Origin of the sequence: Bacillus sp. HY001, assembly GCF_007558965.1 — a bacterium.
Taxonomy (GTDB): domain Bacteria; phylum Bacillota; class Bacilli; order Bacillales; family Bacillaceae_G; genus Bacillus_A; species Bacillus_A mobilis.
On the sequence record NZ_VLTE01000006.1, the window covers coordinates 57672 to 115342 of the forward strand.

Here is a 57671-nt window from a genome sequence, read left to right on the forward strand (position 1 = left end):
ATTACATACAGATATGGAAAAAGCGACTGAATTTGAAACGTCAAATCCATTAATCAATCAACTTCATCATAATGTGGAATGGTCTCAAAGAGGGAATTTTTTTGATGTGCCAACAGATTGCCCTCAGCGAGATGATCGACTTGGATGGACAGGAGATGCACAAATGTTCATTGGGACAGCTACGCAAATTATGAATGTACAATTGTTCTTTAAAAAGTGGCTCCAAGATTTATCATTAGATCAAAATGTTAATGGAGCTGTGCCTTTAGTTATTCCAGATGCTTTTGGGAAAAGAGAGGATTTTGATTTAGATACTTCTGGTGGTTGGGGCGATGCAGCAATTATTTGTCCGTGGGTTCATTATTTGCATTACGGAGATGTATCAATTTTAAAAGAACAATACGACAGTATGAAGAGGTATATAGATTACATACGTTCACAAGGTAAGAACGAGTATTTATGGGATACAGGCTATCATTTAGGGGATTGGCTTGCATTAGATACGAAACCCCATGTATATGAAGGCGGAACAGACAAGTATTTTATTGCGACGGCTTTTTATGCATATTCAACAGCGCTTGTACAAAAAATTGCTGAGATTTTAGGTGAAAAAACAGATGCTACGTTTTATAAAGAATTACATGCAAATATTGTTCAAGCGTTTCAAAATGAATTCGTTACACCAAATGGTAGGTTAATTTCGAATACCCAAACAGCCCACATATTAGTACTTCTTTTTGAACTAGTGAAAGATGATGTGAAGGAGAAAGTATTTAATCGGTTAATTGAGCTTTTAAAAGAAAGTAAAAATCATTTAACAACTGGTTTTATAGGAACACCTTATTTAAATTTAATATTAAGCAAGTTTAACCGTCATGACCTTGCTTGTAAGCTTCTATTTCATGAAGATTATCCCTCATGGTTATACCAAGTGAAAAAAGGTGCCACAACGATTTGGGAACATTGGGATGGCGTGAAAGAGGTTGGAACACTTTGGAATGATAGTATGAATTCTTATAATCATTACGCATATGGCTCTATCGTTGAATGGATATACCGATATATTGTTGGATTAGAAGTGGATGAAACAAAACCTGCATATAAACATTTTTATATACAACCACATTTTGATTCGAATATAGAATGGGTGAAAGTGAAACGTGAAACAGCTTACGGGGAAATTAAAATTGAGTGGCGTGTAGAAAATGAACAAGTCTTTTTACAGATTTCGGTACCAGCTAATACAAGCGCTACATTACAGATAGACGAAACGAATTGGAAATCGGAACATAACATTGAAAGGGATTTAGGATCAGGGGATTATACATTTACATTTTGTAAAAATATATTACAGTAGAATTCTGTTTATATAGAAATATTTTTTATTGATTTGGATTATTAAATTCGATGTTTTTCATGTTATGATAAATTTCATATACGATTGAAAGAAGGTTTTTCTACATATGAAACATGCTGAATATGAATACTTAAATTTATGCCGCCATGTAATGGAGCATGGTACGAAGAAAGAAGATCGTACAGGGACAGGCACTGTATCTGTATTTGGATATCAAATGCGTTTTGATCTAAGTAAAGGTTTTCCTTTATTAACGACAAAGAGAGTACCGTTTCGCCTTGTAGCAAGTGAACTGCTTTGGTTTATGAAAGGTGACACAAATATTCGCTATTTATTGCAGCATAATAATAATATTTGGAATGAATGGGCATTTAAGAGCTGGGTAGAAAGTGACGAATATACTGGTCCTGATATGACTGATTTCGGTCTTCGCTCACAACAAGATGAGGAATTTAAAGTGCAATACGATGAGCAAATGGAATTGTTTAAAAAGAACGTTTTAGAAGATGATGATTTCTCAAATAAATATGGTTATTTAGGAGACGTATACGGAAAGCAGTGGCGCGCCTGGAAAACAACAGCTGGTGAGACGCTTGATCAATTAAAAGATGTAATTGAAATGATCAAAAAAACACCGGACTCACGTCGTCTCATTGTTTCTGCTTGGAATCCTGAAGATGTACCAAGTATGGCATTACCTCCTTGTCACACGCTATTCCAATTTTATGTAGCGGATGGCAAACTTTCTTGTCAGCTATATCAAAGAAGTGGAGATATATTCCTTGGAATTCCATTTAACATTGCAAGCTACTCGCTACTAACACATTTAATTGCACATGAATGCGGACTTGAAGTAGGAGAATTTGTTCATACAATTGGAGATGCTCACATTTATACGAATCATTTTGAGCAAGTAGAAAAGCAATTGGCACGTGAACCACGTCCATTCCCGAAACTTACATTAAATCCAGATGTGAAATCTGTGTTTGATTTTGAAATGGAAGACTTAACGATTGAAGGATATGATCCACACCCAGCAATTAAAGCACCGGTTGCAGTATAATTGTAGAGGAGATGAAAAGATGATTGTTTCATTTATGGTCGCAATGGACGAGAATAGAGTAATTGGTAAAGATAATAATTTACCTTGGCGATTACCAAGTGAATTACAGTATGTAAAGAAAACAACGATGGGTCATTCACTTATTATGGGCCGAAAGAACTACGAAGCGATTGGTAGACCACTGCCTGGCAGACGTAATATTATTGTAACTCGTAATGAAGGGTATCATGTTGAAGGCTGTGAAGTAGCACATTCTGTTGAAGAAGTGTTTGAATTATGCAAAAATGAAGAGGAGATTTTTATTTTTGGCGGAGCGCAAATTTATGATCTCTTTTTACCTTACGTAGACAAATTATATATAACAAAAATCCACTATGCATTTGAAGGGGATACATTCTTCCCAGAAATGGATATGACAAATTGGAAAGAGATTTTTGTAGAAAAAGGTTTAACAGATGAAAAAAATCCGTATACGTACTATTACCATGTATATGAGAAGCAGCAATAATAATAAAGATTGATGTGAACATTCGCATCAATCTTTTTATTTATATCCATCAATATTGGTTTATAGATGAGATTCGATAGTGCTATAATGAATGGTAGCATGTAAAAATGCTAATATTTTCTAAAGTATTTGTATAGAAAGAGGAGGAGAATCAATTGAGAAAGATATGGGGGATTCTTTTTCTTTGCTTAACATTCATGTTAGTTGGATGTGGTAAAGAAGAAAAACCACAACAAGCATTTGATACATATGCAAAAGCATGGAATAAACAAAAATTTGCAGAAATGTATGACCAATTATCAGAAAAGGCAAAAAAAGATATTTCAAAGAAAGAATTCACTGAGAAATATGAAAAAATTTATTCTGGCATTGAAGTGAAAGATTTAAAAGTAGAAACAGGGGAAGTAAAAGAAGATAAAAAAGATGAAGGTCCTGTTCCTTTTAAAGTAAGTATGGATACAGTAGGTGGAAAAATCACTTTTGGTCATGAAGCAAAAATGGTGAAAGAAAAAGATGGAGATAAAGAATCTTGGAAAGTAGATTGGACTCCTGATTTTATATTCCCAGGTATGACGAAAGATAGTAAAGTGCGTATGCAAACGACACAACCGAAGCGCGGAGAAATATATGACCGTAATGGTAAATATCTTGCAGTAAATGGTAAAGCTTCTGAAATCGGATTGATTCCTGAACAGTTAGGTGATGCAGCTCCGCAAACGAAAGAAACGGTAGCAAAGTTGCTAAATATGTCTGTCGAAGAAATTGATCAAAAACTAGCAGCGAAATGGGTAAAACCAAATTACCTTGTACCAATGGGAATATTGCCTGAAGGAGCAACCCAAAATACGTACATAGATTTACCTGGTGTTGCAACAAAGCCAGTAAATGTTCGCTCATATCCATTAGGAGAAGAAGCAGCACATCTTACTGGCTATATTGGAAAAGTGAATGCTGAAGATTTAAAAACGCTACAAAAGAAAGGCTATCAAGCAGATGATCCAGTAGGTAAAGCTGGTTTAGAGCAAGTACTGGAAGAAAAGTTACGCGGTAAAAAAGGCGGTCGTGTCTTCATAGAAGATGCACAAGGAAAAGAAATTAAAAATTTAGCAAAAACAGATGCTGTTGATGGAGAAAATGTAACTTTAACGATTGACAGTGCAGTTCAAAGCGAAATTTACAATGAAATGAAAAATGAAGTAGGATCAAGTGCAGCCATTAATCCAAAGACTGGAGAAACACTTGCACTTGTGAGCACACCAGCTTATAACCCAAATACCCTTACAAGAGGGGCGTCAAAAGCGCAACGTGATGCGGTAAATAATGATCCGAAAAAACCGATGACGAATCGATTTACACAATTATCAGTTCCAGGATCTGTATTTAAGCCGATTACAGCTGCAATCGGTCTTGAAACGAAAACAATTGATCCAAAAGAAGAGTTGAAAATTGAAGGATTAAAATGGACAAAAGATTCTTCTTGGGGTAATTATTATGTAACACGTGTAAAAGATGCAAATCCGATTGATTTTGATAAAGCGATGAAATACTCGGATAATATTTATTTCGCACAAGAAGCTTTGAAAATCGGAAAAGATAAATTTATGAGTGAAGCGAAAAAATTCGGATTCGATGAGAAACTCCCAATTGAATATGGATTCCCAGCTTCTAAAATTGCAAATGATGGTATTAAAAACGATATTCAAATGGCAGACACAGGTTATGGACAAGGGCAAGTGTTAATGACGCCACTCCATCTAGCATTAACGTACGCACCAATTGTTAATGATGGAAACATACCTTCTCCATATATTATTAAAACAGATAAGCAACCAAAAGTTTGGAAAGAGAATGTCATTTCAAAAGGAAACCAGGATATTTTAAAAACTGCTATGACGAAAGTAATTAATGATCCAGATGGTACTGGGAAAATTGCTAAAATTGATGGTAAGACGCTTGCTGGAAAAACAGGCACAGCGGAATTAAAAGTATCAAAAGAGGCCGAAGGAAAAGAGCTAGGCTGGTTCGCTGCATTTGATTTAAATTCACCAGATATGGTCATTACAATGATGATTGAAGATGTAAAAGGTAGAGGCGGAAGTAACATTCCAGCTGAAAAAGTGAAAAATGTTTTTCAAAAATAATATGTAATAAAAGGCTATCTCTATCATTTGTAGAGGTAGCCTTTTTGTATGGGGAAATCATGATATCTGTATACCGAATTTTACAGAAACAAAATAAATCATTAACTTACGAAAAAAAAGTAGCTATTTTTTATTGACATATCATATAACTTTTTGTATTATACTTACATAAGGTAAGTTATTTACTTTCGAATTATAAATCTCAAATTAAAGATAAAATGTTTAAAAGGGAGAGAATACAATGACAAAAGTACTATTTATTACAGCAAATCCAAATTCAGCAGAAGGTTCTTATGGAATGGCAGTAGGGGAAGCTTTTATCGAAGCTTATAAAAACGAACATCCACAAGACGAAGTTGTAACAGTTGATCTATTCAACACTACAGTACCGGCAATCGATGCAGATGTATTCGCTGCTTGGGGTAAATTTGCAGCAGGTGAAGGCTTTGAAACTTTAACTGAAGTTCAACAACAAAAAGTTGCAGCAATGAACACAAACTTAGAAACATTTATGCATGCGGATCGTTATGTATTCGTAACTCCAATGTGGAACTTTAGCTATCCACCAGTAGTAAAAGCATACTTAGATAACGTAGCAATTGCAGGTAAAACATTCAAGTATACTGAAAATGGTCCAGTTGGCTTATTAGAAGGCAAAAAAGCACTTCACATTCAAGCAACAGGTGGCGTTTATTCTGAAGGAGCATACGCATCTGTAGACTTCGGTCGCAATCACTTAAAAACAGTATTAGGATTCGTTGGTGTAAATGATACTGAATATATTGCAGTTGAAGGTATGAATGCAAACCCTGAAAAAGCACAAGAAATTAAAGAAGCAGCAATTGCTAATGCTCGTGAATTAGCAAAACGTTTCTAATATAGAATGTTTAAAAATGTCCAAACACCTGTTGTTTGGACATTTTTTCTTCTTTTTCCTTCGTTTGTCTAGTATAATGAAGGTCGGAATGATAATAGGTGGGGGTTCTGTATGATTCAAACGTTTTTTAAAATCTTTTATTTAATTTTAATCGTAATTGCGATTACACCGAGGATGTGGCGTCTGAAAAGACAAGTAAATACGATGTCGCCACAAGAAAAAGATAATGTTGTGTACAAAACGACAAATTGGTTTGGTAAGAAAATGGTACGTGTAGCTGGATCTACAGTTGAAGTAAAGGGACTTGAAAATGTTCCAAAAGATAAGCCGGTACTAGTTGTAAGTAATCATCAAAGTAATATGGATATTCCTGTATTATTAGGTTACTTAAATAAACCAATTGGATTCGTTTCAAAAGCAGAGATTAAGAAGTTCCCAGTTGTACCAACTTGGATGGAACTTATGAATTGTGTATTTATGAATCGTAATGATCGTCGTCAATCTCTTCAAGCGATTAAAGATGGAATTGAACTATTAAAGAATGGACATTCGATCGTAATCTTCCCAGAAGGAACGAGAAGTAAGGGTGGCGAAATTGGAGAGTTTAAGGCTGGGAGTTTTCACCTTGCAGTAAAATCTGGTGTAGCAATCTTACCTGTAACATTAGATGGGACATATAAAATGTTTGAAGCGAATGGAAATCGTATGAAACGAGCTCATGCAACAGTAACAATTTCTAAGCCGATTACACCTGAAGAGTATGCGAATATGGATATTAAAGAGTTAACGAAGCATACACAGGATGTTATTGCATCACAATTACATAATCAATAAAAAAGGTTTCAGCTTATATAAGCTGAAACCTTTTTTTATGCTGTAGGTAAAACATAAAAGAGTACGCAGAAGAACATCATCGCACTACCACCTAAAACGAAAAGATGCCAGATGGCATGATTGAAAGGTAACTTTTCCCAAAGGAAGAATATAGCCCCTACAGAATATAAAATACCGCCCGCTAAAAGTAGTGAAAAACCATGTCCAGTTAGATTTTCATACAGTGGTTTAATTGCAACGATTATGAGCCACCCCATGATGATATAACATAATGTTGATGCTTTAATAAAGCGGCGTACAAAGAAAATTTTAAAGACGATACCTCCGATTGCTAGTGTCCATATTATAGCGAGTAACGTCCAGCCTAATGGTCCACGAAGCGTAATCAGTAAAAAAGGAGTATATGTGCCAGCAATTAATAAATAAATGGCTGAGTGATCTAGTATAGTAAATAATTTTTCTACTTTTGGATGGTGGATGCTATGTAACAATGTCGAAAACAAATACAGTAAGAACATACTTACACCATAAACCGTAAATGCAACTACAGCAGATGCAGTACCATGCTTAGAGGCATGTATAATCAATATGATTAAGGCAGGGATGCTTAAAATGGCACCGATACCATGTGTAATTGCATTTGCAATTTCTTCTTTAACAAATTGTGTCATTCGTGTCATTTTTTCAGTCATAATGCAAATCCTTTCTACTATCATAAAATAATATGTCGTTTCCCTTACCATATCATACACAAGAGCAATAGAAAATGAAATTTGTATAATTGATTATATTTTTGAATTTTTTTGACAAAAGGCAATGGTTTTGTTGACGTTTTCAAACTTTTTTGACAAAATAAAATTATGCAATAGTAGGACAAGGAATCTACTAATAAAGGGGATGGAGAAATGTTTTCAAATATTGGCTTTCCAGGATTAATTTTAATTTTAGTAGCTGTACTCATTTTATTTGGGCCGAAAAAATTGCCGGAAATCGGAAAGGCTTTAGGGGAAACGTTAAAAGAATTTAAAAAATCAACGAAAGAATTGACTGATGATGCATTTCAAGAGAAGGAAAAGAAAGAAAAAATGTAATGAATTTTCCTTGTAATGGATAAATAAAGTGTGGTGAACGAGATGGAAGATCGGGAAATGAGTGTAGTAGAACATATAGTTGAGCTTCGCAAACGAGTAATATATACAGTGCTATCCTTTGTGCTATTTTTAATTGTTGGATTTACTTTTACGAAGGATATTTATTTTTGGCTTGTAAAAGATTTACCAATGAAATTAACTGTTCTCGGTCCAAGTGATGTATTGTGGATTTTTTTCTCGATTGCTACAGTATTTGCTATCGTTTGTACAATTCCTTTTGCTGCTATACAAATTTGGTTATTTGTAAAACCGGGTTTACATCCAAATGAACAAAAAATGACAGTAATGTATATACCGGTATTGTCTATATTATTTATTGCAGGTTTATGCTTTGGATATTTCATTGTAATGCCATTTTTATTTCATTTTCTAACTACGATAGGTAATGAAATGTTTAATACGATGTTTACGACAGAAAAGTATTTTCATTTTGTTCTTAATTTAACAGTTCCATTTGCTGTGATTTTTGAATTGCCTGTAGTTGTCATGTTTTTAACGAGTATTGGACTATTGACGGCGGAATTTTTAATAAAAATAAGAAGGTATGCTTACGTAGCATTGATTATCATTGCATCGTGTATATCACCGCCAGATTTTTTATCTCATAGTTTAGTTGCGGTACCACTTATTTGTATTTATGAAATTAGTATCGCTTTATCAAAGATTGTTAGTAAGAGAAAAAAGAAAAGAGAAGAAGACATACAGTCGAAAAGTGCCTCGTTATAAAGGCACTTTTTTTATTTAGTTGTTATACTATAGCTATAAACGTATACAATATATAGAAGAAAAAAATTATAGAATCTCCAAAATTTAGACAAACTTTGCGCTTTTATATGTTTATACTGAATGTATTAAGCAATTTACGGATAACGAGTCCTCGTCTTATCGGCTATGTAGGATGGGGGATGGATTAGGTGGAGATGAATAGGGTATAAATCTTCTAACCATAAGAACTATAGGGATTGTCCAAGGATACTTTTGTATTCATAGGAGTCTCCACTTTAAACAAAGTGTTACAGCGTAAAGTAGAGGAAGTTCAAAAATCCAATGAAAAAGAGGATTGATATTGTGATTACGAAAAGTTTTTATTTCACTCATTCAACAGGGGATTGTATTAAAATATTCGAGATCCCTGTCCTACAGGCGCAGCATCCATTATCGTTTCTAATTCAGTCTCGTCTTCAATTGTTTATTGCAAAAATTCAAAAACAAAAACACCCAAGATTTTCGTATTCTTTCCGTGAATATTTACAAAATTGTTTGAAGTGGAATGATTATTTAAGTGTATATAAAACAAATACTCTCGAAAAAAATGCATGATATAGAGTGTGGACAGGGTTTGCAGCTCTGTCTTTTTCATTTTAGATATAAAAATATAATTAATTTGATTAAATTTCGTTCCAAATTGTTGAAAGCAATGGGAATACTAGTATAATAACAAGGAGAGCGTATTGGAAAGGGAAGAATATAATATGCAAAAAATTAAAATTGTAACAGATTCAACGGCGGATTTATCACAAGAGGTAATTGAGAAGTATGACATTCATGTTCTACCATTATCAATCTCTGTAAATGGACAAACATATTTAGATCGTGTTGATTTACAACCTGATGAATTTATTGAAGAAATGATCAAATCAGAGGAATTACCAAAAACATCACAACCGGCAATGGGTACATTTGTAGAAATGTATGACAAGTTAGGTGAAGATGGAAGTGAAGTGCTTTCTATTCATATGACAAGTGGAATGAGTGGTACTGTGGCAACTGCCAATAGTGCTGCATCAATGACCGATACAAAAGTAACAGTTGTTGATTCTCAATTTATTACACATGCTTTAGCATATCAAGTAATAGAAGCTGCGAAAATGGCAAATGAAGGACACTCGCTGGAAGAAATTGTAAAACGTGTAGATGAAGTGAGAAAGAACACTCGTTTATATGTAGTAGTAGATACATTAGAAAACTTAGTGAAGGGTGGGCGTATCGGTAAAGGAAAAGCGTTTATCGGTTCGCTACTTAATATAAAACCAATTGCTAGCCTCGAAGATGGTGTTTATAACCCTGTAACGAAAGTGCGTAGCCAAGGTCAAATTGTAAAAACGTTAGCTAAGTTATTTGAGGAAGATACAGCTGGAAAAGTTGTAAAAGCTGTTGCAATTCCACATGCGAAAGCAATTCCTTTAGCTGAAAATGTAAAAGCGGCTGTTGAAAAAGTGAGTGGATTTGCTCAATCAGAAATTTTCTTTACAACGCCTATTATTAGTACTCATACAGGTCCGGGAGCAATCGGATTTATGTATTTAGCGGAGTAATAAAAAAGCTACTTGAAATGAATTTTCAAGTAGCTTTTTTATGTGAATAGAAAGTAAGAAATAAGAAGGGCTATACAGGCACTACCGCTAATGATATAGCGAGTCTGCAAATATTCATTCATAGAAAACACCCACTGGTTAAAGTTTCACTTTATGATTTTCTATAGTATATGTTGGATATTGAAAATAAGTAGTTACGTTATACTTGTAATGTTTCAATTTTTTCATTTGTTTGCTTATCATTTGTTACGCTATTATAAGTGAAAGTTTGGCCTAAAAAGAGTACATGTAGTTGTTCCCACGGTAACATACGTAAATTCCAATTATTTCGAAGCCTTGTTACTGCCTCACGAGGTGTTTCATCTGCGAGTGCAAAAGCTCCGTAATGCATTGGTATAAAGTGTGTAGCGTTTAAGTCTAAATAAGCTTGCACAGCCTCCTCAGGTGAAACGTGAGATATTTTCATAAACCATTCTGGTTCATAAGCTCCAATTGGCATAAGAGCAATATCAATTGAAAAGCGTTTACCAATTTCTTTGAAACCTTGGAAATAGCCACTGTCACCACAAAAATAAATGGTTTCTTTCGTTGTTTCATTATTAATAATCCATCCACCCCAGTGAGATGTATTCATATCAAATAAGGATCTTCTCGTCCAGTGCTGGGCAGGGACAAAGTGAAAGGAAACAGCACTAATTGTTGTATTTTCCCACCAATTATACTCTTCTACGTTAGTAAATTTTTTGCGAGTAAATAATTTTTTCAGTCCAATAGGTACTAGGTATAAAACATCATCATTTAGCTGGCGAAGTGTTGAAAAATCTAAATGATCATAATGACCGTGCGAAATGAGGACAATATCAATTTTAGGTAGTTCTTGTATAGAAAGACCAGGTTCCGTAAGTCTAGGAACTAATTTTAATTTTGAAGCCCATACTGGATCTGTTAATATATTTAATCCATTCATTTGGATAAGGAATGTGGAATGACCAATCCAAGTTACAGTCGTCTTTTCAAAGTTGTTTTGTAGGAATTTACTTTGTTTAACAGGTGATTGTTCTACTAAAAAAGAAAAATCCTTTTTATTTTGTTTTCGCTCTTTTCGCCAACGTAGGAAGGAACGAATTGATTTTTTTGTGCTTACATTATCCATATTTTCATAACGTTTTGTCATGAACATCACCTCATTTAAAATCGTTGTAATTGTATTGTACCGAAATGTTGTTAAGGAATACAGTGTATAACATGGATGAATGTTTAAGGTATTGTTAAAAAATAGGGGGATGCATTTACAAAAGTAACAATTAAGTTCGTTTTGCAGCTTCTATTTAGAGAAATAATAGTAAAAAAATAAATTTTGTCTAGTAATTGGCTTGAAATAAAGAAGTAACATACGTAAATTCGTACGATTTCGTGAACAAATGTAGTAAACAATTTTCTCGTAGTGTTAACTTTTGTTATGATAAACATAACCTATTTAAATTTAGGATAGAGAAAAGAGGTTTATAAATGAAGCGTTATCAAAAAGTAATTGGTCTTATGGTTGTATTTTGTCTCTTTGTACTTGCTGGCTGTAGTGGATCAGGTTCAAAGCTTCGTAAACCACTGAACTGGGATTTAGAAACTTTCCAATTTACAAACCAAGATGGAAAGTCATTTGGTACAAAAGATTTAAAAGGAAAAGTTTGGGTTGCTGACTTTATGTTCACAAATTGCCAAACAGTTTGTCCACCAATGACTGCTAATATGGCAAAACTGCAAAAGATGGCAAAAGAAGAGAAATTAGACGTTCAGTTTGTTTCGTTTAGTGTAGATCCAGACCTTGATAAGCCGGAGAATCTAAAGGCTTTCATTCAAAAGTTTACAGAGGATACTAGTAACTGGAACTTATTAACGGGTTATTCGTTAGAAGATATTACAAAGTTTTCAAAAGATAATTTCCAATCACTTGTAGATAAACCTGAGAATGGTCAAGTTATACATGGAACATCATTTTACTTAATTGATCAAAACGGAAAAGTAATGAAAAAGTATAGTGGCATTAGTAATACGCCGTACGAAGACATTATACGTGATATGAAGCGATTAGTGGATTAAAAAGAAGGGTGCAAAGCACCCTTCTTTTTTTACATTAGTCTATGGATAAAATGTCATGCTGTTGTGGGAGCTTTGGTGCTCGAATTTCTAACACGCCGTTTTGATACGAAGCTTTCGCTGCTTTTTTATTAATTGAGTACGGTAATTTAATCAATCTTGATGCTTCTGAAATGGAACGTTCTCGGCGATAATAGTTATGAGATGTTTCTTCTTCGGCCTCTTCAAGTATCTCTTCTTTTACAGAGACTTTTAAGTATTCACTTTGTATTTCAATTTGAATTTGTTCTTTTTGTATACCTGGTAGTTCAGCTGTAACAACGAGTTCTTCACCAACTTCATATAAATCTACAGGGAATGTTAATAAACGGTTTCCTTTTTGGAAAAAATGATTTAAATCAGCGATTACATTGCGAAGTGGTGTTTGCTCGAAAAAATCATCAATTTGCTTTAAATAATTGCGAACCGGTGGGCGAGAAGTGTCTTTTTTTTCTTCACTCATGGTATTCCCTCCTAGAAATCAATTTGCAATATCATATGACAAAAGCGGAGAAAGGTGATTGCCTAGTTTTCATGTTTTCATAAAAAAATGTTAAAAATGTGAAATGGAGTGATTTTTTTATAGTTTTTGGTCGCCATATTCAATTGATTATGCTAGTATAAATAGGGTTGATATAGTAGTATATAGACAGAATGAAAACTGAAAGAGGGTAAGGAGTATGTGTGGTTTTGTAGGATGTTTATGTGAAAACCCTAGAGAGTTTTCAGAAACAGAAAAACATCAATTTGAAAATATGAACACGATGATTTTCCACCGCGGTCCAGATGACGAAGGATATTTTCGTGATGAACATGTACAATTTGGCTTCCGCCGTTTAAGCATCATTGACTTAGAGGCAGGACATCAGCCGCTAACTTATGAAAATGATCGATATGTAATTATTTTTAATGGTGAAATTTACAACTATGTAGAATTACGTGAAATGTTACTTGAAAAAGGTGCAACGTTTGCAACGCAATCTGATACAGAAGTTATCATTGCATTGTATGCACATATGAAAGAAAAATGTGTAGACTATCTTCGCGGTATGTTTGCATTTATGATTTGGGATCGTGAAGAGAAGAAACTTTTCGGTGCACGTGACCACTTTGGTATTAAACCTTTATACATTGCACAACAAGGTGATACTACATTCTTCGCATCTGAGAAGAAAAGTATTATGCATGTGATGGAAGATAAAGGCGTTAATCCGACGTCACTACAACATTACTTTACGTACCAATATGGTCCAGAGCCAGAAACATTAACAATTGATGTTAATAAAATCGAGCCTGGTCATTATTTCGTAAAAGAAGTCGGTAAAGAGATGGAAATCCATCGCTACTGGAAACCTTATTTCAATGCTTCAAGCGCAACGAAAGAGGAGCATATCCAAGCAATTCGTGATGTGTTATATGATTCAGTAAAAGTGCATATGCGCAGTGATGTACCAGTAGGTTCATTCTTATCTGGTGGTATCGATTCATCTATTATCGCTTCTATCGCAAGAGAAATGAATCCAAATCTTTTAACATTCTCTATTGGTTTTGAACAACGTGGCTTCAGTGAAGTTGATGTTGCCAAAGAAACTGCTGAGAAATTAGGGGTTAAAAACCATAACGTATTCATTTCAGCGAAAGAGTTTATGGATGAGTTCCCAAAAATCATTTGGCATATGGATGATCCTTTAGCAGATCCAGCAGCTGTACCATTGTACTTCGTTGCAAAAGAAGCACGTAAGCATGTAACAGTTGTTCTTTCAGGTGAAGGTGCAGACGAGCTATTTGGTGGGTATAACATTTATCGTGAGCCAAACTCACTAAAAATGTTCTCTTACATTCCTAGCCCAGGTAAGAGCGTTCTAAAAGCATTAAGTGGTGCTCTTAAAGAAGGCTTTAAAGGAAAGAGCTTCCTAGAGCGTGGATGTACGCCAATTGAAGAGCGTTACTATGGAAATGCGAAAATCTTCCGTGAAGAAGAGAAAGTTGAATTAATGAAGTATTACAATGAAAGTGTTAACTATATGGATATCACGAAACCATTGTATAAGGAAATTAAAGATTATGATGATGTAAGCAAAATGCAGTACATTGACATGTTCACATGGTTACGCGGTGACATTTTATTAAAAGCTGATAAAATGACAATGGCAAATTCATTAGAACTTCGTGTACCGTTCTTAGATAAAGAAGTGTTCGATGTTGCATCTAAAATTCCAACTGAATTTAAGATTGCTAACGGAACTACGAAAGCTATTTTACGTGAAGCAGCACGCGGAATCGTTCCAGATCACGTATTAGATCGTAAAAAACTTGGATTCCCAGTACCAATTCGTCACTGGTTAAAAGACGAAATGCATGATTGGGCTATCAATATTATTAACGAGAGTAAAACAGAGCATTTAATCGACAAACAGTATGTATTAAACTTACTGGAAGCACATTGTGCAGATAAAGGCGATTATAGCCGTAAAATTTGGACTGTACTTGCGTTTATGGTATGGCACCAAATTTATGTTGAGCATAAATACGATACGAATAAGTTCCACGAAGAAACGAAACGTGCGTATAGCTTAGTTTAATTAGAAAAACCTTAAGATCGCATATGATCTTAAGGTTTTTTTCATAAATAGAACGAATTATTGATACAATAATAGTAAAAGGATGGACAACATATGATTACGTTTGAAAAAGTAAGTGTAGAAAATGAAAACGTTGTTAAAGAAATGTTTCGCTCACATAGTTTAAGTGAAAATCAGGTACAGTATTGTGTGAAAGTTGATGATACATATATTGGTGTAATAGATTATCGTGTTCAAGAGGAGAGTGCGGTTTTATCTCAGTTAATAATTCATTTTGATTATCAAAGTTACGGTTATGGAACAAATACGTATTTTACATTTGAAACGATGATGAAAGAAAGAAATGTGAAAGAGATAAAAGTAATACAAATGGAATTAACGGAACAAGCTAAATCTTTCATAGAGAGCTTTGGATTTAATGAAGAAGATGGAATATATGTGAAGAAAATATAACGATGCGTAGTTACGCGGGATAAATATAAGGCAGGTGGATATATGACGATGACTTCTGGTCTTGTATTGATTGGAGGGTGTTTTCTAGTAGCAGAGCTAATCCATATGTTCATTCGAAAAAGAATGAATAAGAAGAAAAAGCCGTATGAATTACAATATGCCCCTGTGTTTTTCCTATTATTTTGTATGCTGATTACATTACAAAACATAACGAACTTCCCACCGCTTATAAATATTTTTTTAAAGTTCGGTTTGCTGTATAGTAGCACTGGAATAGCCCTTTTATTCCTTTTGTTTTGCATACGTTATATTCACTATCAATCGTATATATTTATTTTAAATTGGTTAAAGCAAAATGATAGAAACCGCCTTACTTAAGGCGGTTTCTTTGTATTTGTAATAGCTTTGAAAGAAACAGCTTTATCTAATAGAAGTTCCATATAACACACAATACGAACTGCGATGGGTGCAATTTGAGATGAAATATAAGAAATGTGATAACAAGATACAGATGTTTTTGTATATAAAGCTCAAAAATTCATTTTAATTTATTGAAATGATTAGATGATTCTACATATTATCTGTTATTAGTATGTGGTACTATGTATTCTTAATCAGTAACGTAAGTAGGTGTATAAATTTGAAATGTGAATCAACTAGTTTATCTTAATGGCTGGCAAATAGCAGGATTAAATTTTTTAGGAGGTATCGTTTTTGTATGTTTAATATTGATATTTTATTTCTCGAATGGATGACCAGTATGGAGGGAAGTATGCTTACAATACTTTTCAAATTTATATCTAGTATTGCAAATGAAACGCTGTATTTAGTTATTATTTCGATTTTATATTGGTGCGTTTCTAAAAGAAAAGCATTTCATATGATTGTTATGCTTTGTTTCTCTGGGTATATAGGGATAGTGGTAAAAGAATTCATGAAAATTCCGCGACCGTATACATACGATGGAGTTCAAGCTTTATATGAAAAATCCGCCGCAGGTTATTCTTTTCCAAGTACACATGTCCAGTTAGGGGCAACGTTTTGGAGTTCATTCATGAGTTTATATAAAAAGAGAATCATTTGGATCATTGGAATTATTTTTATAATATTGATTGCTACTTCTCGTCTTTATTTACGTGTACATTGGCTCAGTGATATAGTAGGTGCGGTTTTAATTAGTATCATAGTGGTTTATTTATATATGAAAGTAACAGTGGGATTAAGTGATAGGAAATTTATATTGTTACAACGAATTGTATTGGCTGTTTCACTCATTATGTATTTTATGACAGACAATATAGATAATTTTAAATTACTAGGAGTTTTGACAGGTTCTACGATTGGGATCATGTTGGAAAATCAATTTATTAAAATGAACGAAAATAATAATTTTAAAATACAAGTAGTAAAAACAGTAGTAGGTCTTAGTTTTATGTTCATGATACAGCTCATACTAAAAAAAGTAATACCTGATATGTATTATATACGTTATGTATTGACTGGAATTACAATTACTTTCTTATGCCCATTTCTTTTTCACTTGTTACGTTTAAAAAATGTGAGTAGCAAATAAGTACAAAAATATTTTGAATAAAAATGAGGTTGAAATTATATATATTGAAAAAGTTTTCTGATATATCTATTGACAATGTATGAGATATACATTAATCTTTAAATGTAAATGATAATCAATTTCAACTAGGAGGACTTATGACACGCACTAAAAATATTCTTATACTTTGCGTTATGTCACTAATGGTCGTAATCGCAGGGTGCGGTAAAGAAGAAGAAAAGAAAGATGAAGATACATCTGTAAAGGCAAAGGATTCATATAGTATAAAGCATGCAATGGGTGAAACGACAGTAAATGGTACGCCAAAAAGAGTTGTTGTTTTAACAAATGAGGGTGCTGAGGCACTTTTAACTGTTGGGGTAACGCCAGTTGGAACGACAAAACCACGTGCTGGTGATGAATGGTATCCTCATTTAGCGAAAGAGTTAAAAAATACGAAAGTAGTAGGAACTGAGCGTGACATTAATTTAGAGGCGGTAATGAAGCTTCAACCGGATCTTATTATCGGAAATAAAATGCGTCACGAAAAAATATACGAGCAGTTAAAAGAAATCGCGCCAACAGTATATGCTGAAACATTGCGCGGTGATTGGAAAGAAAACTTTATGCTATATACAAAAGCTGTAAATAAAGAAAAAGAAGGGCAAAATGCTCTTAATGATTATAAAAAGCGTATTGCAGCAATAAAAGAACAATTAGGTGATAAAATTAACTCTAAAGTTTCCATTATTCGCTTCGTCCCAGGTGATGTTCGTATTTATCAAAAAAATTCATTCTCAGGCGTTGTATTAAATGATATTGGATTTAAACGACCACCACTACAAGATAAAGATGAATTTGCGATAAAAGGAATTACAAAAGAGCAAATTCCAAATATGGACGGGGACTATATATTCTATTTCACATCTGATAAAGATGCGGATAAGAATAATGAAGGAAACACGTTAGCGAAAGAATGGACAGAAGATCCACTCTTTAAGCAGTTACAGGCTTCTAAAGATAATAAAGTATTCCAAGTAGATGAAGTGATTTGGAATACAGCAGGTGGTATTGTAGCTGCAAATCTTATGTTAGATGATATTGAAAAATATTTTCTAAAATAAATGAACGGTCGAGTACATCACTTTAAATGGGTGATGTGCTTTTTTATCTATAAAATACAGAAAATTCCTTCTTTTGAATGCGGATAAGTTGTACAATTAAACCAATCATGGAATAAAGGAGTGGGAATAAATGAAAGCTACTCATAAAGATTGGATTTTGTTTAACGGAAGAATGGTAAATACGAAGGAAGAACAGCCGATGATTCCATTAGAGGAGAGAGGCTTTCAATTTGGGGATGGTATATATGAGGTATTCAGACTATATGATGGGAAGCCACATTTATTAGATTTACATTTAGAACGATTCTTTAATTCTATGGAAGAAATAAAACTAATTCCGCCATTTACTAAGGAAGAGTTGGTGGAAGAGTTACATCAAATGATTGAAAAAAATCAATTTCAAGAAGATGGGAATGTATATTTGCAAATATCAAGGGGTGCTCAAGCACGTAATCATGTGTATGAATCAAATATGGAACCAACATATTTTGCAAATATAGTTTCGTTTCCAAGGCCAATTACTGCAATGGAACGAGGGATAAAAGTTACTGTAGAAGAGGATATACGCTGGAAGTTCTGTCATATAAAATCTTTAAACTTGCTACCTAATATTATGATTAAAAATAAAATAAACGAACAAGGCTATCAAGAAGCGATATTAGTACGAGATGGAATTGTAACGGAAGGGTGTCATTCAAATTTCTTTATGGTGAAAAATAATAAATTGATTACACATCCGGCTGATAATTTCATTCTCCACGGCATTACACGTCAATTCGTTATTACATTAGCGAAAGAGTTACATATTGAAGTAGAAGAACGAGAATTTTCACTACAAGAAGTATTTGAAGCTGATGAGTGCTTCTTCACAGCGACACCACTTGAAATATTCCCAGTCGTTCAAATAGGTGATGAACAGTTTGGAACCGGTGGAAGAGGACCAATTACAAAGAAACTCCAAGTTGCATATGAAGAAAGTATTCGTTTGTTTAAAGTTACGAACTAATATTGAAGAAAAAAGCTGGTATTCCTCCAGCTTTTTTTCATGATATAATTCAAGCATAGGACAAGATTTGAAAACGCTGTAAAAAGGGGATTTAATGTATGAATTATGAAGATTTTAAAGAAGTAATTCACGGTAGACGAAGTGTTAGGAAGTTCACAGAACAAGAAGTATCCACTAGTGATATAAAAGAAATTATTGATTGTGCTCGTTATGCACCTAGTGATACGAACTCACAAACTTGGGAGTTTTTGGTCATAATGAACCGAGAGAAAATTAAAGAAATTGAACAAATGACATGGGATGCATTACATAAACTTGCGGCAAAAGCGGCAGAAAACGGAGAAGAGAAAGCAGGGAAATTACTTACACGTTCTTTCGGACCATATGCGACAGCTTTCTCGGAGGCACCAGTTTTAATCGTGTGTTTGGCAACACCATATGAATCAAAATTTCGCGAAAAGATATTTGATCCAATTGCTTTTGTTCCAGATTCAGTTTGGGAAGAAGAAGGGATTAAGAGTAGCTGTTTAGCAGCACAAAATTTAATGTTAGCTGCGCATGCGAAGGGGCTTGGTACTTGTCCGATGACAGGACCGGTATTGTTAGCTCAAGATGAACTACGACAATATTTACAAATTGAGCCTGAAAAACAAATAAATATGGTTATTTCACTCGGTTTCCCGAAAGATAAGCCGAAGAAACTTCCAAGAAAAGAAGTAGATGAGATTACAACATTTGTTTTTTAAAGCTCAAAATAAAAAGACATTGTATGAACAATGTCTTTTTATTTTGGACAGGTATGTAATTAATCTGTTGGGCTAAAATGATAGATAAGAGGGAATTACTATTTATTTCATAAAAAAAATTAATGTTCTATTAAGGAAAGTATGATACATTAATCGTGAGCAATATTCTATTTGTTCATGAAAGTGTTGAAAGTAGTCTTAAAATTTAAAAGTTATTTTTGTATAATAAATTATAATGAAATGACAGGGGGGATGAATTTTGAAAAAATTCATAATCACTGGATTGTCTGTATTGTTACTAGTTGGTTGCGGTACTCCACAGGAAAAAGAGGGTACACAATCAAAGCAGGAAGAAAAAGTTGTAAACGCGAGTAATGAGAATATAGTTTTATTTCCTGAGGGAGCAGTGCCAATTGGAGAAGGAAAAGTAAAAGTTATTACACCAGATGGCACGTCTGAGAATGGTAATATACCGGCTGTATTCATCAAAAAGGATACTTTAATTCAACATGTTGAATTAGAGCTTTCTAATTTTCAAAACGATAAAGAAACATTTGTATTTGTAGATCAAGTATATGCAGATAAATATCAAGTCACTAGTACAACACAGACAACCGTACAATTAAAAGAAAAGATGCTTGAAACAGGTAGTCATACGATTACTGCAGTTCAGTATGAAAACAATGACCCGAAAGGAAAGGTTATTAGTTTTAATCAAGCAACATTTGAAACAAAACCTGCGTCATAAGAAGAATAAAAAGTACATTACTCAAAAAGTAGTGTGCTTTTTTGTTTATACTAGAGGATGTAATAGTGAATAACTTGTTTCGTTTTCTAATACGATTAAGTAGGAAGAAATCACTTGTTTCTACTATGACAGAGAAAGAGGCTGAAGATGTGAATCGATGTATCCGTATTGTTTTGATTATTTTAACGATGTCAGTCATTTGGTTTACGATTCAAGAGGTGACTCAAATTACGCTTGACTATCAAATTCACGATTTGTTAATAGGAGCTATTTGTTTTACCATTGTTTATCTATTATATGATAAACTCGGATTAAGGTAAGTTTTAAAAGAGAAATGTAGGTATTTCATTTGAAATGTCGAATAGTACATACGATGTCGTAATAACAAATTTTCTATTGTTTACTGTGAAACAGAAGAAGGGGAGAGAGTAGTTATGAAACGAGCTCTTATTAATATTGATTATACATATGATTTTGTAGCTGAAAAAGGTGCTTTAACTTGCGGGAAACCAGGGCAAGAAATTGAGAAGGAAATTGTACATATAACGAAGCAATATATTGAAAATGGGGATTACGTTGTCTTTGCGATTGATAAACATGAAGAAAATGATGTATATCATCCAGAATCAAAGTTATTCCCGCCTCATAATATAGCAGGTACAAATGGAAGAGATTTGTTTCGGGAATTACAAGATGTGTACGAAACATATAAAAATGCAGAGAATGTATATTATATGGATAAAACACGATATAGTGCATTTGCAGGAACAGACTTAGAGATGAAGTTAAGAGAAAGAGGAATAGAAGAAGTTCATCTTGTTGGTGTTTGTACTGATATTTGTGTTCTTCACACAGCAGTAGACGCTTATAATAAAGGATTTAAAATTGTAGTTTATGAAAAGGCGGTTGCGTCTTTTAATGCGCAAGGTCATGAATTTGCACTTGGACATTTTAAGTCATGCTTACATGCAGAAGTAAAGTAAAAAAGAGGCCTTTAAAAAGGTCTCTTTTTACGTTATAGCCCATTGTAAGAAACCTCCGCGAGTCGAAATGTATTCAAATGAACAATTCGGCGTTGTGTTAATATTCCCCTTTTTGTTTAGGGAAGTATTGAGGTCTCAAAATAAAGTCACTTATAAAAAGTTGTATTGTTATCTCCCTTTAGTGGATGAAAAAGGGTATATTTATAGAAGAAAGTGTAACAAGTAATAAGGAAATCAAAAGGTATAACAATAAATTAGTTTTTCATGAAATTTTCATTAGTTAAGGGTGTGGATGGATGAGTTTATTAACGTATACTGAAGAATTTTTTAATTATGTAAGAGAGTTTTTACTTTTAAGATTTTTACTATTTGCTTTAGTTCTAATTATTATCTCATTTGTAATCAACCGTATTATTGATTGGTTTTTTAGGAAATCAAGCTTTTTTGATGAAGAGGTAGAGCAAACGATTCAAAGTGTGATTCGATCTATTTTTAGATATATCATTATCATCAGTCTAATCATATATTTAATTAGCCAATTTGTAGATATAAAAAGTATCATTGCAGGTGCAGGGATAGCGGGGGTTGTTATCGGTTTTGCTGCACAACAGATGCTAAAAGATGTTATATTAGGCTTCGCGCGATTAGCGGACAAAGAGTTTCGTGTTGGCGATTTTGTTACTTTTAACGGAACAAATTCAGGAACGATTGAGGAAATTAGTATTCGTTTTATGCAAATTCGTGAATGGTCAGGAAAACTTCTAACCATACCACATGGAGAGATTAGAACGATACAAAATTTTAATAAAGGATGGATGCGCGTAATTGAACGGATTACGGTAAGTTATCAGGAAGATCCTACAAGAGTTAAGGAATTGTTAGAAGAAGTTTGTGTAAATTGTAATGAAAAATTGGCTCCGAGTCTTTATAAAGTAGAGGATGAAGCTGTTGAGTCATTTAAATATGTTGGTGTTACAGATTTAAATCCGAATTTTAAATACGTTGGATATGAATTTTGTATTACAGGTTTAATAAAGCCAGAAGATTATTTTGAAACTTCTAGACAAGTAAGATTTGAATTAATGTCTATGTTCCATAAGAATCAAGTGCAGATGCCAGCAACAAATATGGTCATTACTGCTGAAAGCTTACAGCATGCCCGTGCTGGACAATCTTTATCCCACTTTAATGGGCAGTAAGATCCCAACCTCAAAATTCAGCGAAAGCAAAGAAGTTAGGTGGGGGATCAACTGCCCATAAAAGTCCGATTGGTCAGGGCTGATAATCAGTGGGAATGAAGAAAACCCCCACTGATTAAAGTTTCACTTTATCGGACAGTTAAAGTAGAACAGTTTGTTAACAAAAATTCTGCATCCAACATTGGATAGAAAAATATTAATAAAATGATTGAGATAAAGAAAGAGCCGAAGGAATTTGGCTCTTTTTAATTTGTAGAATTTAGAAATTTCTTAATGTTATAATGGTAGTAGGTGATGAGAATGAACTTTGAAGAAAAAGAGATGCATCGTTTAGAAGCATTAAAAGCAATTGCTGAATTATTAAATGAAGCAACAGACTTACAGGACATGTTAGAAAAAGTGTTACATACATTGTTACAAGTTATGAATTTACAAACAGGGTGGATATTCTTTATCGATGAAAGTGGAAAGCACCGTATGCTTGTAGATCAAAACTTACCTCCAGCTCTTACTTGGCAAGAGAAGAAGCCAATGTGTGAAGGAGACTGTTGGTGTGTAGAGCGTTTTGTGAATGGCAGATTGGAAAAAGCAACAAATATTATTGAATGTAAGCGAATAGAGGATGCGATTGAATGTAATTGGGGAGAGACAGAAGATGTAACGCATCATGCGACAATTCCTCTTAGGTCTGGATCGGAGAAATTTGGTCTATTAAATGTGGCTTCGCCTCAAAAAACACATTTTTCAGAAGAAGAATTAGCATTATTAGAATCGATTGCATTTCAAATAGGTACGACAATACAACGTATTCAGTTAGTAGAAAAAGAACGTAAATACGTAGTGGTAGCTGAAAGAAATCGATTAGCTCGTGATTTACATGATTCAGTAAAACAATTGTTATTTTCTATTATGCTAACAGCAAAAGGTACTCTAAACATGACGCAAGATAGAGACTTGCAAGAGATGTTAAGTTATATTGGAGAATTATCACAGGAAGCATTACAAGAAATGACACTTTTAATTTGGCAATTAAGACCGGAAGGATTAGAGAAAGGTTTAGCAGAAGCAATTAAAAATTACGGGAAGTTGTTAGGGATTTTTGTGGAAGTTCGAATTGATGGAATGGTTTCAATTGGGGATGAAATAGAAGAAGTTTTATGGCGTATTAGTCAAGAAGCAATACATAATTGTAAAAAACATGCTTCATGTGAAAAGGTAAATGTTCTTTTAAAAATAGAAAATAACCAGCTATATTTTTACATAGAGGATAACGGAATAGGATTTATACAAGATAACGTAAGAGAGACAGCGCTCGGTTTAAAAAGTATGAAGGAACGTATTCAGTTAATGAAGGGATCGTTTCAAATAAAAACGGAGTTGAAAAAGGGTACGAAAATTGAAATTCAATTGCCGGTTTAAAGGGGAGAATAGGTTGAAGATTAAATTACTTTTAGTTGAGGATCATCATATCGTTCGAAGAGGACTTGTATTCTTTTTGAAAACGAGAGAAGAATTTGAAATTGTTGGGGAAGCAGAAAATGGGGAAGAGGCATTAACATTCGTCCAAACAAAAAGGCCAGATATAGTATTAATGGATCTATCAATGCCGAAGATGGATGGTATTGAAGCAACAAAACGAATAAAACAGTATGATGAGACAATAAAGATACTTATATTAAGCAGTTTTTCAGAGCAAGATTATGTTTTACCAGCACTAGAAGCTGGAGCAGATGGTTATCAATTAAAAGAAGTACAACCGGAGCAACTTGTAGCTTCTATCATTGCAGTACAGGAAGGGAATGCGAATTTTCACCCGAAAGTAACACCAGCACTCTTAGGACGGTCAGCGGTTAAAAAAGAAAACCCATTTTCCATGTTAACGAAAAGAGAGCAAGAAGTACTTCGTGAAATTGCGAAAGGGAAAAGCAATAAGGAAATTGCAGCAGAGCTTCATATTACAGAACAAACTGTAAAAACACATGTTTCAAATGTTTTAGCTAAGTTGGAAGTAGATGATCGTACGCAAGCTGCATTATATGCGGTGAAACATGGAGGGAATAATAAATATGAATAATTATGTACCATGTTGCGACAGAATACATAGGAGTCTTTAAAATTTTGCGGGATAATAATCAGAGGGAGATGTACAATACTCTCGTTAATTAAAATTTCAATTTATAGTAGTGCCAAATAAAGGTTTTTCTTCTTTCGATAATTAGGTACAATAAAGCTACGATGGAAGGGGAAGATATGCTATGCCAGGTACAAGAAATGGGCTTGGAAAGATTCAGGCTTCGTTAAACGGTTTATCACCGAAATTGCGAAGTATTGCTGAACATATTTTGAAACATCCACAAGATGTTGTACATAAATCTATTACAGAATTAGCTGAAGTTACGAATAGCTCCGAAGCTACGATATTCCGCTTATGTAAGCATCTTGGTTTTCAAGGGTTTCAAGATTTAAAGATTACATTAGCTCGTGAAATTGTACATACTCCAATGCAAAATATTCATGAAGAAGTATCGGCGGAAGATAGTATGGTAACTGTTGCTAAAAAAGTTTTTCATTCGCATATTACAGGACTGCAAGATACATTACATTTGCTAAACGATACAGCACTAGAGCAAGCGGTAAAAGTATTGCAAGATACAAGCCGTATTGAGTTTTATGGAAATGGTGGTTCTGGTATTATTGCGATGGATGCATATCATAAATTTATGAGAACAGGTATTTCTTGTATTGCTCATACAGATTCACATTTTCAAATTATGGGTGCGGGTTTACTAACTAAAGAAGCAGTGGTCATTGCAATTTCTCATTCTGGTAGCAATAAAGGGTTACTGGAAGCGTTAGAAGTAGCAAAAGCAAGGGGAGCTCGTATTATTGCGATTACGAGCTATCAGAAATCAGCATTAAGTCAACTTGCTAATATTACTTTATATACTTCAACACGTGAGACGGAATTCCGCACAGAAGCCAGTTCATCAAGATTAGCACAGTTAAGTTTATTAGATACTTTATACGTTGGGTTATCGTTACAACGCCAAGAAGAAACGTTGCAAAATTTACAAAGTATACGTGAAACAATTTCGATGAAACGAATATAAAAGGTCCTTCAATTGAAGGGCTTTTTATATTGGGCAATAGTCTTTTGTGAAAATTTGATGATTATAATTTCCTGTTTTAAAAAATCTGTATTAATGGAGTCTTATACTCCCACGTAGAGTTCTAATAAACTATAAATAAATGCAATTTCGGTTTTCCCCTCAAATAAACATTTGGTTAATAATTCAAATATTGTTCAATATTTAACAATAAGCTTTTAAAATTACATGTTATGATGAACCTGTAATGATGATTGAACATTTAAATTTGGCATAATGATTAGCCAAATCAGTGAAGACAGAAGTTTTGAGATGTACTCATTAAAATTCTAAAACACTAAAGGGGAGATCACATATGAAAGCAGTAGTAGTTAATAAAAATAGTAAAGCAAACATTGAAGTTATCGAAAAGGAATTACGTCCGTTACACTCAGGTGAAGCGTTAGTAGATGTAGAGTATTGTGGGGTTTGTCATACTGATTTACACGTTGCAAATCATGATTTTGGAAACACAGATGGCCGTATTCTTGGTCATGAGGGTGTAGGTATTGTTACGAAACTTGCTGATGATGTTACTTCACTAAAGATAGGTGATCGTGTAAGTATTGCATGGATGTTCCAATCTTGTGGACGTTGTGAATATTGTGTAACTGGTAGAGAAACATTTTGCCGTGAAGTTAAGAATGCTGGTTATTCAGTAGATGGTGGTATGGCGGAGCAATGTATTGTTACAGCTGACTATGCGGTGAAAGTACCAGAAGGATTAGATCCTGCTCAAGCATCATCAATTACATGTGCGGGCGTAACTACATATAAAGCAATAAAAGTATCAGATATTAAACCTGGTCAACCTATCGTTATCTATGGTTGTGGTGGATTAGGTAACCTAGCTATCCAATATGCTAAAAACGTATTTGGTGCAAAGGTAATTGCAGTAGATATTAATGATGATAAATTAGCCTTAGCAAAAGAGGTTGGAGCTGATATGACTATCAATCCAATTTCTCAAGGTCCTGCTGATAAGATTGTGCAAGATGAGTTTGGTGGTGCTTATGCTGCTGTAGTAACAGCTGTTTCTAAAGTAGCATTCAACTCAGCAGTTGATGCAGTACGTGCTTGTGGTAAAGTCGTTGCAGTTGGTTTACCAGTAGAAACTATGGATTTAAACATTCCGCGACTTGTATTAGATGGAATTGAAGTAGTTGGTTCTCTAGTCGGTACACGTAAGGACTTAGAGGAGGCATTCATGTTCGGTGCAGAAGGCAAGGTAGTGCCGGTTGTTCAAACGTGTTCTCTAGATAAAGTACAAAATGTATTCGAAGAAATGGAACAAGGTAGAATTCAAGGACGTATGGTAATCGATTTTAAACAGCATAATTGTGATTGTAAATAATTCACTTTAAATATAAAGAATATGAGTCTAGCAAAGGATATTAAAAAAGTTAGACGGCATAAAGAAGCTGATCCCTGCATTCAACAAGGATCAGCTTTTTTAATATCAATGCTGATTAATGAGAAATGATTAAAGGTTCACTTTATCTGCAAACGAAAAAGAATCTTTACTTTTAACAAATTTTTTATGATCTGGAACGGTTTGAATTGCTACTGCTTGTAAATCTCTTGCTTTCAGTGCATCCTGAATCCCGATTGTCATAAGTTTAATAAAAAGAATCGTAATAAAGAATGAAACGAGAGTATAAAAAATAATCCACCATGAAAGATTCATTTCATAACGATTTAATCCAATAAGTCCTGCCCAATCATTAGATAGAGAAACAGGTTTGAGCACTCCGTCATAGAGTTCCCGCATTTGTATCCCGCCAATTACAATGTCAAGCAACGCTAAATGGATAACGAGTATGAGTGCTTGGACGATATGTTCCATGAATAACACAAATAAGCGATCAACTAATAAGACTCGTAAGTGTTTTTTGATAATATGAAAACGGCTAGCCCCTAGCAATTGGGAACTTAAAATGTAATCTTTTTTCATAAATTCATCAACCTCTGAGGATATATATAAAGAAAGTGTAGGCAGAGCGACGAAAATAAGTACGAGTACTTGATAAAACGTAAATGAAATATTTGGATCTAATCTATCAGCATTTGATACGATTACAATATTAACGGGCGTGATGAGTATAAATGCGATAAATAAAGTAGGAATGTAATAAAAAACTTCTGAGCATGACTGGAAAAATCTCTTGAATTTTGGAGCATATAAACTTAAGAGGATTCCTATACATGTTCCGAATAAAATTCGAAAGAAGCTAATTGCCACGGCTAATAAAATGGTAAATTTTGCTCCTTCTATAATTTGTAAGAAAACAGATTCTCCAAAACGATCAGATCCAAAAGGCGGTATTAACGATGGTGGAAAGGGGGCCTTTCCAAGTAATTCGTTATTGTCATTGTAAAGTAACTGAGGAGTTTTTGGAATGGTATCTTTAAAGAACCAGCTATAAATAAAACTCGCTGAAACAAGTATGAATAAATAAGTAAAGCCGATTAAAAATCGTTTTGATTTCCAAATAGATTTCATAGAGCTGCTCCTTTCAATTGCTTTTGCCATTTATTCATGATGAGAGAGATTATTTGGAAAATGGCGTAAAACGGTAAAATAATCATGACAAGTATGATAAATGCAGCTGGAGGTGAAATAAACGCCTTTTTAAATAAAAATTGAATAATGCCTTGCATATTAAAAACGAATTCTAAAATGAATAAGTTAGACAGTAAGAAAACAAAAATCGTTTTTAAATGGTGGAAGAAGTGGATAGATATATTTTTGAATAAATGAATACAAAGTATATAACTTGATGAAAGGCCTTTGCCATATGCAACCTCTACGTAATGTTTTCCATGTTCTTCTTTTATGTATAACACCATCATTCGAAACATTTGTAATGTAGGTAAAACAGATAAAGATAAAATAGGGAGTAAATAAGCTCGATTTTCATTATAGGAAATAATGGTGAAAGGAGCTTCTCCGAATTTCTGAAGTACCCATATGAAAAAGATTTGCAAACAAATCATCATCATCATATCAGGGACAGCTTCTAATATGAACACAATTCGGTTTATCCATTTTTTTATATAATCTTTTGCTAAAAAATAAAAAAATGCCATGCTAGATGAGATAAAGAGTGCAAGCAAAAAGGCTACAAATAATACAGTAAATGAATATAGATAAGGTTCTAAAACAGTTGGAAATAATGGTGTTGTTTTTAAATGACCATACTTTGGGTCTGATCCTATAACCAACAATGATTCAGGGGAGAAAACCTGTTTTAACAGAGTAACGATCTGGTCAAAAAAATAAATGGGTTGAAAGGTAAATCCTTGTTGAGTGATAAATAAATAAGGTAAATTTAATAATAGTAACAGTGATAAAAGAATGGATGAAAGCTTAATTGTGAATTGAGATATTTTATGTAACATTAAATCCCTCCGACATCTTTTTACAACATTATACAATAAAGTTTAAAATATTGTTTTATTTTTCTGAAAAATATAAATACTATTAGATTTTATAGTATGGAACATATATTTACAAGTTAATAAAGTGATAGTAGGATCCGCGTTCTAAGATTATTAGGATAAAAGCACGAGTGTACCTAATGCAATAAAAACAAACAAGGGTAAAAATTGCCATTGCGGAGGTAGTTGCTGTACAACTCCTTTTTCATGCAAATGTGTAGAATGTATGGAAGGACCATGTATGTGGTGTTAATCAGAGGAAAGGAATGTTTTGCGAAACGAATATAATGCAACTTTAGCCCACGGATAAGCTAAAGTTAGTATGTAAGTGAAATGGAATGAGGGGATTTATTTTTTGTGATGAAAAAAATTTTCTTTTTAAAACTTGATTAAAGAAAAAATATTTTATATACTAATTCATGTAAACGGTTTACTAAATCGTATTTTGCTAGAAACGAAGGGAAGATTCGCATGGAAACAAGGGGGAGAGTTATCGGGATTGATATCGGTACCACAAGTACAAAAACGGTTGTGTTCACAGAAAAAGGAAAAGTCGTTGCATCACATGCAGTTGATTATCCAATTATTCAACCGAAAGTCGGATGGGCTGAGCAAGATCCTGATGTAATATGTGCTGCTGTATACAAAACTGTAAGCGTTGCCATCGGAAAAGGTAACGTGTTACCAGAAGATATTTCTTCAATCGGTATTAGTACAGCGATGCACGCATTAATTGCAGTAGATGAAAATGGTGCGCCATTAACGCGTTCTATCATTTGGGCAGATAATCGAAGTACGAAGCAATCAGAAAAATTATTACAACATATGAATGGGCATGACATTTATAGACGAACGGGTACACCAATTCATCCGATGTCGCCACTTTGTAAATTATTGTGGATGAAAGAGGAAGAGCCAGAATTATACGCGAGTGCTTATAAATTTATTTCCATTAAAGAGTATGTTTTGTATCAATTATTCTCACGTTACGTAGTGGATTATTCGATAGCATCTGCTACTGGGTTATTTAATTTAGAAACATTAAACTGGGATGAAGATGTTTTAACGATGTTACATATGTCACCAGAACAATTATCAACACCTGTGCCAACTACATATATTTTATCGGGTATGAAGCCTGAATTAGCACAAAAGATGGGCATTCGTGAAGATACCCCAGTTGTTATTGGTGCAAGTGATGGTGTCCTTGCGAATGTAGGCGTTGGGGCAATATCTCCTGGATCGGCTGCAATTACGATTGGAACAAGTGGTGCGGTTCGAACAATTTCATCAAGTGTTAATACAGATGAAAAAGGAAGAACGTTTTGTTATGCATTAACAGACGAGCACTGGGTGATAGGCGGGCCAACGAATAACGGCGGAATATTATTGAGATGGTTACGTGATGAATTTGGTAGCCCAGAACAAGAAGTAGCAAGGAAACTTGGCATTGATCCTTATGATTTATTAATTAAATATGCGGAAAGTGTACCAGCTGGAGCAGGTGGATTGCTATTTTTACCGTTTCTTTCTGGAGAACGTGCACCTTACTGGAATGCAAATGCGCGTGGTACATTCTTTGGAATTAACCTTCAGCATAAACGAGAACATTTTATACGAGCAGTTATGGAAGGTGTTTGTATGAGCGTATATTCTGTTGCACTTGCAATTAGGGATTGTACAGGGCCACTTACTGAAATACGCGTTTCAGGAGGATTTGCGAAATCTGCATTTTGGAGACAAATGCTATCCGATATGATGGGAAAAGAATTGCTTGTTCCTGAAAGTCATGAAGCATCTGCGCTTGGGGCAGCGGCAGTTGCTTTATATGCTGTAGGAAAAATTGATTCTCTTGAAGAGGTAAAGGATTGGATTGATATTGTTCATCATCATGTACCGAATAAAGAAAATACGGCTATATATTTAGAAATGTTTTATATGTATGAACGACTTTACAATCGCTTGAAAGAAGAATTTGATTGTATAGCTGCTTTCCAACGTAAACAATAGGGGGATTGGGAGAAATGGTAGTTGGGATCGTACTAGCGGCAGTTGTCATACTACTTTTACTTATTACGGTAGTAAAGTGGCATCCATTTGTCGCGTTAATTTTAACAGCAATTGGTGTAGGGCTAGCAATGGGAATGCCATTGATTGGAACTTCACCAAAAGATCCAGGGATTATCGACTCTATTAAATTAGGTCTTGGTAATACGTTAGGGTTTTTAGCGATAGTTTTGGCATTAGGAACGATGCTTGGAAAAATGATGGCCGAATCTGGCGGTGCTGAACGAATTGCTACCACATTAATTGATCGTTTTGGGAAGAAACGTGTTCACTGGGCAATGATGTTCGTTGCATTTTTAGTAGGGATTCCAGTATTTTTCCAAGTTGGATTTGTACTATTAATTCCATTAGTATTTACAATTGCGTTAGAAACTGGGGTATCACTTATTACAATCGGTATTCCACTAGTAGCAGGACTATCTGTTGTACACGGACTCGTTCCACCGCATCCAGCAGCGATGGCAGCGGTAGGTATTTTTAAAGCAGATGTAGGGAAAACGATTTTATATGCATTAATTGTCGGACTTCCAACTGCAATCATTTCAGGTCCGCTTTACGGGAAATGGATTGGTGCTCGTATACATAAAGAAGTGCCGTTAGATATAGCAGAGCAATTTATTGAAAGAGATAAGAAGAAGGAACTTCCTAGTTTCGGAAATACATTGTTTACTATTTTACTTCCAGTATTTCTAATGCTGGGTGCATCGATTGCGGAAGTCGCGCTAAGTAAAGCAAGTCAACTTGCACAAGTATTGCACTTTATTGGAGATCCAATCGTCGCATTATTAATTGCAACGATATATTCTTTCTTTAGTCTTGGTTATGCAAAAGGTTTCTCAAAAGATAAAGTATTACAATTTACAAATGATTGTTTAGGACCAATTGCGAACATACTGTTAGTTATTGGTGCAGGCGGTGCGTTTAATAAAGTATTATTAGATTCTGGAATTGGAACGACAATCGCAGAGATGGCAAAAGAGTCTCATATTTCACCGATATTATTAGGTTGGGGAATTGCGGCACTTATCCGAATTGCGACGGGATCTGCTACAGTTTCTATGATGACAGCAGCTGGAATTGTAGCACCGATTGCAGCAAGTACACCAGGTGTAAATGTTGAATTACTAGCACTCGCAACAGGCGCAGGGTCATTAATTTTATCACATGTAAATGATTCTGGATTTTGGATGATTAAAGAGTATTTCGGAATGACTGTGAAAGAAACATTATTAACATGGACTGCAATGGAGACTATATTATCTGTTGTAGCACTTGGACTAATTTCGTTATTAAATATATTTGTATAGAATGGGAGATTGATTAATATGAAACTAGGTTTAATTGGATTAGGAAAAATGGGATTTCCATTAGCAGAACATTTATATGAAGACAAGCATGAAGTAGTTGTATACGATGTAAATAAAGAGCTTGTTGAAAAGGCTGGGGCTTTAGGGATTACTGCTCGTCATACATTAAAAGAAATGATTGCTGAACTAGAGGCTCCGCGTACAATTTGGGTAATGGTACCTGCGGGAGAAGTTGTTGAATCTGTATTAAAAGATGTGTATCCATTATTAGAGGAAGGCGATATCGTTATTGAAGGTGGAAATTCATTCTATAAAGATACGTTACGCCGTGCGGAAGAAGCGAAAAGCTTTGGTTTACATTACGTAGATATTGGAACATCAGGCGGTGTAGAAGGAGCTAGAGAAGGTGCTTGCTTAATGGTTGGTGGAGAAAAAGAAATTTACGATCAATTAGAACCTTTATTTAAAGATTTAGCAGTAGAGAATGGCTATTCTTATGCTGGCCGCGTCGGAAGTGGTCATTTCTTAAAAATGGTTCATAACGGTATTGAATACGGTATGATGCAAGCAATCGCTGAAGGATTTGAAGTGTTAGATAAAAGTGATTTTGATTTCAATTATGAAGATGTTGCAAAAGTATGGGCAAATGGATCAGTTATCCGCGGTTGGTTAATGGACTTAACTGAAAAGGCATTTGCAGAGGATCCGAAACTAGATGGCATTAAAGGGGTAATGAACTCTTCAGGAGAAGGAAAATGGACTGTGGAAACCGCACTTGAACTTCAAGCGGCAGCACCGGTAATCGCAATGTCATTATTTATGCGTTACCGTTCTCAAGAAGATGATACATTCCACGGAAAAGTAGTTTCAGCTCTTCGTAATCAGTTCGGTGGACATGAAGTTGTGAAAAAATAGGAAATGATTTTTGAAAAGAAACTTGTGCAAAGGCGCAAGTTTCTTTTTTTATAGTGAAGGAAATTTCTCATTTAAAAATACCAATCAATCATTGTTTATTTGTACTGATTGTATCGAATATAAAGGGAAGTATGAAAGATGTCCCAACATAAAAATAAGAATAAATAAAATGAAGTTTTCATAAATAGTAAAAGGATGGTTATGTCATCAGTGTAGCTATGAAATAGTGTTACATAAGAAAAGAGCGGGTTAATAAAATATGAGGTGGTTAAATGGGAAATGAGCAAGTAAAGAATACAGGAAAAGAAAAAAAGTTATGTCTTTGTATGATTGTTAAGAACGAGTCTAGAATTATGGAAAGATGTTTAAATGCTACAAAATCAATTGTAGATTTTGTTTCTATTTGTGATACGGGATCAACAGATCATACACCTGAAATTATTGAAAATTGGTGTAAAGAAAATGATATCCCTGGAAGAGTTCATCATGAACCATTTAAAAACTTTGGTTATAACAGAAGTTTAGCTGTTAAATTGGCACAAACAACATATCCAGAAGCAGATTATTTATTAATATTAGATGCGGATATGATATTAGAAGTTGATCCTGATTTTGATAAGACTAGTTTAACGGAAGACCATTATCTTACATTGCAATATGATATTCATATTAAGTATTGGCTTACACGCCTTTTGAAAGCTTCTTTACCATGGAAATCTGTTGGTGTTACTCATGAGTATTGGGATATAGATCGTTCCAAAGTTGGTGCGGATTACAATACGAGGGTAGCTAGGCTAGAGACACTTGTCGTTAACGATCCTGGGGATGGTGGTAGTAAAGCTGATAAATTTGAGAGAGACGAGAGGTTGTTGTTACAAGGATTGAGTGATCCAGAAACAACGCCAGATTTGCATATAAGATATTTATTTTATTTAGCCCAAACTTATTTTCATTTAAGTCAATTTGAAGATTCGATTAAATGGTATAAAAAACGAGTGGAAGCAGGGGGATGGGTTGAAGAGGTGTTCTATTCGTTGTTGCGAATAGGATTTTGTTATGAACAATTAGCAAACCGTGCAGCAAATAAAAAACATGAAGTAACAGAAGCGGATGAAATAGAAAATGCAAAGAATCAAGAAGAGCAATATACAGCGTTAGCTATTCTTTATTTTCAAAAAGCGTGGGAATATAGACCAACTCGGGCTGAGCCATTATACCAACTTGCAAGAATGTATCGATTAAAATCTCAAAATAATATTGCTTTGATGTATGCCCTGCAAGGGAAGGAAGTTCCTTTTCCGAATAATGATCTTCTATTTGTAGATTATCATGTGTATGATTACTTATTCGACTATGAGATTTCTATAAGTGCTTTTTATATACCGCATAAAAAACATTTAGGTGCAGTATCACAAAAATATTTGGAATCGAAAAAAGAAGAGTTACCGTTGCATATAGCAAATATGGTAGAAAGTAATGCGAAATTTTATTAAATACATTTTCGGTTAAAGGAGTAGTGGAGTAATCATGGAATTAATACGATGGGCGCTAGAATTAGGGGAATCTGTGCATGGAAATACGTATGAAGAATTGATGCCACTACTAGATTATTATTATGATCGCGATCATCTAAAAGCGTATTGTATCGCAAATCTTCTTATAGATATGGACGTAGCAGAAGAGCATCGGGAAAAAATCGAATTAAGAAGGTGCATTGCTGCTTATTATGCTGGAATGTATAAAGTAGCAAAAAAACATGCAAATGAGCTTTTACTGAAATATCCGGATGTGGATTTATATAAAAATAATTTAAGACTAATGGAAGCATATTTGAATAAAGAATATGATTATTGTCTTTTTATATGCCCAAAGACGTATGGTAGTTTTATAGATGTCGCGCGAGCTTTGAAATGGCGATTGGAGCAAGAGGGAAATACAGCAATTATATCAGAAACAATACTAGAAAATGTGAAAAATACAATTGTGTTTGGAGCACATACGTATGCACATAACCCAAATCTACTACCGAAAAATGCAATTATTTATAATTTAGAACAGCTATATGAAGGAAGCCCTTATGCACATCCGTTTTATTTAATATTATTAAAAGATAAGGAGATTTGGGATTATAGTAAACAAAATATAGAATGGTTAAAACAAAAAGGGATAGGAAAAGAAATAAAACATGTAGGAATGAACTATGCTCCAACTTTGGAAATAAAAAAAGATGCATTTGATGATGAGATCACTGAAGACATTGATATACTGTTTATAGGTGCTCTTAATTCGAGGCGGCAAGCTATTTTAGATCAATTAAAAGCAGTTGCTCCAAATTTAAATATAGTTTTTAAAAATAATGCGTGGGGAATTGCTAGAAATGAGTTGATTGCTAGATCTAAAATTATATTAAATATTCATTTTTACTTATCGGGCATTCTGGAAACACCTCGGGTATCTTATGCAGTGGCAAATAAAAAGTTTATTATTTCGGAAAATAGTAATCCAGAGGACGAGATGGAGTGGCCAGGAATTGTGTTTACTTCGTACGAAAAAATAATAGAAAATATTTTGAAATATATATCTTTACCAGAAGAACGTAATAAATTAGCAGAACAAGCGTATACCCATTTTGAAGCGAATGGAAGCGGAGGTATACTGAGTCATAATGGTGGAGAATCGTAATTGTGAAGAACTCATACTTTCGTATGAGTTCTTTTTTTTTTGCCTATCATACTATTTTATCAAGCTAGTTCCCTCTTTATATTGTGTTTTGTATAGAAATTTCTGATAATATATAAGTGTAACTTGAAAACAAAGGGGAGAAATAATTATGAAACTAGTGGTTATTAATGGTACACCAAGAAAATTCGGTAGAACGCGTGTGGTGGCAAAATATATTGCTGATCAATTTGAAGGGGAGTTATATGATTTAGCGGCAGAAGAACTGCCTTTATATAATGGGGAAGAATCACAACGTGAATTAGAAGCGGTAAAAAAATTAAAGGCGTTAGTGAAAACGGCAGACGGTGTAGTACTATGTACACCTGAATATCATAATGCAATGAGTGGTGCGTTGAAAAATTCGTTAGATTACTTAAGTAGTAGTGAATTTGTTCATAAACCTGTCGCATTACTTGCAGTTGCAGGAGGCGGTAAAGGTGGAATTAACGCATTAAACAATATGCGCACTGTTGCTAGAGGGGTATACGCAAATGCCATCCCAAAACAAGTTGTGCTTGATGGACTTCATGTACAAGACGGTGAACTGGGAGAAGATGCAAAACCATTAATTCATGATTTAGTTAAAGAATTAAAAGCATATATGGGTGTATATAAAGAGGTGAAAAAACAACTAGGAGTTGAGTGATATGCCATCTCTGTATAAAGATTCACGCTTGTATTTCATTCTAGGGGCCAATAGCTTATCAGCTATTGGTTCCGGAATTGTTATGATAACGATTCCGTGGTTGTTAATTAAAGAGAGTGGTGGAGATACAACGTTCGGTTATGTTTCCATCATCGCAACTCTGATTATGTTTTTATTAACACCGTTTATTGGGCAAAGTATTGATCGTTTTTCAAGAAAATCTTTATTATTATGTAATGAAGGTATTGGGATAGTCGTTATAGGAATGATGGCTATATGGGGATTTACTGGGCAACCTTATCATTCAATTCACTATATTCTTATATATATAGCAGGGTCATTTTACTATTTATTATTTTATCCTACAATATTTGCGTTCAACCAAGAGATATTTCAAGCAGAACATTATAAAAATTTAAGTGGAACAATGGAAATACAAGGACAGTTAACGCAAGTTATTTCAGGAGCGGCTGCTAGCTTCCTTATTGAAATCATATCTTTAAAATGGATTTTGTTAGTAGATATGTTAACTTTTGCAGGAGCTTTCATCCTTTTCTTATGTATACCGTACGTAAAGAAAAAGGAAGTAAAAAAGAAAGTAACATTTAAGAAGCAATTGTTCGAAGGGATTCATTTCATGCAAAAGCGTCCGAAGTTCTTTTGGTTTTTACTTGCGACTTATATGCCTTTTATCGGTGTTATGATGGCAAATTATTTAATCCCGGTATACATTTCAGATATATTAAAAGCCAGTGCCTCAGTATACGCAATAGAAGGTATGATGTACGGTGTCGGAGCGGTTCTTGCGGGAATAGGTATTCCAATTATGATGAAATATATAAAGATAGAAGTTTCAATCGTCATGACGATGCTCATATATGTAATTTCAATTACCGCAATGATTATTGAACCTTCCGTAATGTTGTTATACGGACTTGCAATTTTTCATGCAATTGGAAATGCAGGTACAAGAGTGGCAAGAAATGTATTGATGATGGAGGAAATTCCAAACGAAGTAATGGGACGGGTAGACAGCTTATTTCGATTAATTGGTACAGGAATACGAATTGTATTATTAATGCTGTTTACAGCTGGTGTTTCTAAAACTGGGGCAATGCTCCCTTTTTACGTATTAAGCTGCATATTGATCTTTTCATTAGGAATCGCTGTGTATTATGTACTTTCACAACGTAAAGTAGGGACGAACGTTTTTAATAAATCAATCGTATAAAAAGTACTTCTGCCTTCCTATCTTTTTCTATATAATAAAAAGAAAGGGAGTGCAAACTTATTTATGAACAAATGGATCTTGCTTATAATCGTATTATTACCACCACTATACATTCTTTATATGACGTTTCGAATGAAGAATGTTGCTCGTGAAAAATTGAGTAATCACTCTCCGTACGTTCTTATATTAGGCGCAAAGTTATTTGGAGATAGACCGTCTTTATCACTTCAAAACCGTTTGGATGTAGCGTTGGAATATTTATATTCCCATCCAGAAGCGAAAGTAATTGTTTCAGGTGGTCAAGGGGAAGATGAAGATATACCGGAAGCTCATAGTATGAGAAACTATTTAATGGTACATGGTATAGAGGAGAGTCGTATTTTAATAGAAGATCAATCTACAAATACGTATGAGAATGTAAAGTTTAGTATGGATTTATATAATGTGAAACATGCGGTAGTTGTAAGTAATACGTATCATTTATATAGAACGAAAATAATTGCAAAGCGTTTAGGCATGAAGATGGAGGCACTAGCTGCTGAAACACCAATGCGATCTAAGAGGAAAATGTATGTACGTGAATATGCTGCAATAATGAAAACAATATTGTTCGACCGTTAGAGCTCAAATGGGAGCTCTTTTTTTGTAGAATAATGCGTATCATTTGAAATGAATTCCATCTTCCATCAAAATAAAGGAAACAACGATAAAGGAGTTGTATTTGTGATTCAATTTAATCATGTGTCAAAAGCGTATGAAGATGGCACGAAAGCAGTGGATTCATTGCATTTAGAAATTAAAAAGGGAGAGTTTTTTGTCCTTATTGGTCCGAGTGGTTGCGGGAAAACAACAACAATGAAAATGATTAATCGTTTAATTGAAACGACTGAAGGATCGATTTTAATCGATGGAAAAGATATTCAACAATATAATATAAACGAACTACGTTGGAATATAGGATACGTGCTGCAGCAAATCGCTTTGTTTCCGCATATGACAATTGCAGAAAATATTGCAGTTGTTCCTGAAATGAGAAAATGGAGCAAAGAAAAAACAAAAGTCCGTGTCGATGAATTGCTACAGATGGTCGGGCTAGATCCAGACGTATATCGCGATCGTATGCCTGATGAATTGTCAGGAGGTCAAAAGCAGCGCGTTGGTGTTGTACGAGCATTAGCCGCAAATCCGAAAATCGTTCTTATGGACGAACCATTTAGTGCGTTAGATCCACTAAGTAGGGAACAGCTTCAAAAGGATATTGTACAATTGCAAAAAAAGATTCAAAAAACAATTGTATTTGTAACGCATGATATGCAAGAAGCGTTATCGCTTGGAGATCGTATTTGCATTATGAAAGAAGGAAAAGTTGTTCAATTAGATACACCAGAAGGAATTGTACATAATCCGAAAAATGAATTTGTAGAGGAGTTCATTGGAAATCGTGGACGACCTTGGTATGAGGGCATGAATATAGGAGATGTAATGCCGCTAGACGATCGCACACGAGTTGAAGGGATTGCTTTATCTTTGCATTCTCCTTTACAAAAAGCACTTATTCGCTTACAAGCTGAAGAATTAGTGCCAGTTGAAGAAAATGGTCAATATGTTGGAGCTCTAACAAGTCGTCATATTGTCAATTACATAGTCGAACAAATGAAGGAAAGAGGCTAAACAGTGACTGATTTTATACAAACGTTCCAAGAACGAAAAATAGAATTACTTACTGCATTAAGTGAGCATTTACAAATATCGCTTATTTCATTATTTTTTGCAGTAATTATTGCAGTGCCGCTTGGCATTTTATTAACGAGAAAAGAACGAATGGAGGAGTTTATTATAGGAACTTCTGCAGTTATGCAGACGGTCCCATCACTGGCATTACTCGGACTTTTAATTCCGTTAGTAGGAATTGGGAAACTTCCAGCTATTATTGCATTAGTTGTGTATGCACTATTACCTATTTTACGAAATACATATACTGGAATAAGGGAGTTAGATGAATCTTTAATCGAAGCAGCGAGAGCTATGGGAATGAATAGCTGGAGAAGACTGTGGAAGGTAGAGCTTCCTCTTGCATTACCAATTATTATGGCCGGTATTCGTACGGCGATGGTATTAATTGTTGGAACGGCTACATTAGCAGCTCTTATAGGTGCTGGTGGGCTCGGTAAACTCATATTGCTAGGTATCGATCGAAATGATCATGCACTTATCATTTTAGGGGCCGTACCAGCCGCGTTACTCGCTTTATTCTTTGATGTAGTACTTCGAGTACTTGAGAGTCCAAAACGCTCTTCTAAGCGTGTTATATTGACGATATGTATTGTTTGTATATTGATTGCTTCTCCATTTCTTTGGAATACACAAAAGAAAGATATTGTTATCGCTGGCAAACTTGGATCAGAACCTGAAATTTTAATTCAAATGTATAAGCAACTTATCGAACAAGATACCGATTTACATGTAGAATTAAAACCAGGTCTTGGAAAAACAGCATTTGTATTTGAAGCATTGAAATCAGGTGAAGTAGATATATACCCTGAATTTTCGGGAACAGCTTTATCTACTTTCGTGAAAGAAGAGCCAAAAAGCACAAATCGGGATGAGGTATATGAGCAGGCTCGCACTGGAATGGAAAAGAAATATGATATGGTGATGTTGAAGCCGATGGAGTATAACAATACGTATGCACTAGCTATGCCAAAAAAAATAGCAGATCAAAATAATATAAATACAATTTCTGATTTAGGAAAAATGGCACAGGATGCGAAAGTAGGATTCACATTAGAATTTGCTGATCGTGAAGACGGTTATAAAGGAATGCAAAAATTATATAACTATAAGTTTTCAAATGTGAAAACGATGGAACCGAAATTACGTTATAGTGCAATTCAATCAGGGGATGTTAATGTAATCGATGCATATTCAACTGATAGTGAACTTGAGCAATACGGACTTAAAGTGCTAAAAGATGATAAAGGATTATTCCCAACATACCAAGGTGCACCGTTATTAAGAAAAGAGACGTTACAGAAATATCCTGAACTTGAAAAAGTATTAAATAAATTATCTGGGAAGATTACAGATGAAGAAATGCGAAAAATGAATTATGAAGTAAATGTGAATGGTAAAGGTAGTGAAGAAGTAGCAAAACAATTTTTACAAAAAGAGAATTTACTTCGGTAATTTTACAAGGAATATACAAATTTATATGTATGAAATGACCGTTCATTACAAAATGAACGGTTTTTTTGTGCATACTTATACATTTTTTCAAAAAAGTATTCCATTTTTCTTCATTTTCTTTTAGAATAAGTAATGTTTTCCTGAAAAAATATAAGAGAAACGTCTATTAGAGAAAAAGGTGACTTTAATAGTTGAACGAACATAACACCTAGAATGACAGATGGGGTGGTACAAATAGAAAAGAAGTTAGGATTTTTTCCATTAATTGCATTAGTAGTCGGAACAATGGTTGGTGGCGGTGTTTTTAGTTTACCGCATGATTTAGCAGTCGGAGCAAATAGCGGCTCTATAATAATTGGCTGGTGTATTACAGCGATGGGAATGATTCCACTCGCGCTCGTATATCAAACGTTAGCAAGACAAAAACCAGAGCTTGAGGGCGGAATTTATAGTTATGCACGTGCTGGTTTCGGTGAATATATTGGATTTAACAGTGCTTGGGGATACTGGTTAGCAGGAATTTTAGGAAACGTTGCAACAATCATGTTACTGTTTAGTACATTAGGTTATTTCTTCCCAATTTTTAAAGGTGGAAATAATGTTGCGTCTATCGTAGGAGCATCACTTTTATTATGGACACTTCATTTTCTAATTTTATTTGGAATTCGTGAAGCATCTATTATGAATGTTATTGCAACGATAGGGAAATTAGTTCCAATCGTATTATTTATTGTTGTAATGGTAACAGCGTTTCGCTGGGATACATTTACACATGATTTTTGGGGAGAAGGAACGATCTCAGTTTCCTCTATACTTGGTCAAGTGAAAAATACAATGCTTGTAACTCTTTGGGTTTTCATTGGGGTTGAAGGAGCGGTTGTATTATCTGGTAGAGCGAAAAATAGCCGAGATGTTGGTAAAGCGACAGTACTTGGACTTATTTTAGTAATGTCTATTTATATTTTAATTTCTGTCTTGTCAATGGGAGCGATGTCAAGAGGAGAGCTTTCCGTGTTAGAAACTCCGTCAATGGGACATGTATTAGAGCATGTTGTTGGGACATGGGGCGCAGTTGCAATTAACATCGGGTTAGTTGCTTCACTTGTAGGTACGTTAATAGGCTGGTTTTTACTTGTTTCTGAAATTTCCCACGTAGCAGGAAAAGATGGCGTGTTTCCGAAAGTCTTTACGAAAACAAATAAAAAACAAACGCCACATATGGCATTATGGATTTCAAATGGCGTTGCCCAAATTATATTTATAATCGTTCTGTTTTCAGAATCGACATATCAAATTATGTATTTCATAGCGTCAACATCAATTTTAGTACCATATTTATTATCAGCGTTATTCCAATTCAAATTAGTTATTACAAACGAACTAAAAGATGCAAAAGTAAAAAACGGCTCGTTAGCTTTAATTGCTTCTATTTATTCTGTATGGCTTCTATATGCAGCAGGTTTGAAAAATTTATTACTTGTTTCAATCGTATATGGAATCGGGATTATTGTTTACGTGTATGCAAGAAAAGAAAAAGGAAATCGTTGTTTTAGAGGTATTGAGAGATATGTAATGTGGGCAATTGTTATTGCAGCTATCACATCAATCTATATGTTATTGACTGGAAATATAAAAATGTAAAAGTCCTTTTAAATAAAGGGCTTTTTTCTTTGTCTAGAGAATATTTAATACATAAGATATTCAGGAGGGATGAAAATGGAAGAAAAAGAACAGTTAACCAGAATAGTTGATTTAGCGAGTGAAGTAAGGAAAGTATTAGTGCAAGAATCCTTTTTTAATCATCATCCTGAACTACGAGGAGTGATTGAAAATTTAGCAAGTGCTGTAGAGAATTTGGCGGAATTACAGCAAAATACAGATGAAAACGCTGAAGATCGATTACGATATGTACTTGCTAAAATGAAAATTGCACATAATGCCATTTTACAAGAGAAAAAAGCATTTCCATCTCATTAATATACGTTTTCATTTTGAACCTGGCGGATAACGTCAGGTTTTTTGTTTCTAGTTTTTCGTTTCTCTCATACACTAAGAATAGTATGAAAAAAAGAAGGTGATGAAGATGAAATTACATAAAGCTCTTCAGCCAAGTTTTATAAAAAGAATGTACTATATGAGGTTTATCGGAAAGTTTACAAAAGCAGAGAGAGAGAAGAATGGAGAGAACTTCTTTGTACAATGCCTATCGCCAATACCATTTACGTTACAAGAGCAATTAAAAAATGAACCATACGTATTTGAAGGTTTATGTAGCAATAAAAAGAATGAAAAAGTCTTTTCGGAATTAAAGAAAAGAAAATTAGAAAAGCAACTGGTTATGTTTCGTCTCTATTACGAGAGAGGACATATATATGTGGAGTTAATTTGTGCAGAAGAACCGCGAGAAATGGCTAATGGCTATAAAATGATTCCAGTACCTAAAGTTTCTGAATACAAAAAAGGAGAATCTTTAGAAAGAAAACTTGGAAATGGCTATTTGTCATTTCTAATGCCAAAATATCCGAAAGACTTTGAGCCTCCTGAATTATTGTGGCACGATGGAAGGTTATATGGAAATATATCTTTAAAGTCATCATCAATTAGCTCAATTGCCTATTTTGAACAGCAGCGGGAATGTAAGTATATAGACTTTAATGACTGGGTGAAGCATGTAGAAATAGCGGTAGAAGATCAATTGTATTTTGTAAGTAATCACATGTATGAGCAATTAAAAAAACGAATGACTGAAGAAGGTAAGCGTGTAGAAGTAGAGGAAATAAAAGTGCACAAGGATGAATGGGAATGGGATGAGCGTGAATCCGTCTTTTTACAGTATGTAAAAAGTTTTGTACGTAATAAAGGGCTATATTTGGATGAAACGGACATTTATAATTTCCATATAAGTGCGAAAACAAATATGTTGACGATTCTTGGTGGTATACCAGGCGCCGGGAAATCCCGTTTTGTGCAAGCTTATGCAGAAGCACTTGGATTACAGTATGGGGAAGAATTGGTGTGGATTCCGATTTCACCATCGTATCAAGAACCACATGATTTACTTGGTTATCTTCACCCAAATGGTACTTTTATTGAAAGTGAAACAAAATTAGTTAGGGCGTTAATGAAGGCAAAAGAAAATCAAAATCAGCTTTATATAATCGTTTTTGATGAAATGAATATGTCACATATTGAGCATTGGTTTACTCCATTTCTATCTGTTCTTCAACTTGAAAAGCAAAACCGTATTTTAAATTTGTATGAAGGTGTACAAGAAAAAGAAAATCCAATTCCACCAACAATTGAAATTGGTGAAAATATTATATTTGTAGGTACAGTAAATTTTGATGAAACAACGAAAGAGCTCTCAGATCGATTATTAGATCGGACGAATTTAATAACGTTACAAAAGATTCCGTTTTGTGAGATGTGTATGGAACAAGAGAAAATTGTATTACAACCACCTTTGAAAGTAACTGCAGGAGAATTTCGTATAAGTTGGGTCAGAAATAAAGCGATGATCGAGGTGTTTTCTGAAGAAGAGTTAGAGCTATTAGATAAGTTACATGTTGTATTGTCATCACACGATATGTCAAAGGGAATTTCATTTCGATGTGCAAACGCAATCGCTACTTATTTGCAAAATATACCGTTTCAAAATAATCATTCCTATATGATCAGTAGAGAAGAAGGATTTGATTTACAAATCAAGCAGCGTGTATTGACGAAAATAAGAGGGACTGAAATGATGGTGGGCTCTTTACTTTCTGAAGAAGTAAAAAGGGGGGCGACATTAGTACCTCTTTTACAATCGCAACTTGCAAACAGAGTATCTACATTTGAACACTCTTTAGCATATATAAGAGAAAAGCGTAGAGAACTGGAGTTGTATGGCTATGCAAAATGAAGGGCGATATGAAACAGAAATCGTTGATACGAAAGAAACACTCCCTTTTTTATTAAAGTTAATCATTGGATCGGAGGCAAAAGGGGAATATATATTATTAAATCGTCTTTGTACATCTACTACAGCATTAGTTCAATGTATTTATAAAGTACAAGAATTAAAACCAATTAGATTGCATTACCATTATGAAAGTCCAATGAATATTACTTTTATATGGAATAAAGTATATGAGGGACAGAAAAATATAAAGGAATCAAAATATGAAATAAATGAAAAAAAACAAAAGGTATTAATATATGAACATGGAAAAACGGAATTCTTTTATCCATGGCGTTGTGGCTTATATCATTTTGAAGTGAATATAGAAGATAAAACGTATTATGGCGCTTTTCAAGTCGTTCCAAAAAATTTTTTTGATGATCAATTTGAAATGATTCAAAACTATGTAAAGTCAATTTTAAATGAGTTGATTTTAGATAGAGGTTATTATAAAAAGACTTTCTCTGCACTCAGTGATATTGAAGATTCTTCTTATTTAGTGTTACTTAGAAAGTTGCCGCAAAAAATGAAAAAGATAAAGCAAATTTTTAAGAAAATAGAATTGAGTTCAAATTTTATACATGAATATAAATGGGAAGAAAAGGAGCGTAAAGCAACGAGAAAAGGAGCCATAGTGGCGGAAAGAAAACCTTATGCAAAAAAATATAATCGTAAGTTTATAGAACAAAAAAATAGTAAGGAAAATGCTTTTCTTAAATTTAAAGCGATGCAATTTAATCTCTATTTACTTGAAGCTGAAAGTTTTTTACGTCAAACAATTGAAATATTAGAAAGAGCAAAAAAGAAGAAATCAGAAGAATTTCAGGCTGTAAAAACGATTATACAAACAATTGAGCGTAATGGATCAGTGACCGATAGAGAAAAACAAAAATATAAAAATATACATTTACTAAAAGAGGCGGATTTGCGAAAAAGTTCTATGAAGATACAAGAATATAAGATATTAGCACATTTTGTACATGAAAGTGTACAATACTTTCAAACTTTAATGCATTCTCCATTTTGGAGGGAAGTTTCCGAAACGGGTAACATGAACTCACATAATTTACCGATACCACATCAACAACTACTACAGCATTTAGATTTACTTCCACAATATACAGATCAATCTCCTTCTTTATTATTTGTTTATAAACCAACATTTTTAGTGTATGAATATTACGCTTTTTTTATCGTTATTTCCATGTTAGAGCAAATTGGTTTTGAGGCTATAAATTCCATCCGTGAACAAATACAAGAACATTTTTATGTAGATGGATTACAGGATGGAACGACAGTTGTTTTACACCGAGAGGATATGAGAGTACATGTCGCATTCAATGATTTAATTGAAACACATCCTCTTATTGCATTAAGTAAAGGGAGTAATTTTTATAATGGAGAAGATACGAAGAAGCCAGATATTCGTTTAGACTGTTATATAAAGGAAGAAGGGAAATACGTATATCAATCTTCTATTATTATTGAAGTGAAGTATAGCCCGATGTACAATATTTTTCAGCACGTTGGAAATACGAAAGCAACTGAGCAAATGTATAAGTATTGGTCTATCAAATATGTAGAAGAACAGGATGGAAAGAGAGTCTATTATCGAAGGGCCATTTATGAAGTTATTTGTGTATATCCAGGAAGTCATATGCATAGTAAAAAAATTGAGTCCGGGTGTGGTGTGTTCTTGCAATTATATCCATATAAAACGAAACAAGGGGAAGAGAAATTAGCCGGCAAACATGGGATGGTACAAATTTTTGAGAAGTGGTTAAAAAGCATGAAGAAGTAAAAGAAATCCTTTTTTATAAAGGATTTTTTTAGATTAAGAAGAATTATATGCAGTATAGAAGGAAGCTTCATATGATTTGAATTTGAAAGTAATATAGACATGGTGTTAGAAGAACGGTACATGAGGGATAAAAGACGATTAAGATGGAATTTAATTCATTTTGCAGAATATAATAAGTCGTAAATATTTTTAGTTGCATACGAAGATGTGTTCTTATATGATAGATAGTGAAAGCGTTATCAAAAACAGAGCGGCGATGGGAAAGGCGGGGAAATATGTTCCAGCGGGTTCAAACAAAGGAAGAACATTTTTGGTTCGAGCAACTATGGGGAGATTTTTGTGAAGAAAGAAACTTAATGTTCGTAGAACGTAATTTAAATCCATCACGATTTTTATTAATAGAAGATGAACATCATATCGGTACAGTAGAATGTATTAAGTATACGGTACCAGAGCAATCAAATTCTGAGTTTTTCTATCCGTTTTCTAAAAATGATTTAGTAAAAGATTTGAAAAATGTATATGAAATAGGCAAGTTAAGTATTGCGAAAACGTCTCGTGGGAGAGGACACTTCAAAAGACTAACAGCTATTTTATTTATGCATGCATTAGAAACGAAAGCAGAATGGTATATTGCAGCAGTTACAAAAAGAATGTATATGTATTTAGTAACACTTGGTTTTCCAATTGAACCGATAGATAAGCCATTTCAGTTTCATGATACTTTACAAGGTGTACCAGTACGAATTCATGCCCGGAAAGGGGCTACGCATTTGTATTCTTTAAAAGAATTTCGAGATGTAATTCAAGGGAATGCTCATGCACAGGCATTAATCGCAGAATACAGTAAAAATATTATGTTAACCAAATAAAGCGAAATAAATATATGTAATAAAGAGAATGCTATTTTAATATGAAATCATTTTTCATGAAAAAAGACCCTTATTATTGTAATAAGGGTCTAAAAGTTATAATCCAAATATACTAAAAATCATTTTGCGGCGCTTCGGTTTCTTTTCGCGTTCATATGTTGGTTTAGTATCGGGAGTTATATATATTGGCTCTTCTTTCTTGAGTGTAGCCTCTAGCTTTTGAATTCGCTCTAACATTTCCTCCATTTCACGACGATGTTGTAAAAGTTGATACGTAACAACATCATTTGCCTTATCTTGCATCTGTTCTTCCATTCGATCTAGTCTTCTTGTAATTGTGTTTAATTGAGCTGCTAATTGCTCAAAATCATGCGATGATATGTTTTGAACAATTGTATTTACTTGCGTTTTTAATTCTACAACATCGTTTGATGATGTTTTTGGAGTTGGGTGAGAGTTTGGAGACTGCTCTATTTGTGAAAGATGGTATTCTAACATTCGATCTAAATCTTCTTGTGTAAAAATAAAGTGACCATATTTATTTTTTTCTATCGTAAGATTTAATTGTTGTGCAATCCGGACAACAGCCTTTGGGCTAACACCTAATTTTTTTGCGATAAATGGTGTTTTATATTCCAAAATAATCCCTCCTATATATATCCTGTTGAATGATTTCGATCTATGAAGGAAGTTCCCTTCAAGTGTGACAAAAGAAGTGTGGAATCGGCAAAGAAAGTGTTTTTTCACGAAATGAAGCTATGAAGAATATATCGTGTATATAAAAATGTTTTATTGTAAGATTTAGAATCATTTGACTGAGGGAAATGAATTAGATTATCATAATGATAAATATCTTTTTTATGTATGCATATAATATATAAAAAGGTGGTTGCTAATGTAGAATTTTGTTAGAGTATTAGAATGCTTACTTCACTTGAATAAAATTAAGTAGGAGGTGGCTTCCTTGCTTACAATGTAAGTAAGGAGAAGTATTTGGACATATATAGTATAAGTATAGTGATTGTTTTAATTGCCTTAACGGCATTTTTCGTTGCAGCAGAATTTGCAATTGTTAAAGTGCGAAGTTCACGAATTGACTATTTAATTGCAGAAGGAAATAATCGCGCAACATCTGTCAAAACAGTCATTACAAACTTAGACGAATATTTATCTGCTTGTCAGCTAGGAATTACAGTTACAGCTCTGGGGATTGGGTGGTTTGGTAAACCTGCGTTAAAGCAAATGTTTGACACGCTTTTTGTGAATTTGAACATTTCTACTCAACTGGCAGACATTTTTGCTGTAATTTTAGTATTTTTGTTTATTACATTCTTACATGTTGTAATAGGGGAATTGGCCCCAAAAACTTTCGCGATTCAAAAAGCTGAACAAGTGAGTTTATTTGTTGCTAAACCGTTAATTTTCTTTTATCGTATGGCGTTTCCATTTATTTGGATCCTGAATGGATCAGCTCGAATTATTACGAAATTGTTAGGGCTGAAACCACCGAAAGGGCACGATGAGGTTCATTCAGAAGAAGAATTACGGTTATTAGTTTCAGAAAGTTACAAAAATGGAGAGATTAATCAATCTGAATATAAATATGTAAATAAGATCTTTGAATTTGATGATCGTATCGCAAAAGAAATAATGGTACCCCGAACTGAGATGCATATTATTAGTAAAGAAATGCCTGCTGAAGAAGCTTTGCAAAAAATGTCTCGGGAGAAATATACGAGATATCCAGTTGTAGATGGAGACAAAGATCACGTAATAGGCTTTGTAAACTTTAAAGATATTTTCACTGATTTTGTGCAGCATAATGCAGTAAGTAATAAGAAAGTAGAGCAGTATATTAGGCCAATCATTTTAGTTATCGACTCTATCCCAATACACGACTTATTTGTAAAAATGCAAAAAGAAAGAACGCATATTGCCATATTGATAGATGAATATGGTGGTACATCTGGACTTGTTACAGTTGAAGACATTTTAGAAGAAATAGTGGGAGATATTCAAGATGAGTTTGATACAGATGAACAGCCAGAAATTCAACAAGTTAGTGAAACGAAAACAATTCTAGAGGGAAAAGTGCTTGTTAGTGAAGTGAATACGTTATTAGGTTTAACGATTGATGATAATGGTGTTGATACAATAGGTGGCTGGATTTTAACGAAAAATATAGAAATTGCTGAAGAGGATTTCATTGAAATTGAAAATTATAAGTTTTGTGTGAAAGAATTAGATGGACACTATATAAAGAGACTAGAAGTGACAAAAACTGTAGAATCAATTGTTATTTTAGAAGATGAAAAACAAATTAAATTTCAAGAACAAATTAGTTCGTAGACTCTGCTATATGGCAGAGTTTTTTTGAGCATAATGTTTTTGACAGAATAAGGGCTATGATACAATGGCATAAGTCAGACCTTTCACTAGGTGAAGTATTGTTGTATACATATATTTGGAAGGAGAAGAATTATGAAAAAGCATTTATATATAAACGGAGATTGGAAGTCTGTAAACACGTATAAACCATTATACGCACCATATTCTGAAGAAACGTTAGCGGAAATTGCACAAGGAACGGAAGAAGATGTACAAGAGGCTGTTACTGCTGCAAAAAATGCAATGAAAAAAATGAATACATTATCTGCATATGATCGTGCGACTATTTTAGAAAAGGTTGCACAAAAAATGGATGAAAGAAGAGAAGAATTTGCAGAAATTATTGCAAAAGAGGCTGCAAAACCAATTCGTGCTGCGAGGGGAGAAGTAGATCGTACCGTTCAGACATACAAATTTGCGGCGGAAGAAGCGAAGCGTATATACGGTGAGACACTGCCACTTGATGCAGCACCTGGTGCAGATGGACGTATTGCATACACAATACGAAAACCGATTGGGGTTATAGGAGCTATTACACCATTTAATTTCCCATTAAATTTAGTGGCACATAAAGTCGGCCCTGCAATTGCTGCTGGAAATACAGTTGTGTTAAAGCCAGCTGATCAAACGCCATTATCGTCTTATGCATTAGTTGAACTATTTGAAGAGGCAGGATTGCCAAAAGGAGCTTTAAATATTATTTCTGGTCCTGGTTCAACTGTAGGTGAGGCACTAGTTACAAATGATGATGTTGCTTCCATTACTTTTACGGGAAGTCCGAAAGTTGGAATCGGAATTAAGGCAAAGGCTGGGCTAAAGCGAGTTACGTTAGAACTAGGATCAAACGCTGCTGTTATTATTGATGAAGATGTAGAATTAACAGATGAATTAATTGAACGTGTAAAATGGGGTGCATTTGTTAATAATGGACAAGTTTGTATTTCGGTACAACGTGTTTTTGTACATGAAAAGAGAATGGATGAATTTCTTTCAAAGCTAAAGAAAGCGATGGAAACAGTTGTTGTGGGTGATCCATTACTTGAAGAAACGGATGTATCGGCTTTAATTTCGAAAAAAGATGTAGAGCGGATTGAAATGTGGGTGCAAGAAGCTATTAAGGAAGGGGCAGCTGTTTTATACGGTGGTAAGAAACATGATGCAAGGATTTTTGAACCAACTGTATTAACAAATGTTCCAGAGTATGTATCTGTACAGTGCCAAGAAGTATTTGGTCCACTTATGACAGTAAATACATTTAAAGAATTTGATGAAGCAATAGAGCAAGTAAATCATTCACGTTACGGTCTACAAGCAGGTGTATTTACAAATAATTTGTTTAAAGCAATGCGTGCAATTGATGAGTTAGAAGTTGGTGGTGTCATGATTAATGACATTCCAACGTTCAGGGTAGATCATATGCCATACGGTGGTGTGAAAGAAAGCGGCACAGGGCGTGAAGGAATTAAATATGCAATAGAAGAGATGACAGAAATGAAATTAGTCTGTATTAAAAAATAAAGTAGATCGAGCTAAAACATCGTAATAAAAAACGAGCAGGAAATGTTTACGATTCCATACTCGTTTTTTATTGTTTGTTTTATGTTTTTCGATACGATTTCATTTAATCAAGTGTACCTTTTACTTCATTTCTTGTTTGAAAATAGCATCTTCTACATAAATTTGTTCTTTGTCAACAGCTGTACTATGGGATAATACTAAACCGATGGGTGTTTCTATACCTTTATTTTGAACAATTGTAAAAGGAACATTTTTTTCATTTGCTAATTTAATGTATTTTGATAAATGTGGGTAAGCAATGCCACCATTTAGGAATATTTGTAATGATTGAGAAGAGCGCATGCTACTAGCTACTTCAGAATATACATTACTTTGCATTACTTGACCGATAGTTAAAGCGATTTCTACACGCTCACGTAATGTAGTTAAATACATATTACGTTCTTCTGGTTTGTTCTGCTTTTGGCCGTAAATGCCTTCTTGGAGATAATCTTCCACATTTTTATTTACCATATTTTTCACACCTTTCATTTTCTATTGTACGAAAGAATGAGGCAGGATGCAAAAAAAGTCGCATCGAATGTAAAAAAAATTGAATGAAAGGAAGGAAAATAGAATGTATCAATCTAAACAATTAATAAAGGCATTAAAAATTTTATCAACACATATTAACAAAATGTGACAATAATCTATTAACGAATCGCATTTTTTGTGTTAATATTCAAAATATAAAGGGTGTTCGTCGTATGGAAATGGAGGGAATGGGGGTTTTTCCAATCGATAAGGATATTAAAGAAGTATTTTGTTCGCACTTGAAAAACAACAGGCACCAATTCGTTGAGAACTGGAAAAACAAAATGATAATTTCCGATAAAGATCCATTTAAACTAGAAGCAGTTCAAAATGGAGAGGATTTATTAGAGTTAATTATCGAACTTACAATGGAAGAAAAAGATATAGATTATCTTCAGCCATTATGCGAGAAAATTGCTATTGAACGTGCAGGAGCAGATGCGAATATTGGAGATTTTGTTTATAATGCAAACGTGGGAAGAAATGAGCTTTTTGAAGCGATGTGTGAATTAGAGGTTAGCGCACGTGAATTGAAACCAATTATGGCTCAAATACATACTTGTTTTGACAAATTAATTTATTATACTGTTTTAAAATACTCGGAAATTATATCAAGAAATTTAGAGGAAAAACAGCAATATATTAACGAAACACATAAAGAAAGGCTGACGATATTAGGGCAAATGTCAGCTAGTTTTGTACATGAATTTCGTAACCCACTTACTTCGATTATGGGATTTGTCAAATTATTAAAGGCAGATCATCCGAGTTTATCGTATTTAGATATTATTTCGCATGAATTAGACCAATTAAACTTTCGGATTTCGCAATTTTTACTCGTATCAAAAAAAGAAATGTGGACGGAATCAGAACAATTTTGGCTTAATGATTTGTTTCAAGATATTATACAGTTCTTATATCCGAGTTTGGTTAATGCAAATGTATCGATTGAAAAGAATTTGCCGTACCCAATTCCGCTTGTTGGTTATCGGAGTGAAGTGAGACAAGTATTTTTAAATATATTAATGAACTCAATTGACGCTCTTGAATCGATAAAAGAAGAACGAAAAATTATTGTTGATGTATTTGAAGAAGATCAGGCAATTCGAATTGTAATAAAAAATAATGGACCAATGATTCCAGCTGAAAATGTAGAAACGATTTTCGAACCATTTGTAACTACTAAAAAGTTAGGAACTGGTATTGGGTTATTTGTATGTAAACAAATTGTAGAAAAACATAATGGGTCCATCATGTGTCGTTCAGATAACGATTGGACAGAATTTCAAATTGAGTTTCAAAAATAAACAGTCTACACCAAATGAATGGTGTAGACTGTTTTAATTTGTAAGGATAACGGCTTCTAATTTAGGATCCTTCGTTGAATAACCTAAAATTGAAATGGTATAAATGATGTTCGGTTCGACTTTGAAATTCGGTATAGTTAGCAAGACACTTGCATTATCTGCGAGTGAAACTTCAATATCTGCTGTACCAGGGCTAACTTCTAAAAAATCTGTAATTTGTTTAAAGAGTACATTTTCAAATAAATGATCTCCACCTTTTAAACTTACATTTACAACAGGGGTATCCGGAGAAAAATGTGCAAAGCGTATTTTTGCTTGACCAGCTGGTAAATGTGTATTATCAAGCATAGGTTGTAATTGTAGATGATTGTCACTATTTATTGCGGCAAAAGTATAAGAGTGATTTCCCATTATCGGTACTAAAGCTGAAAAGATGGGAGTTTCATTGTCGACAGGAACAATATCTATACGGTATTTACCTTGTACTAATGTTAAATAGGGACTAAATTGTTTAAATGAAATATTTTTAATAACCTTTTGTCCGTTTACTAAAATGTCAACCGCAGGTGTATTGGAAGCTGAGTGAAAAAACCTTATATGTGATGGTAAAGCAGCTTCTTGTGAATCTCTTTTTTCATATGCCTGTACAAGTTTCGTAAGCGCATCATAATATTTCATATATAGTTCTACATATTTTTTCGGATTATGAAATTGATAGTAACGAGCGAGCTGTTCGTAACGTGCAGCTTCTTGTCCATATTTTTCGATTTCAGATTGAGACATGAACATTCCTCCTTTGTCATCATTAACACTATATGCTTAGCAAGAAAGAGGTTATGCAAAAAAATTGTTTCTAAAAGGAGGAAAGTTGAAAATAAGTAAAAAATATTGCTTATGGTAAGTGTAGTTTAGGTGAACGAGAGTTATAAATTTCTAGAGGACACAATAATATTTCCTCCAAATGAGCTGATGAAGTTCGGATTATGAAATGAAGACTTAAGAGTGAAATAAGTGAAATATCGAAAACATGTCCAAAATTCTTAGAAAACTAGGGATTTTTTAAATTATGGGCGAATACACATACAAAGTGATAATTGTCCTACATAAATTATAAAGGAAAGGTAATTTGAAATTGAGGAAAGGAATGAAATATTGGGATGGGGATATCCCGCAAGGATTTGAGAGTGGAGTTATGGACGATTTTGTGCTTTAGGCTGTAGGATGAAATTTGAATTTGTAATGCTATTGTTTCTATTTACGTTAGCAAGTGAAGGTATTAACTGATAAAAGAGCGTCGTGCCGAACTGATTAATGTGGTTAATCGGTTCTTTTTTTAATGTATAAAACGGATGATGATGTATGTGAAATCTTGGTTTCTTTAAAATAATTGCTATGCATTTAGTGGGATTAATTGTCGAGATTTGTTTGAAAATATGCAATATAAAGTAGGAGAATAGGAAGGAGTTTAAAGGGAGTTTCGTCGAAGTTTACACAATGTCGGCAATTGAGGGAAGCTGACATTATGTTAAGAAAACATGTAGTGAAACATTTATTTTATATAAAGGAGGGTTAGTTGAGCGTATAAATAAGGGGTGGTCTTCGAATTTAGTTCTGAATTTTCTGTTTTTGAAGTTGATATTAAGCACTCATTTGTATATTTTATAATAGTTTTTTGATAAAATCACTGCTTTCGCAGAGGGTTCTTTTTTATGAAAGAAACGTCAATTTTCTTCATATATATATACAAATTGGAGAAATGGGGGAGCGCTATGCGCGATTACTTAATTAAACCACTTGTTGGTCAGCCGTATCCAATGATTTCACATGGAAAAGGTGTGTATTTGTATGATCAAAACGGAAATAAATATTTTGATGGCTCGTCAGGGGCAATTACGGCAGGTATTGGGCATGGCGTAAAGGAGATTGCGGACGTTATCAAAAAGCAAGCAGAGGAGATTGCTTTCGTTTATAGATCACAGTTCACGAGTGAACCAGCTGAAAAATTAGCGAAGAAATTAAGCGATTTAAGTGTAGGAGATTTGAACTGGAGCTTTTTTGTAAATAGTGGTACGGAAGCAAATGAAACAGCTATGAAAATTGCAATCCAGCATTTTCAAGAGCGAGGTATTCAAGGGAAACATAAAATTTTGTCACGATGGATGAGTTATCACGGTATTACGATGGGAGCCTTATCAATGTCTGGGCATCCACTGCGCAGACAACGTTTCGTGTCAATTTTAGAAGATTATCCAACTATTCCAGCTCCATATTGTTTTAGATGTCCGGTGCAAAAGGTATATCCAACTTGTCAGCTTGCTTGTGCGACTGAACTAGAAAGATCAATTGAAAGAATTGGTGCAGAACATATCGCAGCTTTTATCGCTGAACCGATTATCGGAGCAGCTGGAGGCGCAGTCGTCCCGCCGAAAGAATATTATAAAGTTATTAAAGATATTTGTAGTCATTACGATATTCTATTTATTGCCGATGAAGTAATGACTGGACTTGGTCGTACTGGTGCTTGGTTTGCGATGGAGCATTGGGGTGTAGAACCGGATATTATGACTCTTGGTAAAGGTTTAGGAGCTGGATATACACCGATGGCAGCGACGATTGTAAGTGACCGTGTTATGGAGCCAATTTTACGAGGATCACGTTCAGTTATGAGTGGGCATACGTTAAGTGCAAATCCATTATCAGCAGCAACAGCTCTAGCTGTTATTGAGTATATGGAGAAACATAATCTACCTGAAAAAACAGCAGAAAAAGGAGAGTATTTAATAAAAGGACTACAAAAAGTTCAACAACAATCGACAATCATTGCTGATGTACGCGGAAAAGGTTTGCTGATTGGAGTAGAATTGCAACCGTTTACAAAGGCGTCAGAACTTATTTCGGTTGCAGCTAAAAATGGTCTTCTTTTATACCAAGCTGTTTCAGGGCAAGCAGGAAAAGAAGATAGTGCACTGCTTGTAGCACCGCCAATGACAACTACATATTCCGAGTTAGATGAATTACTTTCAATTTTTGCAAAAAGTGTAGAAGAAATGATGCAAAAAGGAGGGCATAGTATCGCATGACAACTATTACGAATACATTCGGTAAATTAAAAGAAATAGAGGAAGTAATTTCTTTGTTCCACGATGATATGACATTAATGTTTGGAGGATTTGGGGGGATTGGATCCCCTCCATCTTTGATACAGGCGATTTTAGAAAAAGGAGTTACAAATTTAAATTTAATAGGAAATGACACGGGATTTCCTGATGTAGGAATCGGTCGTCTTGTTACGAATGAAAGAGTAAAATCATTAGTTACCTCACATATTGGTTCAAATCCAAATGCAGGGAGACAGCTAAACGAAGGAAGGTTACAAATCGAGTTTTCCCCTCAAGGAACATTAGCAGAGCGTATTCGCGCTGGTGGTGTAGGACTTGGAGGCGTATTAGTTGATGTAGGTGTTGATACGATTGTAGAAGAGGGAAAACGTACAGTTGAAATGAATGGTAAGACATATTTAGTTGAAACAGCATTAACTGCTGAGGTTGCAATTGTATATGCGAAAAAAGCGGATCCGTTTGGTAATCTTGTGTTTGATAAAAGCGCTCGTAACATGAACCCTCACGTAGCAATGGCAGGGGATATAACGATTGTAGAAGCAGAGGAGATCGTTCCACTTGGAAGTTTAGATCCAGAAGAAATTGTTGTCCCAGGAGTATTTGTAAATTATATCGTACCGTCGGAAGGAGTGAATTGGAAATGGGTATGGGCGTAGAAGTGAGAGATAAGATTGCTAGGCGCGCAGCGAAAGAAATACAAAATGGTATGATTGTAAAT

55 protein-coding genes (2 of these 55 cut by a window edge) are annotated in these 57671 nt (G+C 34.2%); 47 read left to right on the forward strand and 8 right to left on the reverse strand.

Annotated features, from left to right (window positions below; genetic code table 11):
* From FOT98_RS06470 to FOT98_RS06495, 6 genes are all read left to right on the forward strand, one after another.
* A protein-coding gene (locus tag FOT98_RS06470) for an alpha-L-rhamnosidase (RefSeq protein WP_063262761.1) crosses the window boundary here: on the forward strand, positions 1-1357 show its 3' portion. It extends 1226 nt beyond the left edge of the window; the window shows 1357 of its 2583 coding nt (coding positions 1227-2583); the start codon falls outside the window, past its left edge; the stop codon is at positions 1355-1357.
* Positions 1358-1463: 106 nt separating this feature from the next.
* Complete coding sequence (locus tag FOT98_RS06475; protein WP_002085878.1) at positions 1464-2420, forward strand: thymidylate synthase; 957 nt, start codon at positions 1464-1466, stop codon at positions 2418-2420.
* A gap of 19 nt (positions 2421-2439) precedes the next feature.
* Positions 2440-2928 (forward strand): dihydrofolate reductase, encoded by a 489-nt coding sequence (locus FOT98_RS06480; protein ID WP_063262762.1) that lies wholly within the window; start codon positions 2440-2442, stop codon positions 2926-2928.
* Positions 2929-3083: 155 nt separating this feature from the next.
* Positions 3084-5069, forward strand: coding sequence for a penicillin-binding protein 3 (gene pbpC / locus FOT98_RS06485; protein WP_063262763.1), 1986 nt, complete (start codon positions 3084-3086; stop codon positions 5067-5069).
* A gap of 241 nt (positions 5070-5310) precedes the next feature.
* On the forward strand, positions 5311-5946 hold the full coding sequence (locus tag FOT98_RS06490; RefSeq protein ID WP_061679533.1) for an FMN-dependent NADH-azoreductase: 636 nt from the start codon (positions 5311-5313) through the stop codon (positions 5944-5946).
* 111 nt (positions 5947-6057) lie between these two features.
* Positions 6058-6780, forward strand: coding sequence for a lysophospholipid acyltransferase family protein (locus tag FOT98_RS06495; RefSeq protein ID WP_063262764.1), 723 nt, complete (start codon positions 6058-6060; stop codon positions 6778-6780).
* Positions 6781-6815: 35 nt separating this feature from the next.
* Here FOT98_RS06495 and trhA read toward each other — a convergent pair whose 3' ends face one another.
* A complete protein-coding gene (trhA, locus tag FOT98_RS06500) occupies positions 6816-7472 on the reverse strand; it encodes a PAQR family membrane homeostasis protein TrhA (RefSeq protein WP_061679535.1) in 657 nt (218 codons plus the stop codon).
* A gap of 213 nt (positions 7473-7685) precedes the next feature.
* Here trhA and FOT98_RS06505 point away from each other — a divergent pair, with 213 nt between their 5' ends.
* From FOT98_RS06505 to FOT98_RS06520, 4 genes are all read left to right on the forward strand, one after another.
* The gene (locus FOT98_RS06505) at positions 7686-7871 is read left to right on the forward strand and encodes a twin-arginine translocase TatA/TatE family subunit (RefSeq protein ID WP_000492443.1); all 186 of its coding nucleotides are present in this window, start codon (positions 7686-7688) and stop codon (positions 7869-7871) included.
* A 42-nt stretch (positions 7872-7913) separates the two neighbouring features.
* Positions 7914-8657, forward strand: coding sequence for a twin-arginine translocase subunit TatC (tatC, locus tag FOT98_RS06510; RefSeq protein WP_061679536.1), 744 nt, complete (start codon positions 7914-7916; stop codon positions 8655-8657).
* Between the two features lie 342 nt (positions 8658-8999).
* Positions 9000-9251: a DUF2535 family protein gene (locus tag FOT98_RS06515; RefSeq protein ID WP_063262765.1), complete on the forward strand. Its 252-nt coding sequence runs from the start codon at positions 9000-9002 to the stop codon at positions 9249-9251.
* A gap of 152 nt (positions 9252-9403) precedes the next feature.
* Positions 9404-10246 (forward strand): DegV family protein, encoded by an 843-nt coding sequence (locus FOT98_RS06520; RefSeq protein ID WP_063262810.1) that lies wholly within the window; start codon positions 9404-9406, stop codon positions 10244-10246.
* 199 nt (positions 10247-10445) lie between these two features.
* Here the strand turns inward: FOT98_RS06520 and FOT98_RS06525 are convergent, their stop codons facing one another.
* Positions 10446-11420 carry an MBL fold metallo-hydrolase gene (locus FOT98_RS06525; protein WP_063262766.1) on the reverse strand — a complete coding sequence of 325 codons (975 nt, stop codon included), beginning with the start codon at positions 11418-11420 and terminating at the stop codon, positions 10446-10448.
* Positions 11421-11755: 335 nt separating this feature from the next.
* Here FOT98_RS06525 and FOT98_RS06530 point away from each other — a divergent pair, with 335 nt between their 5' ends.
* Positions 11756-12343: an SCO family protein gene (locus FOT98_RS06530; protein ID WP_061679538.1), complete on the forward strand. Its 588-nt coding sequence runs from the start codon at positions 11756-11758 to the stop codon at positions 12341-12343.
* A 34-nt stretch (positions 12344-12377) separates the two neighbouring features.
* Here FOT98_RS06530 and FOT98_RS06535 read toward each other — a convergent pair whose 3' ends face one another.
* Complete coding sequence (locus FOT98_RS06535) at positions 12378-12842, reverse strand: Hsp20/alpha crystallin family protein (protein WP_063262767.1); 465 nt, start codon at positions 12840-12842, stop codon at positions 12378-12380.
* Positions 12843-13059: 217 nt separating this feature from the next.
* On the opposite strand from FOT98_RS06535, the gene asnB reads away from it, so the two are divergent.
* The 15 genes from asnB (at position 13060) to adhP (ending at position 27272) form a co-directional block, all read left to right on the forward strand.
* Positions 13060-14961 (forward strand): asparagine synthase (glutamine-hydrolyzing), encoded by a 1902-nt coding sequence (gene asnB / locus FOT98_RS06540; RefSeq protein WP_063262768.1) that lies wholly within the window; start codon positions 13060-13062, stop codon positions 14959-14961.
* A gap of 93 nt (positions 14962-15054) precedes the next feature.
* Positions 15055-15414, forward strand: coding sequence for a GNAT family N-acetyltransferase (locus FOT98_RS06545; RefSeq protein ID WP_063262769.1), 360 nt, complete (start codon positions 15055-15057; stop codon positions 15412-15414).
* A gap of 48 nt (positions 15415-15462) precedes the next feature.
* Positions 15463-15792, forward strand: coding sequence for a hypothetical protein (locus FOT98_RS06550; protein WP_063262770.1), 330 nt, complete (start codon positions 15463-15465; stop codon positions 15790-15792).
* A gap of 340 nt (positions 15793-16132) precedes the next feature.
* A complete protein-coding gene (locus FOT98_RS06555) occupies positions 16133-16987 on the forward strand; it encodes a phosphatase PAP2 family protein (protein ID WP_063262771.1) in 855 nt (284 codons plus the stop codon).
* Between the two features lie 137 nt (positions 16988-17124).
* Positions 17125-18090 (forward strand): ABC transporter substrate-binding protein, encoded by a 966-nt coding sequence (locus FOT98_RS06560; protein WP_063262772.1) that lies wholly within the window; start codon positions 17125-17127, stop codon positions 18088-18090.
* 130 nt (positions 18091-18220) lie between these two features.
* Entirely contained in the window at positions 18221-19096 is an 876-nt protein-coding gene (gene dat, locus FOT98_RS06565) for a D-amino-acid transaminase (protein WP_063262773.1), read from the forward strand.
* A 98-nt stretch (positions 19097-19194) separates the two neighbouring features.
* Positions 19195-19842 (forward strand): nitroreductase family protein, encoded by a 648-nt coding sequence (locus FOT98_RS06570; RefSeq protein WP_001105300.1) that lies wholly within the window; start codon positions 19195-19197, stop codon positions 19840-19842.
* A gap of 259 nt (positions 19843-20101) precedes the next feature.
* A complete protein-coding gene (locus tag FOT98_RS06575; protein ID WP_063262774.1) occupies positions 20102-20590 on the forward strand; it encodes a putative periplasmic lipoprotein in 489 nt (162 codons plus the stop codon).
* Between the two features lie 65 nt (positions 20591-20655).
* Entirely contained in the window at positions 20656-20910 is a 255-nt protein-coding gene (locus FOT98_RS06580; RefSeq protein ID WP_080467791.1) for a hypothetical protein, read from the forward strand.
* A 114-nt stretch (positions 20911-21024) separates the two neighbouring features.
* A complete protein-coding gene (locus FOT98_RS06585; protein WP_063262776.1) occupies positions 21025-21573 on the forward strand; it encodes a cysteine hydrolase family protein in 549 nt (182 codons plus the stop codon).
* Between the two features lie 296 nt (positions 21574-21869).
* Positions 21870-22772, forward strand: a complete 903-nt coding sequence (locus FOT98_RS06590) for a mechanosensitive ion channel family protein (RefSeq protein ID WP_063262777.1) — start codon at positions 21870-21872, stop codon at positions 22770-22772.
* 300 nt (positions 22773-23072) lie between these two features.
* A complete protein-coding gene (locus FOT98_RS06595) occupies positions 23073-24191 on the forward strand; it encodes a GAF domain-containing sensor histidine kinase (RefSeq protein WP_063262778.1) in 1119 nt (372 codons plus the stop codon).
* Between the two features lie 13 nt (positions 24192-24204).
* Positions 24205-24846, forward strand: coding sequence for a response regulator (locus FOT98_RS06600; RefSeq protein ID WP_063262779.1), 642 nt, complete (start codon positions 24205-24207; stop codon positions 24844-24846).
* 181 nt (positions 24847-25027) lie between these two features.
* Entirely contained in the window at positions 25028-25882 is an 855-nt protein-coding gene (locus FOT98_RS06605; RefSeq protein ID WP_063262780.1) for a MurR/RpiR family transcriptional regulator, read from the forward strand.
* A 352-nt stretch (positions 25883-26234) separates the two neighbouring features.
* Positions 26235-27272: an alcohol dehydrogenase AdhP gene (gene adhP / locus FOT98_RS06610; RefSeq protein ID WP_063262781.1), complete on the forward strand. Its 1038-nt coding sequence runs from the start codon at positions 26235-26237 to the stop codon at positions 27270-27272.
* 129 nt (positions 27273-27401) lie between these two features.
* Here the strand turns inward: adhP and FOT98_RS06615 are convergent, their stop codons facing one another.
* Both FOT98_RS06615 and FOT98_RS06620 read right to left on the reverse strand, forming a co-directional pair.
* Positions 27402-28421, reverse strand: a complete 1020-nt coding sequence (locus FOT98_RS06615; protein WP_063262782.1) for an ABC transporter permease — start codon at positions 28419-28421, stop codon at positions 27402-27404.
* Positions 28418-29320: an ABC transporter permease subunit gene (locus FOT98_RS06620; RefSeq protein ID WP_063262783.1), complete on the reverse strand. Its 903-nt coding sequence runs from the start codon at positions 29318-29320 to the stop codon at positions 28418-28420. The genes FOT98_RS06615 and FOT98_RS06620 overlap by 4 nt, the downstream gene beginning before the upstream one ends.
* Positions 29321-29830: 510 nt before the next feature.
* Between FOT98_RS06620 and gntK the strand changes: the two genes are divergently transcribed.
* From gntK to FOT98_RS06695, 15 genes are all read left to right on the forward strand, one after another.
* Entirely contained in the window at positions 29831-31369 is a 1539-nt protein-coding gene (gene gntK, locus FOT98_RS06625; protein WP_063262784.1) for a gluconokinase, read from the forward strand.
* Between the two features lie 14 nt (positions 31370-31383).
* Positions 31384-32733 carry a GntP family permease gene (locus tag FOT98_RS06630; protein ID WP_063262785.1) on the forward strand — a complete coding sequence of 450 codons (1350 nt, stop codon included), beginning with the start codon at positions 31384-31386 and terminating at the stop codon, positions 32731-32733.
* A gap of 18 nt (positions 32734-32751) precedes the next feature.
* On the forward strand, positions 32752-33648 hold the full coding sequence (gene gnd, locus FOT98_RS06635; protein WP_063262786.1) for a phosphogluconate dehydrogenase (NAD(+)-dependent, decarboxylating): 897 nt from the start codon (positions 32752-32754) through the stop codon (positions 33646-33648).
* Positions 33649-33920: 272 nt separating this feature from the next.
* On the forward strand, positions 33921-35141 hold the full coding sequence (locus FOT98_RS06640; RefSeq protein ID WP_063262787.1) for a tetratricopeptide repeat-containing glycosyltransferase: 1221 nt from the start codon (positions 33921-33923) through the stop codon (positions 35139-35141).
* A 34-nt stretch (positions 35142-35175) separates the two neighbouring features.
* Complete coding sequence (locus FOT98_RS06645) at positions 35176-36330, forward strand: CgeB family protein (protein ID WP_063262788.1); 1155 nt, start codon at positions 35176-35178, stop codon at positions 36328-36330.
* 148 nt (positions 36331-36478) lie between these two features.
* Positions 36479-37015 carry an NADPH-dependent FMN reductase gene (locus FOT98_RS06650; RefSeq protein ID WP_063262789.1) on the forward strand — a complete coding sequence of 179 codons (537 nt, stop codon included), beginning with the start codon at positions 36479-36481 and terminating at the stop codon, positions 37013-37015.
* Between the two features lies 1 nt (position 37016).
* Positions 37017-38246 (forward strand): MFS transporter, encoded by a 1230-nt coding sequence (locus tag FOT98_RS06655; protein ID WP_144290981.1) that lies wholly within the window; start codon positions 37017-37019, stop codon positions 38244-38246.
* A gap of 63 nt (positions 38247-38309) precedes the next feature.
* A complete protein-coding gene (locus tag FOT98_RS06660; protein ID WP_063262791.1) occupies positions 38310-38867 on the forward strand; it encodes a YdcF family protein in 558 nt (185 codons plus the stop codon).
* Positions 38868-38969: 102 nt separating this feature from the next.
* Positions 38970-39917, forward strand: coding sequence for an ABC transporter ATP-binding protein (locus FOT98_RS06665; RefSeq protein WP_063262792.1), 948 nt, complete (start codon positions 38970-38972; stop codon positions 39915-39917).
* A 3-nt stretch (positions 39918-39920) separates the two neighbouring features.
* Positions 39921-41432 carry an ABC transporter permease/substrate-binding protein gene (locus tag FOT98_RS06670; RefSeq protein WP_063262793.1) on the forward strand — a complete coding sequence of 504 codons (1512 nt, stop codon included), beginning with the start codon at positions 39921-39923 and terminating at the stop codon, positions 41430-41432.
* A gap of 213 nt (positions 41433-41645) precedes the next feature.
* Complete coding sequence (locus FOT98_RS06675) at positions 41646-43073, forward strand: basic amino acid/polyamine antiporter (protein WP_061678438.1); 1428 nt, start codon at positions 41646-41648, stop codon at positions 43071-43073.
* A 75-nt stretch (positions 43074-43148) separates the two neighbouring features.
* Positions 43149-43409, forward strand: a complete 261-nt coding sequence (locus tag FOT98_RS06680; RefSeq protein ID WP_000391452.1) for a hypothetical protein — start codon at positions 43149-43151, stop codon at positions 43407-43409.
* Positions 43410-43515: 106 nt separating this feature from the next.
* Positions 43516-45336, forward strand: a complete 1821-nt coding sequence (locus FOT98_RS06685; RefSeq protein WP_061678437.1) for an AAA family ATPase — start codon at positions 43516-43518, stop codon at positions 45334-45336.
* The gene (locus tag FOT98_RS06690) at positions 45326-47176 is read left to right on the forward strand and encodes a hypothetical protein (RefSeq protein ID WP_063262794.1); all 1851 of its coding nucleotides are present in this window, start codon (positions 45326-45328) and stop codon (positions 47174-47176) included. Before FOT98_RS06685 ends, FOT98_RS06690 begins: the two co-directional genes overlap by 11 nt.
* Positions 47177-47451: 275 nt before the next feature.
* Positions 47452-48048, forward strand: a complete 597-nt coding sequence (locus FOT98_RS06695; protein ID WP_061678435.1) for a hypothetical protein — start codon at positions 47452-47454, stop codon at positions 48046-48048.
* A 96-nt stretch (positions 48049-48144) separates the two neighbouring features.
* Here the strand turns inward: FOT98_RS06695 and racA are convergent, their stop codons facing one another.
* Positions 48145-48687, reverse strand: coding sequence for a chromosome-anchoring protein RacA (gene racA / locus FOT98_RS06700; RefSeq protein WP_063262795.1), 543 nt, complete (start codon positions 48685-48687; stop codon positions 48145-48147).
* A 354-nt stretch (positions 48688-49041) separates the two neighbouring features.
* Between racA and FOT98_RS06705 the strand changes: the two genes are divergently transcribed.
* Together FOT98_RS06705 and FOT98_RS06710 are read left to right on the forward strand one after the other, a co-directional pair.
* On the forward strand, positions 49042-50397 hold the full coding sequence (locus FOT98_RS06705) for a hemolysin family protein (protein WP_063262796.1): 1356 nt from the start codon (positions 49042-49044) through the stop codon (positions 50395-50397).
* Positions 50398-50529: 132 nt separating this feature from the next.
* On the forward strand, positions 50530-51954 hold the full coding sequence (locus FOT98_RS06710; protein WP_063262797.1) for an aldehyde dehydrogenase family protein: 1425 nt from the start codon (positions 50530-50532) through the stop codon (positions 51952-51954).
* A gap of 120 nt (positions 51955-52074) precedes the next feature.
* Here FOT98_RS06710 and FOT98_RS06715 read toward each other — a convergent pair whose 3' ends face one another.
* Complete coding sequence (locus tag FOT98_RS06715) at positions 52075-52467, reverse strand: YueI family protein (RefSeq protein ID WP_000247570.1); 393 nt, start codon at positions 52465-52467, stop codon at positions 52075-52077.
* A 233-nt stretch (positions 52468-52700) separates the two neighbouring features.
* Here FOT98_RS06715 and FOT98_RS06720 point away from each other — a divergent pair, with 233 nt between their 5' ends.
* Positions 52701-53834: a BA2291 family sporulation histidine kinase gene (locus FOT98_RS06720; protein WP_080467794.1), complete on the forward strand. Its 1134-nt coding sequence runs from the start codon at positions 52701-52703 to the stop codon at positions 53832-53834.
* Between the two features lie 33 nt (positions 53835-53867).
* Here the strand turns inward: FOT98_RS06720 and FOT98_RS06725 are convergent, their stop codons facing one another.
* Positions 53868-54617: a DUF4397 domain-containing protein gene (locus FOT98_RS06725; protein ID WP_061678431.1), complete on the reverse strand. Its 750-nt coding sequence runs from the start codon at positions 54615-54617 to the stop codon at positions 53868-53870.
* 986 nt (positions 54618-55603) lie between these two features.
* Here FOT98_RS06725 and FOT98_RS06730 point away from each other — a divergent pair.
* The 3 genes in view from FOT98_RS06730 to FOT98_RS06740 are tightly spaced (each overlapping or abutting the next) and all read left to right on the forward strand, a layout consistent with a single transcriptional unit that may run on beyond the window.
* Positions 55604-56914: an aspartate aminotransferase family protein gene (locus FOT98_RS06730; protein ID WP_001205889.1), complete on the forward strand. Its 1311-nt coding sequence runs from the start codon at positions 55604-55606 to the stop codon at positions 56912-56914.
* Positions 56911-57609: an acetate CoA-transferase subunit alpha gene (gene atoD, locus FOT98_RS06735; protein WP_063262798.1), complete on the forward strand. Its 699-nt coding sequence runs from the start codon at positions 56911-56913 to the stop codon at positions 57607-57609. The genes FOT98_RS06730 and atoD overlap by 4 nt, the downstream gene beginning before the upstream one ends.
* Positions 57594-57671: the beginning of a CoA transferase subunit B gene (locus FOT98_RS06740; protein WP_063262799.1), read on the forward strand. It continues 585 nt past the right edge of the window; the window shows 78 of its 663 coding nt (coding positions 1-78); it begins with the start codon at positions 57594-57596; the stop codon falls past the right edge of the window. The genes atoD and FOT98_RS06740 overlap by 16 nt, the downstream gene beginning before the upstream one ends.

Bases quoted from the DNA above. Each gene is read 5' to 3' on its own strand.
- FOT98_RS06475 (WP_002085878.1), top strand. From the start codon at position 1,464: ATGAAACATGCTGAATATGAATACTTAAATTTATGCCGCCATGTAATG.
- FOT98_RS06480 (WP_063262762.1), top strand. From the start codon at position 2,440: ATGATTGTTTCATTTATGGTCGCAATGGACGAGAATAGAGTAATTGGT.
- FOT98_RS06490 (WP_061679533.1), top strand. From the start codon at position 5,311: ATGACAAAAGTACTATTTATTACAGCAAATCCAAATTCAGCAGAAGGT.
- FOT98_RS06495 (WP_063262764.1), top strand. From the start codon at position 6,058: ATGATTCAAACGTTTTTTAAAATCTTTTATTTAATTTTAATCGTAATT.
- trhA (WP_061679535.1), bottom strand. From the start codon at position 7,472: ATGACTGAAAAAATGACACGAATGACACAATTTGTTAAAGAAGAAATT.
- FOT98_RS06505 (WP_000492443.1), top strand. From the start codon at position 7,686: ATGTTTTCAAATATTGGCTTTCCAGGATTAATTTTAATTTTAGTAGCT.
- tatC (WP_061679536.1), top strand. From the start codon at position 7,914: ATGGAAGATCGGGAAATGAGTGTAGTAGAACATATAGTTGAGCTTCGC.
- FOT98_RS06520 (WP_063262810.1), top strand. From the start codon at position 9,404: ATGCAAAAAATTAAAATTGTAACAGATTCAACGGCGGATTTATCACAA.
- FOT98_RS06525 (WP_063262766.1), bottom strand. From the start codon at position 11,420: ATGACAAAACGTTATGAAAATATGGATAATGTAAGCACAAAAAAATCA.
- FOT98_RS06530 (WP_061679538.1), top strand. From the start codon at position 11,756: ATGAAGCGTTATCAAAAAGTAATTGGTCTTATGGTTGTATTTTGTCTC.
- FOT98_RS06535 (WP_063262767.1), bottom strand. From the start codon at position 12,842: ATGAGTGAAGAAAAAAAAGACACTTCTCGCCCACCGGTTCGCAATTAT.
- asnB (WP_063262768.1), top strand. From the start codon at position 13,060: ATGTGTGGTTTTGTAGGATGTTTATGTGAAAACCCTAGAGAGTTTTCA.
- FOT98_RS06545 (WP_063262769.1), top strand. From the start codon at position 15,055: ATGATTACGTTTGAAAAAGTAAGTGTAGAAAATGAAAACGTTGTTAAA.
- FOT98_RS06550 (WP_063262770.1), top strand. From the start codon at position 15,463: ATGACTTCTGGTCTTGTATTGATTGGAGGGTGTTTTCTAGTAGCAGAG.
- FOT98_RS06555 (WP_063262771.1), top strand. From the start codon at position 16,133: ATGTTTAATATTGATATTTTATTTCTCGAATGGATGACCAGTATGGAG.
- FOT98_RS06560 (WP_063262772.1), top strand. From the start codon at position 17,125: ATGACACGCACTAAAAATATTCTTATACTTTGCGTTATGTCACTAATG.
- dat (WP_063262773.1), top strand. From the start codon at position 18,221: ATGAAAGCTACTCATAAAGATTGGATTTTGTTTAACGGAAGAATGGTA.
- FOT98_RS06570 (WP_001105300.1), top strand. From the start codon at position 19,195: ATGAATTATGAAGATTTTAAAGAAGTAATTCACGGTAGACGAAGTGTT.
- FOT98_RS06585 (WP_063262776.1), top strand. From the start codon at position 21,025: ATGAAACGAGCTCTTATTAATATTGATTATACATATGATTTTGTAGCT.
- FOT98_RS06590 (WP_063262777.1), top strand. From the start codon at position 21,870: ATGAGTTTATTAACGTATACTGAAGAATTTTTTAATTATGTAAGAGAG.
- FOT98_RS06595 (WP_063262778.1), top strand. From the start codon at position 23,073: ATGAACTTTGAAGAAAAAGAGATGCATCGTTTAGAAGCATTAAAAGCA.
- FOT98_RS06605 (WP_063262780.1), top strand. From the start codon at position 25,028: ATGCCAGGTACAAGAAATGGGCTTGGAAAGATTCAGGCTTCGTTAAAC.
- adhP (WP_063262781.1), top strand. From the start codon at position 26,235: ATGAAAGCAGTAGTAGTTAATAAAAATAGTAAAGCAAACATTGAAGTT.
- FOT98_RS06615 (WP_063262782.1), bottom strand. From the start codon at position 28,421: ATGAAATCTATTTGGAAATCAAAACGATTTTTAATCGGCTTTACTTAT.
- FOT98_RS06620 (WP_063262783.1), bottom strand. From the start codon at position 29,320: ATGTTACATAAAATATCTCAATTCACAATTAAGCTTTCATCCATTCTT.
- gntK (WP_063262784.1), top strand. From the start codon at position 29,831: ATGGAAACAAGGGGGAGAGTTATCGGGATTGATATCGGTACCACAAGT.
- FOT98_RS06630 (WP_063262785.1), top strand. From the start codon at position 31,384: ATGGTAGTTGGGATCGTACTAGCGGCAGTTGTCATACTACTTTTACTT.
- gnd (WP_063262786.1), top strand. From the start codon at position 32,752: ATGAAACTAGGTTTAATTGGATTAGGAAAAATGGGATTTCCATTAGCA.
- FOT98_RS06640 (WP_063262787.1), top strand. From the start codon at position 33,921: ATGGGAAATGAGCAAGTAAAGAATACAGGAAAAGAAAAAAAGTTATGT.
- FOT98_RS06645 (WP_063262788.1), top strand. From the start codon at position 35,176: ATGGAATTAATACGATGGGCGCTAGAATTAGGGGAATCTGTGCATGGA.
- FOT98_RS06650 (WP_063262789.1), top strand. From the start codon at position 36,479: ATGAAACTAGTGGTTATTAATGGTACACCAAGAAAATTCGGTAGAACG.
- FOT98_RS06655 (WP_144290981.1), top strand. From the start codon at position 37,017: ATGCCATCTCTGTATAAAGATTCACGCTTGTATTTCATTCTAGGGGCC.
- FOT98_RS06660 (WP_063262791.1), top strand. From the start codon at position 38,310: ATGAACAAATGGATCTTGCTTATAATCGTATTATTACCACCACTATAC.
- FOT98_RS06675 (WP_061678438.1), top strand. From the start codon at position 41,646: ATGACAGATGGGGTGGTACAAATAGAAAAGAAGTTAGGATTTTTTCCA.
- FOT98_RS06680 (WP_000391452.1), top strand. From the start codon at position 43,149: ATGGAAGAAAAAGAACAGTTAACCAGAATAGTTGATTTAGCGAGTGAA.
- FOT98_RS06685 (WP_061678437.1), top strand. From the start codon at position 43,516: ATGAAATTACATAAAGCTCTTCAGCCAAGTTTTATAAAAAGAATGTAC.
- FOT98_RS06690 (WP_063262794.1), top strand. From the start codon at position 45,326: ATGCAAAATGAAGGGCGATATGAAACAGAAATCGTTGATACGAAAGAA.
- FOT98_RS06695 (WP_061678435.1), top strand. From the start codon at position 47,452: ATGTTCCAGCGGGTTCAAACAAAGGAAGAACATTTTTGGTTCGAGCAA.
- FOT98_RS06710 (WP_063262797.1), top strand. From the start codon at position 50,530: ATGAAAAAGCATTTATATATAAACGGAGATTGGAAGTCTGTAAACACG.
- FOT98_RS06715 (WP_000247570.1), bottom strand. From the start codon at position 52,467: ATGGTAAATAAAAATGTGGAAGATTATCTCCAAGAAGGCATTTACGGC.
- FOT98_RS06720 (WP_080467794.1), top strand. From the start codon at position 52,701: ATGGAAATGGAGGGAATGGGGGTTTTTCCAATCGATAAGGATATTAAA.
- FOT98_RS06725 (WP_061678431.1), bottom strand. From the start codon at position 54,617: ATGTCTCAATCTGAAATCGAAAAATATGGACAAGAAGCTGCACGTTAC.
- FOT98_RS06730 (WP_001205889.1), top strand. From the start codon at position 55,604: ATGCGCGATTACTTAATTAAACCACTTGTTGGTCAGCCGTATCCAATG.
- atoD (WP_063262798.1), top strand. From the start codon at position 56,911: ATGACAACTATTACGAATACATTCGGTAAATTAAAAGAAATAGAGGAA.